This window comes from Pseudomonas sp. M2 (genome assembly GCF_015751845.1).
GTDB classification, from domain to species: Bacteria; Pseudomonadota; Gammaproteobacteria; order Pseudomonadales; family Pseudomonadaceae; genus Aquipseudomonas; species Aquipseudomonas putida_E.
Map to the genome: position 1 here is coordinate 331,722 of NZ_JADOUD010000001.1, position 54,099 is coordinate 385,820.

Annotated in this window: 60 protein-coding genes, 2 tRNA genes and 1 riboswitch (2 of these 63 running past the window's edge); of the genes, 36 read left to right on the forward strand and 26 right to left on the reverse strand. The window is 63.1% G+C overall.

All coding sequences use genetic code 11. The features are described from left to right. Window positions 1-1,014, reverse strand: the 5' portion of a protein-coding gene (thrS, locus tag IWW33_RS01735) for a threonine--tRNA ligase (RefSeq protein ID WP_046787173.1). The gene continues 909 nt to the left of window position 1, outside the view; the window shows 1,014 of its 1,923 coding nt (coding positions 1-1,014); its start codon is at window positions 1,012-1,014; its stop codon lies off the left edge, out of view. Window positions 1,015-1,349: 335 nt separating this feature from the next. On the opposite strand from thrS, the gene IWW33_RS01740 reads away from it, so the two are divergent. Beyond that, the gene (locus tag IWW33_RS01740) at window positions 1,350-1,652 is read left to right on the forward strand and encodes a hypothetical protein (RefSeq protein WP_115275249.1); all 303 of its coding nucleotides are present in this window, start codon (window positions 1,350-1,352) and stop codon (window positions 1,650-1,652) included. A 159-nt stretch (window positions 1,653-1,811) separates the two neighbouring features. After that, entirely contained in the window at window positions 1,812-2,024 is a 213-nt protein-coding gene (locus IWW33_RS01745; RefSeq protein WP_012313861.1) for a cold-shock protein, read from the forward strand. 314 nt (window positions 2,025-2,338) lie between these two features. Here IWW33_RS01745 and IWW33_RS01750 read toward each other — a convergent pair whose 3' ends face one another. After that, on the reverse strand, window positions 2,339-2,659 hold the full coding sequence (locus IWW33_RS01750) for an I78 family peptidase inhibitor (protein ID WP_174141671.1): 321 nt from the start codon (window positions 2,657-2,659) through the stop codon (window positions 2,339-2,341). Window positions 2,660-2,944: 285 nt separating this feature from the next. Between IWW33_RS01750 and IWW33_RS01755 the strand changes: the two genes are divergently transcribed. Next, on the forward strand, window positions 2,945-3,157 hold the full coding sequence (locus tag IWW33_RS01755; protein ID WP_012313859.1) for a hypothetical protein: 213 nt from the start codon (window positions 2,945-2,947) through the stop codon (window positions 3,155-3,157). Here IWW33_RS01755 and IWW33_RS01760 read toward each other — a convergent pair. From IWW33_RS01760 to IWW33_RS01790, 7 genes are all read right to left on the reverse strand, one after another. After that, entirely contained in the window at window positions 3,129-4,136 is a 1,008-nt protein-coding gene (locus IWW33_RS01760) for a nucleoside hydrolase (protein WP_174141670.1), read from the reverse strand. The genes IWW33_RS01755 and IWW33_RS01760 overlap by 29 nt on opposite strands. Window positions 4,137-4,226: 90 nt before the next feature. Continuing rightward, a complete protein-coding gene (rbsD, locus tag IWW33_RS01765; protein ID WP_012313857.1) occupies window positions 4,227-4,625 on the reverse strand; it encodes a D-ribose pyranase in 399 nt (132 codons plus the stop codon). Continuing rightward, the gene (gene rbsK, locus IWW33_RS01770) at window positions 4,622-5,530 is read right to left on the reverse strand and encodes a ribokinase (protein WP_174141669.1); all 909 of its coding nucleotides are present in this window, start codon (window positions 5,528-5,530) and stop codon (window positions 4,622-4,624) included. The genes rbsD and rbsK overlap by 4 nt, the downstream gene beginning before the upstream one ends. A 9-nt stretch (window positions 5,531-5,539) precedes the next feature. Next, the gene (locus IWW33_RS01775) at window positions 5,540-6,562 is read right to left on the reverse strand and encodes a LacI family DNA-binding transcriptional regulator (protein ID WP_115275255.1); all 1,023 of its coding nucleotides are present in this window, start codon (window positions 6,560-6,562) and stop codon (window positions 5,540-5,542) included. A gap of 4 nt (window positions 6,563-6,566) precedes the next feature. Further along, the gene (locus IWW33_RS01780; protein ID WP_039602921.1) at window positions 6,567-7,562 is read right to left on the reverse strand and encodes an ABC transporter permease; all 996 of its coding nucleotides are present in this window, start codon (window positions 7,560-7,562) and stop codon (window positions 6,567-6,569) included. Then, the gene (locus IWW33_RS01785; RefSeq protein WP_174141668.1) at window positions 7,559-9,112 is read right to left on the reverse strand and encodes a sugar ABC transporter ATP-binding protein; all 1,554 of its coding nucleotides are present in this window, start codon (window positions 9,110-9,112) and stop codon (window positions 7,559-7,561) included. The genes IWW33_RS01780 and IWW33_RS01785 overlap by 4 nt, the downstream gene beginning before the upstream one ends. A gap of 18 nt (window positions 9,113-9,130) precedes the next feature. Continuing rightward, a complete protein-coding gene (locus tag IWW33_RS01790) occupies window positions 9,131-10,087 on the reverse strand; it encodes a sugar ABC transporter substrate-binding protein (protein ID WP_039602923.1) in 957 nt (318 codons plus the stop codon). A gap of 341 nt (window positions 10,088-10,428) precedes the next feature. Between IWW33_RS01790 and IWW33_RS01795 the strand changes: the two genes are divergently transcribed. Together IWW33_RS01795 and IWW33_RS01800 are read left to right on the forward strand one after the other, a co-directional pair. Continuing rightward, on the forward strand, window positions 10,429-11,517 hold the full coding sequence (locus IWW33_RS01795; RefSeq protein WP_046787182.1) for an asparaginase: 1,089 nt from the start codon (window positions 10,429-10,431) through the stop codon (window positions 11,515-11,517). 169 nt (window positions 11,518-11,686) lie between these two features. Further along, window positions 11,687-11,929, forward strand: coding sequence for a DUF1654 domain-containing protein (locus IWW33_RS01800; RefSeq protein WP_039602925.1), 243 nt, complete (start codon window positions 11,687-11,689; stop codon window positions 11,927-11,929). 13 nt (window positions 11,930-11,942) lie between these two features. Here the strand turns inward: IWW33_RS01800 and IWW33_RS01805 are convergent, their stop codons facing one another. From IWW33_RS01805 to IWW33_RS01820, 4 genes are all read right to left on the reverse strand, one after another. Continuing rightward, the gene (locus IWW33_RS01805; protein WP_046787183.1) at window positions 11,943-12,368 is read right to left on the reverse strand and encodes a bifunctional (p)ppGpp synthetase/guanosine-3',5'-bis(diphosphate) 3'-pyrophosphohydrolase; all 426 of its coding nucleotides are present in this window, start codon (window positions 12,366-12,368) and stop codon (window positions 11,943-11,945) included. Window positions 12,369-12,565: 197 nt separating this feature from the next. Then, window positions 12,566-13,138 (reverse strand): SPOR domain-containing protein, encoded by a 573-nt coding sequence (locus IWW33_RS01810; RefSeq protein WP_046787184.1) that lies wholly within the window; start codon window positions 13,136-13,138, stop codon window positions 12,566-12,568. Window positions 13,139-13,290: 152 nt separating this feature from the next. Continuing rightward, a tRNA-Val gene (locus tag IWW33_RS01815) sits at window positions 13,291-13,367 on the reverse strand. A gap of 161 nt (window positions 13,368-13,528) precedes the next feature. Next, window positions 13,529-13,605, reverse strand: a tRNA-Val gene (locus IWW33_RS01820). 201 nt (window positions 13,606-13,806) lie between these two features. On the opposite strand from IWW33_RS01820, the gene IWW33_RS01825 reads away from it, so the two are divergent. Beyond that, a complete protein-coding gene (locus IWW33_RS01825; protein ID WP_012313845.1) occupies window positions 13,807-15,090 on the forward strand; it encodes an FAD-binding oxidoreductase in 1,284 nt (427 codons plus the stop codon). Window positions 15,091-15,150: 60 nt separating this feature from the next. Here IWW33_RS01825 and IWW33_RS01830 read toward each other — a convergent pair whose 3' ends face one another. After that, a complete protein-coding gene (locus tag IWW33_RS01830) occupies window positions 15,151-15,894 on the reverse strand; it encodes a peptidase C39 family protein (RefSeq protein ID WP_174141667.1) in 744 nt (247 codons plus the stop codon). Window positions 15,895-16,049: 155 nt separating this feature from the next. On the opposite strand from IWW33_RS01830, the gene IWW33_RS01835 reads away from it, so the two are divergent. Continuing rightward, entirely contained in the window at window positions 16,050-16,232 is a 183-nt protein-coding gene (locus IWW33_RS01835) for a hypothetical protein (protein WP_039604431.1), read from the forward strand. A 132-nt stretch (window positions 16,233-16,364) separates the two neighbouring features. Here the strand turns inward: IWW33_RS01835 and pobA are convergent, their stop codons facing one another. After that, window positions 16,365-17,552, reverse strand: coding sequence for a 4-hydroxybenzoate 3-monooxygenase (pobA, locus tag IWW33_RS01840; protein ID WP_115275257.1), 1,188 nt, complete (start codon window positions 17,550-17,552; stop codon window positions 16,365-16,367). A 130-nt stretch (window positions 17,553-17,682) separates the two neighbouring features. Here pobA and IWW33_RS01845 point away from each other — a divergent pair, with 130 nt between their 5' ends. From IWW33_RS01845 to IWW33_RS01855, 3 genes are all read left to right on the forward strand, one after another. Continuing rightward, complete coding sequence (locus tag IWW33_RS01845; protein WP_125923285.1) at window positions 17,683-18,561, forward strand: helix-turn-helix domain-containing protein; 879 nt, start codon at window positions 17,683-17,685, stop codon at window positions 18,559-18,561. A gap of 109 nt (window positions 18,562-18,670) precedes the next feature. Beyond that, window positions 18,671-19,069, forward strand: coding sequence for a MerR family DNA-binding transcriptional regulator (locus IWW33_RS01850; RefSeq protein ID WP_046787188.1), 399 nt, complete (start codon window positions 18,671-18,673; stop codon window positions 19,067-19,069). A gap of 20 nt (window positions 19,070-19,089) precedes the next feature. After that, on the forward strand, window positions 19,090-19,989 hold the full coding sequence (locus IWW33_RS01855; protein ID WP_174141666.1) for a hydroxymethylglutaryl-CoA lyase: 900 nt from the start codon (window positions 19,090-19,092) through the stop codon (window positions 19,987-19,989). Between the two features lie 531 nt (window positions 19,990-20,520). On the opposite strand, the gene IWW33_RS01860 is transcribed toward IWW33_RS01855, so the two are convergent. Then, window positions 20,521-21,036, reverse strand: a complete 516-nt coding sequence (locus IWW33_RS01860; RefSeq protein ID WP_174141665.1) for an MgtC/SapB family protein — start codon at window positions 21,034-21,036, stop codon at window positions 20,521-20,523. A gap of 192 nt (window positions 21,037-21,228) precedes the next feature. Between IWW33_RS01860 and IWW33_RS01865 the strand changes: the two genes are divergently transcribed. The 3 genes from IWW33_RS01865 to IWW33_RS01875 all read left to right on the forward strand — a co-directional run bounded on the left by IWW33_RS01865 (window position 21,229) and on the right by IWW33_RS01875 (window position 25,178). Next, window positions 21,229-21,468, forward strand: coding sequence for a DUF3203 family protein (locus IWW33_RS01865; RefSeq protein ID WP_046787191.1), 240 nt, complete (start codon window positions 21,229-21,231; stop codon window positions 21,466-21,468). A 123-nt stretch (window positions 21,469-21,591) separates the two neighbouring features. Beyond that, window positions 21,592-23,001, forward strand: a complete 1,410-nt coding sequence (gene mapR, locus IWW33_RS01870; RefSeq protein WP_115275260.1) for a GntR family transcriptional regulator MpaR — start codon at window positions 21,592-21,594, stop codon at window positions 22,999-23,001. Window positions 23,002-23,102: 101 nt separating this feature from the next. Next, window positions 23,103-25,178, forward strand: a complete 2,076-nt coding sequence (locus tag IWW33_RS01875; RefSeq protein ID WP_174141664.1) for a PAS domain-containing protein — start codon at window positions 23,103-23,105, stop codon at window positions 25,176-25,178. A 10-nt stretch (window positions 25,179-25,188) separates the two neighbouring features. On the opposite strand, the gene IWW33_RS01880 is transcribed toward IWW33_RS01875, so the two are convergent. Continuing rightward, window positions 25,189-25,935 carry an SDR family oxidoreductase gene (locus IWW33_RS01880; protein ID WP_115275262.1) on the reverse strand — a complete coding sequence of 249 codons (747 nt, stop codon included), beginning with the start codon at window positions 25,933-25,935 and terminating at the stop codon, window positions 25,189-25,191. A gap of 100 nt (window positions 25,936-26,035) precedes the next feature. Continuing rightward, the gene (locus IWW33_RS01885) at window positions 26,036-26,329 is read right to left on the reverse strand and encodes a DUF1330 domain-containing protein (RefSeq protein ID WP_125923281.1); all 294 of its coding nucleotides are present in this window, start codon (window positions 26,327-26,329) and stop codon (window positions 26,036-26,038) included. Window positions 26,330-26,407: 78 nt separating this feature from the next. Here IWW33_RS01885 and ribBA point away from each other — a divergent pair, with 78 nt between their 5' ends. The 11 genes from ribBA to IWW33_RS01940 all read left to right on the forward strand — a co-directional run bounded on the left by ribBA (window position 26,408) and on the right by IWW33_RS01940 (window position 38,258). Continuing rightward, window positions 26,408-27,523: a bifunctional 3,4-dihydroxy-2-butanone-4-phosphate synthase/GTP cyclohydrolase II gene (gene ribBA, locus IWW33_RS01890; RefSeq protein WP_115275264.1), complete on the forward strand. Its 1,116-nt coding sequence runs from the start codon at window positions 26,408-26,410 to the stop codon at window positions 27,521-27,523. 289 nt (window positions 27,524-27,812) lie between these two features. Then, window positions 27,813-28,838 (forward strand): ABC transporter substrate-binding protein, encoded by a 1,026-nt coding sequence (locus tag IWW33_RS01895; RefSeq protein ID WP_046787197.1) that lies wholly within the window; start codon window positions 27,813-27,815, stop codon window positions 28,836-28,838. Then, a complete protein-coding gene (locus IWW33_RS01900) occupies window positions 28,835-29,752 on the forward strand; it encodes an ABC transporter permease (protein WP_115275265.1) in 918 nt (305 codons plus the stop codon). The genes IWW33_RS01895 and IWW33_RS01900 overlap by 4 nt, the downstream gene beginning before the upstream one ends. 6 nt (window positions 29,753-29,758) lie before the next feature. Next, window positions 29,759-30,568: an ABC transporter permease gene (locus tag IWW33_RS01905; RefSeq protein WP_046787199.1), complete on the forward strand. Its 810-nt coding sequence runs from the start codon at window positions 29,759-29,761 to the stop codon at window positions 30,566-30,568. Between the two features lie 19 nt (window positions 30,569-30,587). Then, window positions 30,588-31,736, forward strand: a complete 1,149-nt coding sequence (locus IWW33_RS01910) for an ABC transporter ATP-binding protein (RefSeq protein WP_196914179.1) — start codon at window positions 30,588-30,590, stop codon at window positions 31,734-31,736. A 421-nt stretch (window positions 31,737-32,157) separates the two neighbouring features. Continuing rightward, complete coding sequence (locus IWW33_RS01915; protein ID WP_115275267.1) at window positions 32,158-33,324, forward strand: DUF1624 domain-containing protein; 1,167 nt, start codon at window positions 32,158-32,160, stop codon at window positions 33,322-33,324. A gap of 28 nt (window positions 33,325-33,352) precedes the next feature. Then, window positions 33,353-33,551, forward strand: a riboswitch (cobalamin riboswitch). A 110-nt stretch (window positions 33,552-33,661) separates the two neighbouring features. Then, complete coding sequence (locus IWW33_RS01920) at window positions 33,662-34,672, forward strand: ABC transporter substrate-binding protein (RefSeq protein WP_115275268.1); 1,011 nt, start codon at window positions 33,662-33,664, stop codon at window positions 34,670-34,672. Next, window positions 34,672-35,688, forward strand: coding sequence for an iron ABC transporter permease (locus IWW33_RS01925; RefSeq protein WP_174141662.1), 1,017 nt, complete (start codon window positions 34,672-34,674; stop codon window positions 35,686-35,688). Before IWW33_RS01920 ends, IWW33_RS01925 begins: the two co-directional genes overlap by 1 nt. Further along, complete coding sequence (locus IWW33_RS01930; protein WP_119688668.1) at window positions 35,685-36,473, forward strand: ABC transporter ATP-binding protein; 789 nt, start codon at window positions 35,685-35,687, stop codon at window positions 36,471-36,473. The genes IWW33_RS01925 and IWW33_RS01930 overlap by 4 nt, the downstream gene beginning before the upstream one ends. Window positions 36,474-36,489: 16 nt before the next feature. After that, entirely contained in the window at window positions 36,490-36,924 is a 435-nt protein-coding gene (locus tag IWW33_RS01935; RefSeq protein WP_046787206.1) for a pseudoazurin, read from the forward strand. After that, window positions 36,921-38,258 carry an OprD family porin gene (locus tag IWW33_RS01940; protein ID WP_115275272.1) on the forward strand — a complete coding sequence of 446 codons (1,338 nt, stop codon included), beginning with the start codon at window positions 36,921-36,923 and terminating at the stop codon, window positions 38,256-38,258. The genes IWW33_RS01935 and IWW33_RS01940 overlap by 4 nt, the downstream gene beginning before the upstream one ends. 86 nt (window positions 38,259-38,344) lie before the next feature. Here IWW33_RS01940 and IWW33_RS01945 read toward each other — a convergent pair whose 3' ends face one another. Beyond that, window positions 38,345-38,845, reverse strand: coding sequence for a GNAT family N-acetyltransferase (locus tag IWW33_RS01945; protein ID WP_115275273.1), 501 nt, complete (start codon window positions 38,843-38,845; stop codon window positions 38,345-38,347). Window positions 38,846-38,962: 117 nt separating this feature from the next. Here IWW33_RS01945 and IWW33_RS01950 point away from each other — a divergent pair, with 117 nt between their 5' ends. From IWW33_RS01950 to IWW33_RS01965, 4 genes are all read left to right on the forward strand, one after another. After that, entirely contained in the window at window positions 38,963-39,442 is a 480-nt protein-coding gene (locus IWW33_RS01950; RefSeq protein ID WP_115275274.1) for a hypothetical protein, read from the forward strand. 86 nt (window positions 39,443-39,528) lie between these two features. Further along, window positions 39,529-41,112: a sensor domain-containing diguanylate cyclase gene (locus IWW33_RS01955; protein WP_174141661.1), complete on the forward strand. Its 1,584-nt coding sequence runs from the start codon at window positions 39,529-39,531 to the stop codon at window positions 41,110-41,112. Between the two features lie 83 nt (window positions 41,113-41,195). Beyond that, entirely contained in the window at window positions 41,196-41,531 is a 336-nt protein-coding gene (locus tag IWW33_RS01960; RefSeq protein WP_174141660.1) for a hypothetical protein, read from the forward strand. A gap of 122 nt (window positions 41,532-41,653) precedes the next feature. After that, window positions 41,654-42,430, forward strand: a complete 777-nt coding sequence (locus tag IWW33_RS01965; RefSeq protein WP_174141659.1) for a ParA family protein — start codon at window positions 41,654-41,656, stop codon at window positions 42,428-42,430. A gap of 21 nt (window positions 42,431-42,451) precedes the next feature. Here the strand turns inward: IWW33_RS01965 and IWW33_RS01970 are convergent, their stop codons facing one another. From IWW33_RS01970 to IWW33_RS01985, 4 genes are read right to left on the reverse strand one after another with little or no spacing between them, the layout of a single operon-like run. Further along, complete coding sequence (locus tag IWW33_RS01970; protein WP_115275277.1) at window positions 42,452-43,186, reverse strand: amino acid ABC transporter ATP-binding protein; 735 nt, start codon at window positions 43,184-43,186, stop codon at window positions 42,452-42,454. Beyond that, window positions 43,173-43,820, reverse strand: a complete 648-nt coding sequence (locus tag IWW33_RS01975) for an amino acid ABC transporter permease (RefSeq protein ID WP_119688662.1) — start codon at window positions 43,818-43,820, stop codon at window positions 43,173-43,175. Before IWW33_RS01975 ends, IWW33_RS01970 begins: the two co-directional genes overlap by 14 nt. Beyond that, window positions 43,821-44,486: an amino acid ABC transporter permease gene (locus IWW33_RS01980; RefSeq protein ID WP_039604080.1), complete on the reverse strand. Its 666-nt coding sequence runs from the start codon at window positions 44,484-44,486 to the stop codon at window positions 43,821-43,823. 22 nt (window positions 44,487-44,508) lie between these two features. Continuing rightward, window positions 44,509-45,294 carry a transporter substrate-binding domain-containing protein gene (locus IWW33_RS01985; RefSeq protein ID WP_046787215.1) on the reverse strand — a complete coding sequence of 262 codons (786 nt, stop codon included), beginning with the start codon at window positions 45,292-45,294 and terminating at the stop codon, window positions 44,509-44,511. A 278-nt stretch (window positions 45,295-45,572) separates the two neighbouring features. Between IWW33_RS01985 and IWW33_RS01990 the strand changes: the two genes are divergently transcribed. The 4 genes from IWW33_RS01990 to IWW33_RS02005 all read left to right on the forward strand — a co-directional run bounded on the left by IWW33_RS01990 (window position 45,573) and on the right by IWW33_RS02005 (window position 49,270). After that, window positions 45,573-46,256 carry a FadR/GntR family transcriptional regulator gene (locus IWW33_RS01990; protein WP_046787355.1) on the forward strand — a complete coding sequence of 228 codons (684 nt, stop codon included), beginning with the start codon at window positions 45,573-45,575 and terminating at the stop codon, window positions 46,254-46,256. A gap of 192 nt (window positions 46,257-46,448) precedes the next feature. Continuing rightward, window positions 46,449-47,786, forward strand: a complete 1,338-nt coding sequence (locus IWW33_RS01995; RefSeq protein WP_174141658.1) for an MFS transporter — start codon at window positions 46,449-46,451, stop codon at window positions 47,784-47,786. A gap of 189 nt (window positions 47,787-47,975) precedes the next feature. Next, window positions 47,976-48,425, forward strand: coding sequence for a type II 3-dehydroquinate dehydratase (aroQ, locus tag IWW33_RS02000; protein ID WP_046787217.1), 450 nt, complete (start codon window positions 47,976-47,978; stop codon window positions 48,423-48,425). Further along, on the forward strand, window positions 48,422-49,270 hold the full coding sequence (locus IWW33_RS02005; protein ID WP_115275280.1) for a shikimate dehydrogenase: 849 nt from the start codon (window positions 48,422-48,424) through the stop codon (window positions 49,268-49,270). The genes aroQ and IWW33_RS02005 overlap by 4 nt, the downstream gene beginning before the upstream one ends. 51 nt (window positions 49,271-49,321) lie before the next feature. Here IWW33_RS02005 and IWW33_RS02010 read toward each other — a convergent pair whose 3' ends face one another. Then, window positions 49,322-49,858 carry a thioredoxin family protein gene (locus tag IWW33_RS02010; protein ID WP_115275281.1) on the reverse strand — a complete coding sequence of 179 codons (537 nt, stop codon included), beginning with the start codon at window positions 49,856-49,858 and terminating at the stop codon, window positions 49,322-49,324. Then, a complete protein-coding gene (locus tag IWW33_RS02015; RefSeq protein ID WP_174141657.1) occupies window positions 49,848-50,123 on the reverse strand; it encodes a DUF2790 domain-containing protein in 276 nt (91 codons plus the stop codon). Before IWW33_RS02015 ends, IWW33_RS02010 begins: the two co-directional genes overlap by 11 nt. 217 nt (window positions 50,124-50,340) lie before the next feature. Between IWW33_RS02015 and IWW33_RS02020 the strand changes: the two genes are divergently transcribed. The 4 genes from IWW33_RS02020 to IWW33_RS02035 all read left to right on the forward strand — a co-directional run bounded on the left by IWW33_RS02020 (window position 50,341) and on the right by IWW33_RS02035 (window position 53,673). Next, window positions 50,341-51,081 (forward strand): response regulator, encoded by a 741-nt coding sequence (locus IWW33_RS02020; RefSeq protein ID WP_039603377.1) that lies wholly within the window; start codon window positions 50,341-50,343, stop codon window positions 51,079-51,081. Next, on the forward strand, window positions 51,078-52,364 hold the full coding sequence (locus IWW33_RS02025) for a HAMP domain-containing sensor histidine kinase (protein WP_046787221.1): 1,287 nt from the start codon (window positions 51,078-51,080) through the stop codon (window positions 52,362-52,364). Before IWW33_RS02020 ends, IWW33_RS02025 begins: the two co-directional genes overlap by 4 nt. Before the next feature lie 169 nt (window positions 52,365-52,533). Further along, the gene (locus IWW33_RS02030; RefSeq protein WP_174141656.1) at window positions 52,534-53,154 is read left to right on the forward strand and encodes a ferric reductase-like transmembrane domain-containing protein; all 621 of its coding nucleotides are present in this window, start codon (window positions 52,534-52,536) and stop codon (window positions 53,152-53,154) included. A gap of 15 nt (window positions 53,155-53,169) precedes the next feature. Then, on the forward strand, window positions 53,170-53,673 hold the full coding sequence (locus IWW33_RS02035) for a DoxX family protein (protein ID WP_174141655.1): 504 nt from the start codon (window positions 53,170-53,172) through the stop codon (window positions 53,671-53,673). 73 nt (window positions 53,674-53,746) lie between these two features. Here the strand turns inward: IWW33_RS02035 and IWW33_RS02040 are convergent, their stop codons facing one another. Continuing rightward, window positions 53,747-54,099, reverse strand: partial view of a DUF4174 domain-containing protein gene (locus IWW33_RS02040; RefSeq protein WP_115275285.1) — the 3' portion only. 199 nt of this gene lie beyond the right edge of the window; only the last 353 of its 552 coding nucleotides appear in the window; its start codon lies off the right edge, out of view; its stop codon occupies window positions 53,747-53,749.

Consider the following 54,099-nt stretch of genomic DNA (forward strand, 5'->3'; position numbering starts at 1 on the left):
CTGCACGTGGCACGGGCAGTTCATCGGCTTGACCGCGTAATCACGGCTTTCCGACGAGGTGGTGAACATGTTTTCGGCGTAGTTGGACCAGTGGCCGGAACGCTCCCAGAGGATGCGGTCGACGACTTGCGGGGTCTTGATTTCCGAGTAGCCGTTTTCGCGCTGGACCTGGCGCATGTACTGCTCGAGCACCTGGTAGACGGTCCAGCCGTTGGCGTGCCAGAACACCATGCCTGGCGCTTCTTCCTGCAGGTGGAACAGGTCGAGCTGCTTGCCGATCTTGCGGTGGTCGCGTTTTTCGGCTTCTTCGATGCGCTGGATGTAGGCAGCCAGCTGCTTCTTGTCAGCCCAGGCGGTACCGTACACGCGCTGCAGCTGCTCGTTCTTGGCATCGCCACGCCAGTAGGCGCCGGACAGCTTGGTCAGCTTGAATGCCTTGAGGAAACGGGTGTTCGGCACGTGCGGGCCACGGCACATGTCGACGTATTCTTCGTGGTAGTACAGGCCCATGGCCTGCTCGTCGGGCATGTCCTCGACCAGGCGCAGCTTGTAGTCTTCGCCACGGGCCTTGAACACGTCGATGACTTCGGCGCGCGGGGTCATCTTCTTGATGACGTCGTAGTCTTTTTCGATCAGCTGCTGCATGCGCTTTTCGATGGCGACCAAGTCTTCAGGGGTGAAGGGGCGCTCGTAGGCGATGTCGTAATAGAAGCCTTCGTCGATGACCGGGCCGATGACCATCTTGGCGGTCGGGTACAGCTGTTTCACTGCGTGGCCTACAAGGTGGGCGCACGAGTGACGGATGATCTCCAGTCCCTCTTCATCTTTAGGGGTGATGATCTGCAGGGTGGCGTCGTGGGTGATCAGCTCGCAGGCGTCGACCAGCTTGCCGTCGACTTTGCCGGCAACGGTGGCCTTGGCCAGGCCGGCACCGATCGAAGCGGCGACATCGGCTACGGATACCGCGTGATCGAACGCGCGTTGACTGCCATCGGGAAGAGTAATAGTGGGCATGGCGCCTCCTCTCCTAGTGGTGACCCCTACCAAAGGTCACATGGGTTGGGATGAGCCAGTACAAGATCCGACCTGCCTTCCTTGAAGGAAGCCTGCCTCACAGTGGCAGGAGCCTTTCGGCTTGCCAGGGGGACCTGAGTGACTGGAAAGTAAAAAGATAGTTGCACGCTGCACGTGTGCAGGTGCAAGCCGGGCATGCTAGCACGGGGGTTGCATGGCAGCGCAGAAATATTTGGAAATTACGCGGTAGCGGTGAACTTACACGGAAAATTTCCTATCAGACTTTGGGAAGCAACCTACTCTTGATGAGACCTTAACCCAAGGAGTGTCTGGTTATGCGAGTTCCGTCTCTTCTGGCCCTGGCGGCCGCTGGCGCCCTGCTGCTGCCCATGGCAGCCACCGCTGGCAACTTCCCTGCCGGCAAGGAGGGTGCCTACATGACGCAATGCAAACAGGTGGCGCAAGGTCAAGGTGTCGACGCTGCAACTGCAGACAAGCATTGTTCGTGCGGCGCGCAAGCCATCAAAGATAATTTCACTGATAAGGAGATCGAAGACCTGGACAGCAATGACGGCGTTGACGCCAAGCTGATGCAGAAGGCACAGACCGTCGTGCAAGCGGCCTGCAAGCCGAAATGAGCCATGCGCAGAGGGCTTTCCGGGCTTTATTTGCCCTGGATCAGCATCCTGCGAAGGTAAAAGACGCTACAGGCGCAGAATTAGACTATTATGGTGTCCGTGCTCCGTAGCCTCGGCCACATTGCACCACTGAAAATTAAATGTTCTGGAGATTCACCCATGTCCAATCGCCAACAAGGCACCGTCAAATGGTTCAATGATGAGAAAGGCTACGGCTTCATCACCCCAGCAGGCGGCGGCGACGACCTGTTCGTTCACTTCAAAGCCATCGAATCCGACGGCTTCAAGAGCCTGAAAGAAGGCCAGACTGTTTCCTTCGTTGCCGAAAAAGGCCAGAAGGGTATGCAGGCTGCGCAGGTTCGTCCGGAGTAATTCGGATAGCTGTAAAAAAACCCGCCCTTGTGGCGGGTTTTTTTATGGGCGTTTGCCAGGGCAGCATACGCCTGCCCTTCGTAGGAGCGGCCTTGTGTCGCGAAAGGGCCGCAAAGCGGCCCCGGCATTTCAAGCGGCGGAGCTAGAAACCTGGGGCCGCTTCGCAGCCCTTTCGCGACACAAGGCCGCTCCTACGGGGGGCGTGCCGTATTTGGAGCTGCATTATCGCCGACAGATGAGAAGGCTGAGGCTTCATCAATAGATGCATGGGCATTTACCAGGGCAGCACACGCCTGCACCTCGTAGGGGCTGCATCAACCGCAGTTGACGCGGGTCACCTTGCCCTGCTCGTCCACATTCAGGTTGAGGCGCTCGGAGCGGTACTCCAGGGTCACCATGTCATGTGGCTTGAGAATACGGGCAATCTGTGAGCCACTGGCCTTGCGCGCCTGCTCGAGCAGGTCGGCACTGCCTTGCTTGCCAATGGCGAAATCGGCACCGCTGGCCTCGCAGCGCCCGTCGTTGCCTGCAGCTGCAGCCGGGGCGCTGCCGCCGTCAGAGTTGCCACCAGTGCTGCAACCAGCCAGCACAGCAGCGACCAGCAAGGTTGCCAGGGAAGCACGGGTACGGAACATGAATCCTCCTAAATAGATCTGGGAACTGCCTGTTCCGACAGTTCCACCCTGAATTCGTTGCAAAACCGCACAAGTCTGCCCGAACTCACCGCGCATGGCGAAAGGCAATCGTGACCGGATTTTGCACCACGCAGTTGGTTTGCTTGGGCAGGCTTTTTATTCTTAAGTCGAAGAGCCATTGACGCAAAGTGATGATTTACTTTAAGAAGTGCAGGCACAGTGCCTGCTGCGAACACCAGGGTCAGGTGTTCGCCCCTCCGCCACAGGCCCAAACGAGAGCCTTTCATGAGCCACCACAGCATCGACGCCGACATCAAGGTCAAATGGGCGGAGGGCCAGAGCGCCTACAGCCCCAGCACGCCAGAAGAGCTGGTATTGATCGCCCTGGACCTGCTTGTGCGCGACCTGGGCAGCGAGGCGGCGCGCAACTTCATCGACCAGGTGTTCGAGCGCTACGCACCGCACGCCGCTATTGCAATCGAGCCAGGCGCGCGCTGAGCAGGTCGAAAAAGCCCTGGGCATCGCCCTCGCCCACCCACATCACGTTGGCCGGCTGCTTGAGCACGCCGTACCAGTCGGCGACGGTCTGGCCGAAGGTCGGGCCCTCGCGGCTGTCGACGCTCATGTGGATGCGCCGCCCGCCGAACAGCTCGGGCTTGAGCAGATAAGCAATGACACTGGCGTCATGTACCGGGCCGCCGGGCATGCCGTACAAGTCCATGTCGTGCTTGATGTACGCATTGAGGATGTCCACCACGCGCTTGCTGGCCTGGTTGTTCACGGCTGCCAGCTGCTTGAGGCGGGCGTCACTGGTGAGCAGTTTGTGGGTGACGTCCAGTGGCAGGTAGGTCAGTGGCACGCCACTGGCCAGCACCACCTCGGCAGCGTGCGGGTCGGCGTAGAGGTTGAATTCTGCCGCCGGGGTGATGTTGCCGCCGTTGAAGTGGGCGCCGCCCATCACCACCACCTCTTTGATGCCTTTGGCGATGTCCGGGCGCTGGATCAGAGCCAGGGCCAGGTTGGTCTGTGGGCCGAGCATGGCCACGGTGATGCTGCGGGGTTCGGCAGCGCCGAGCGTATCGACCAGGTACTGCACGGCATTGCCCGGGGCCAGGGGCTTTTTCGGTTCATGCACCGGGACACCGGTCAGGCCTTCTTCGCCATGCACTTCGGCAGCGTAGATGGGCGTGCGCACCAGCGGGCGCCCTGCCCCGGCGTACACCGGGATGTCTTCGCGGCCGGCCCACTCGCGGGCCAGGCGGGCGTTGCGCGAGGTTTTGTCGAGGCGCACGTTGCCGGCGACGGTGGTGATGGCGCGGATATTGAGTTCGTCCGGCGAGGCCATGGCCAGGAACAGTGCGACCACATCGTCGGCGCCGGGGTCGGTGTCGATGATCAGGTCGCGGGGTGCGGCCTGGAGCGTGGTGGTGGCGGCTGCGGCCATGAGGGCGAGTCCTTGTAGCAGAGGTTTGAGCATGGGGCACTCCTGTTGCCTTGGTGGTGAAGCGGTCGGGGCCGCTTGGCGGCCCATCGCCGGCAAGCCGCCCCCCACAGACTGGACTGGGAACTAGAAGGTTACGCCAGCTATGAGGGCGATGTTGCTGTAGGGCTGGCACTCGCCGGTACGCACCACGGCGCGCGCACTGCGCGACAACACCTTGAATTGCTCATGGCTCAGCCATTCACGCTTGCCGAGCTTGCCGCGCAGACGCTCGATCTCGACCAGGCCGGGCGGCACGACCTTCTGCATCTCTTCGGCCAGCACATGGCGCTCCACCTGCATCTCGCTGAGCACAGCGCGCAGCACGCTGGCGAAGTCGGGAATGCCCGGCGTCAAGGCCAGGTCGATCAGTTCGACCCCCGGCGGCACGGGCAACCCGGCATCGCCGATCACTAGGATATCGCCATGGCCCAGCCCGGCAATGGTGCGCGACAGGGCAATATTGAGCAGCGCGGTCTTTTTCATGGGGCCACCTCCGCCAGGGTCGGGATCGAAGGCTGTGCACCGGCGCGGGTGACGGACAGCGCCGCAGCGCGTTGGCCGAAGATGATCGCTTCACCCTCCTCCAGGCCGCGCACCAGCGCGGCTGCAAAACCGCCAACAAAGGTGTCGCCCGCTGCCGTGGTGTCCAGCGCTTTGACCTGCGGCGCAGGGAAGTGCCGGCTGCCATCACGGCTGACGAACAGCGCGCCCTGCGCACCAAGGGTGACGATGACCTTGCCGGCGCCCAGTTGCAGTAGGCGCTCGCCGGCACGGCGGGCGCTGGCCAGGTCGTTGACCGGCTCACCGGCCAGCGCCTCGGCCTCGCTTTCATTGGGGATGAGGTAATCGATATGGGCGAACCACTGCGCGGGCAACGGGCCGGTGGCCGGGGCCGGGTTGAGGATCACCGTCTTGCCCAGCTCACGCCCCCTCGCCAAGGCCCAGGCCACGGTGTCGGCAGGCACTTCGAGCTGGCAGATGATCACCTCGGCAGCCTGCAGCAGCGCGTCGAAACGCTGCACGCTTGCCGGGGTAAGCTGGCCGTTGCCGCCGGGGATGATGACGATGCAGTTCTGGCTGGCGGCATCCACGGTAATCAGCGCCACCCCACTGGAGACGCCTGGGCACTCGCTCACCGCCTGGCAATCGATACCCTCCACTTCCAGGGCCTGGCGCAACTGCTGGCCGTAGGCGTCAGCGCCGACGTTGCCGATCATGGCCACGCTTGCGCCCAGGCGTGCTGCGGCCACCGCCTGGTTGGCGCCCTTGCCCCCCGGCACGGTGAAAAAGCTTTCGCCGGCCAATGTTTCGCCTGCACGTGGCAGCCGCTCGGCGCGGGCCACCAGGTCCATGTTGAGGCTACCGACCACCACTACCTTGGCACTCATGGGCATTCCTTAGCGGTAATCATTGAACAGGTCCGGGCGCGGCCCGGTCGACTCGCGCAGCACGATGCGCGGGGCGACGATGCGTTGCTCTGCGCCATCGCGGCGGGGCGTAGCGATACGTGACAGCAACAGCGCCGCTGCACTTTCGCCGAGCTCGCGGATCGACTGGCCAACGGTGGTCAGCGGTGGGTACACGTAGCGGCTCAGCTCGATGTCGTCGAAGCCGATCACCGACAGCTCGCCCGGCACGTTGATGTTGCGCTCGGCAGCCGCACGCAGCACACCGAAGCCGATCATGTCGTTGCCGGCGAAAATCGCCGTGGGCCGCTGGCCGTCGAGCAGCTGCCCGGCCGCCGCATGGCCGCCTGGGCTGGTGAAGTCGCATTGCAGGATGTGCGCCCCCTGCACGGCTACCTGCGCCTCGGCCATGGCGCGGTGGAAGCCGGCCAGGCGCAGCTGGCTGACCCCGGTCGCAGCCGGGCCGCCGATATAGGCGATGTCGCGATGGCCAAGCTCCAGCAGGTGCTGGGTGGCCAGGTACGCGCCCTGCTCGTGGTCGATGCGCACCAGGTCGGCGTCCACGCCTTCCAGTGCTCGGTCGACAATGACCATCGGCGTGCGCACGCAGGCCAGGCTCTGCAGCAGGTCGCTGTCCTCGCCCACCGACGCCACCACCAGGCCGTCGATGCGTTTTTCCAGCAGCACGCGCAGGTAGCTGCGTTGCTTCTGCGGGTTGTCATCGGAGTTGCACAGGATCACGCAATAGCCGTTGCGCTCGCAGGCATCTTCAATGCCGCGCGCCAGCTCGGCGAAGTAAGGGTTGACGCTGTTGGGCACCAGCAACCCGATGGTAGCCGTCGTGCGCGCCTTGAGCGAACGCGCCACGGCGCTGGGCACGTAGTCGAGCTCGACGATGGCCGCTTCGACCTTCAGCCGCACCTGTTCGCTGACCGGGCGGGTCTTGTTCAGTACATGGGACACTGTGGTGTAGGAAATGCCCGCGAGTGCCGCGACGTCTTTGATGGTTGCCATGTTTTCAGTTCCGCCGGCCTGCTCGCCGGCTACGGTAGGTGTCGAGCACCACGGCGATGACGATGACCGCCCCGGTGATGATGCGTTTGGTGGGTTCTGAGGCGCCGATCTGTGCAAGGCCTGCGGCCAGCACCGAGATGATCAACACACCGAAGAAAGTACTGATGACCGAGCCGCGCCCACCCATCAGGCTGGTGCCGCCGATCACCACGGCGGCGATCACCTGCAGCTCCAGGCCGGCGCCGGCATTGGGGTCGGCGGCTTCCAGGCGGGAAATCTGGAACAGCGCGGCCAAGCCTGCCAGCAGGCCCATCAGGGCAAACACCAGCACCTTGTAGGGGCGCGGGTCGATGCCGGCCAGGCGCACGGCCTCTTCGTTGGTGCCGATGCCGATCAGGTGGCGGCCGAACACGGTGCGGGTCAGCACCAGCTGGGCGAGGATGATCACCAGCAAGGCAATGATGAAGGCCGGCGAGATACCGTAGGCGATCGGGTTGGAGAACCAGGCGTAGGCATCGCCGATGTAGGCGGTGCGCGAGTCGGTGAACTGGTAGGCCAGGCCGCGGGCCATTTCCAGCACGCCCAGCGAGACGATGAACGACGGGATGCGCCAGGCCACCGTGACGGCGCCGGTGATGCTACCGGCCAGCGCGGCGACGGCCATGCCGAGCAAGGCGGCCGGCAGCACGCCCCAGCCCCAGCCGAGGATGGCCACGCTGACTGCCGATGCCGCCAGCGCCAGCACCGAACCCACTGACAGGTCGATGCCGCCGATGATCAGCACGAAGGTCATACCCACGGCCAGCACCATCAGGTCGGGGATCTGGTTGGCGAGGGTGCTGAAGGTGGCGTACGACCAGAAGTGGCTGCTGAGCAACGAGAACAGCACGATCATGGCCAGCAAGGCGCCCGCAAGACCCAGGTAGGTGCCGAGGCCGAAGTAGGTGCCGCTGCGGCGCGCGGGGGCGCCGGCCTGTGTGTCGAGAGGTGTGGTTTTCATGCATCCATCCTGGGCGCTGCGTCGTGCAGCAGGGCGTCACGTTTCTGGTAGCCGGCGAAAGCGGCGGCAAGGAGCTGGTCCTGGCTCCAGTAGTCGCGCTCGAAGGTGTCGATCAGGCGGCCGGCCGACAGCACGGCAATACGGTCGCAGATCAGCATCAGCTCGCGCAGGTCGCTGGACACCACCACCAGGGCCTTGCCCTGGCGTGCCAGCTCGGCCAGCAAGCCATAGATGTCGAACTTGGCGCCCACGTCGATGCCGCGGGTGGGTTCGTCGAACAGCAACACTTGGCAGTCACGCTCCAGCCAGCGGCCGATCACCACCTTTTGCTGGTTGCCACCGGACAGTTCGCCGACCGGCTGGGCGGCATTGGCGCTGCGAATGCGCATGGCATTGATCTGGCGCTCGGCCAGGGCCTTTTCGGCGTCGCCGTCGACCACCCCGGCGCGGGACAGCGCGGCGAGGTTGCCCAAGGCGATGTTGGCGCTGATCGATTGCGTCAGCAGCAGGCCTTCGCCCTTGCGGTCTTCGGTGATCAGGGCGATACCGGCCTTGACCGCCGCCTTGGGCGAGTCGATGTTCACCGCCGTGAGTGGCTGGCCGATTTCGATGCTGCCGCTGTCGGCGCGGTCGGCGCCGAAGATCAGGCGCAGCAGCTCGGTGCGCCCGGCACCAATCAGCCCGGAGATACCGAAGATCTCCCCTGCCCTGACCTGCAGCGACACGTCACGCACCTTGTCGCCGCGGCACAGCCGGTCGACCTTGAGCAACGGCGCGCCGATCTGCCGGCGGCCCAGGTCGATGTGTTCGCCCAGCTCGCGGCCGACCATCAGGTTGACCAGCTCGGCGCTGCTGTAGCGCTGGATCGGCTCGTCGCACACCAGCTTGCCGTCGCGCAGCACCGCAATGCGCTGCGCCACACGCTGGAGTTCTTCAAGGCGGTGGGAGATGTAGACGATGGCCACGCCGCGCTGGCGCAGGCGCTCGATCTGGGTGAACAGCAGCTCCACCTCGCGGGCGGTGAGCATGGCGGTGGGTTCGTCGAAGATCAGCACATGGCAGTCACCGATCAGGTTGCGGGCGATCTCCACCATCTGCTGGTGGCCGATGCCCAGTTCGCCCACCGGGGTGTCCGGGTCGATGGCGTCCAGGCCAACCTGTGCCATGGCGGCCGTGGCCAGTTGGCGCAGGCGCTTCTGGCTGATCCAGCCGAAGCGGCTGGGCAGGTTGTCGAGGAACAGGTTTTCGGCCACGGTCAGGGTCGGCAGCAGGTTGAGCTCCTGCATGACCATGCGCACGCCAAGGCGCTCGGCGGCGCTGCGGCTGCCAGGCGCATAGGCCTGGCCGCGGAAAGTCATATGCCCGGTGGTGGGCGTTTCCAGGCCGCTGATGAGCTTGGACAGGGTGCTCTTGCCAGCGCCGTTCTCGCCGGTCAGGGCCAGCACTTCGCCGGCGCGCAGGGCCAGGCTGACGTCGCCCAGCACCGGTTGCGCGTAGCTCTTGCCCAGGCCGCTGGCAGCGAGCAGCACTTCATTGGCCGTTACAGGCATGGCCATGTCTCCTGGCCGTCAAGGCTTGGTGATGAGTTCGACCGGGGTCTGGATGACGTTGTCGGCGTCCACGTTCGGCTTCTGGCCCTTGAGCATCTGCAATGCCGCCTGAATGCCGTACACCGCCTGCTGGCTGGCCGCCTGGTCGAGGGTGGCAAGCACGCGGCCATCCTTGAGCATGGGCTTGATGGCGTTGATGTTGTCGTAGCCCACCACTTGCACCTGGCCGGTCTTGCCGGCGGCGCGCACCGCCGAGACAGCGCCAAGGGCCATGCTGTCGTTACCGGCCAGCAGCGCCTTGAGGTCGGGGTACTCGTTGAGCATGGCGGCGGCGACGGCGTTGCCTTTGTCGATTTCCCAGTTGCCCGATTGCACCGAGACGATCTTCATCTGCGCCGCCTCCATGGCGTCCTTGAAGCCGGCGGTGCGCTGCTGGGCATTGGTGGTGGTCGGCACGCCTTCGATGATGCCGACCTGGTCACCGGCCTTGAGCTTTTCCTTGGCCAGGTAGTCACCCACCAGACGGGCGCCCTTGCGGTTGTCGGGGCCGACAAAGGGTACGCTGAGGTTCTTGCTCTTGAGTACGTCGGGGTCCAGGCGGTTGTCGATGTTGACCACCGTGATGCCGGCGTCCATGGCCTTCTTGATCACTGGCACCAGGGCTTTGGAGTCGGCCGGTGCGATGACCAGCGCCTTGGCGCCGGTGGCGATCATCTGCTCGACGATGCGGATCTGGTTGCCGGTGTCGGTCTCGTCCTTGATGCCATTGGCCACCAGGTCGAATTCGTTGGCGTGGTCTTTCTGGTAGGCCTTGGCGCCGTCCTCCATGGTGCGGAAGAATTCGTTGGCCAGCGACTTCATCACCAGGGCGACCTTGGGTTTGTCTTCGGCATGGGCGGCGGACAGAGGCAGGGCAAGCGACAGCGAGGAAATGACGGCGAGCGCCAGCAGACGACCGGGGAACGGCAGTTTCATGGGAGATGACTCCGAATCTTGTGGTTTTTATCGGATCGCAAACGTTTGCGTTGGCTAACTATGGAAACAGGATGAGGTTTTGTCAAATCCGTTTCGCTGCCGGGGGCTGCGTTGCTTCTGGCGCAGATTATCTTGGATTCTTCCGAAAAACCGAACAGGTTTTCCTATGTTTGTTCGGATTGCCGAATTCGAGGGGCCGCCTGCGCGCTCTTCATGTCAAGCCCGGCCCACAGCCACAGCGGCATACAGGAAATTACAGCGCCCTACCAAGGATGGTACGAAAACTGCCTTGCCCCCTGTGCGACACAGCAAAATCTCCTTTAGGAAGAGAGAACAATAATATGAATGCTGCACTGAAGACCTTCGCACCCAGCGCCCTGGCGTTGCTGCTTATCCTGCCAACCGCTGCTTCGGCGAAAGAAGCCCAAACCCAACAGAAGCTGGCCAACGTGGTCATCCTCGCAACCGGCGGCACCATTGCCGGCGCCGGTGCAAGTGCTGCCAACAGTGCCACGTACCAAGCGGCCAAGCTGGGCATCGACAAGTTGATCGCCGGCGTGCCGGAGCTTGCCGGCATTGCCAACGTGCGCGGCGAGCAAGTGATGCAGATCGCCTCCGAAAGCATCAGCAATGACGACCTGCTCAAGCTGGGCAAGCGCGTCGCCGAACTTGCCGAAAGCAAGGACGTCGACGGCATCGTCATCACCCACGGCACCGACACCCTGGAAGAAACCGCCTACTTCCTCAACCTGGTAGAGAAGACCGACAAGCCGATCGTGGTGGTGGGCTCCATGCGCCCGGGCACCGCCATGTCGGCCGATGGCATGCTCAACCTGTACAACGCCGTGGCCGTGGCCAGCGACAAGCAGTCCCGCGGCAAGGGCGTACTGGTGACCATGAACGACGAGATCCAGTCAGGCCGCGACGTGAGCAAGGCGGTCAACATCAAGACCGAAGCGTTCAAGAGCGCCTGGGGCCCGATGGGCATGGTGGTGGAAGGCAAATCGTACTGGTTCCGCCTGCCGGCCAAGCGTCACACCGTCAACTCGGAATTCGACATCAAGCAGATCAGCAGCCTGCCGCAGGTCGACATCGCCTACGGCTATGGCAACGTGACCGACACGGCCTACAAGGCACTGGCACAGAACGGCGCGAAAGCGCTGATTCATGCCGGTACCGGCAACGGTTCGGTGTCGTCGCGCGTGGTGCCGGCACTGCAGGAGCTGCGCAAGGATGGCGTGCAGATCATCCGCTCGTCGCACGTCAACCAGGGCGGTTTCGTGCTGCGCAACGCCGAGCAGCCGGATGACAAGAACGATTGGGTTGTGGCGCACGACCTGAACCCACAGAAGGCGCGGATCCTGGCCATGGTGGCAATGACCAAGACCCAGGACAGCAAAGAGCTGCAGCGGATTTTCTGGGAATACTGATTGCTGCATGACAAGGGGCTGGTGTGGTGGCTACACCGGCCCTTTTTCGCGGTTTAACTCGCCACGGATCGGCCACCCACAGCCCTCCGCTTTTTTACCTTACACGCAGTTGCGAAATACCTTACAGTGAAATACTGTACGCGCATACAGCAAAACAAGGAAAAGCCCCGTGGCCAGTACCGCCCCTGCAACGCCGAGCAGTTATGAACAACTGGGTACGCGTATCCAGAAAATCATCAACAGCCCCATCGCTCAACGTAGCCGCGCCGCCCTGATCTTCCGCCTGGAACAGGAGTCGCCCGACGACTGGGAAACCCTGCTCGAGGAGATCGCCGAGAACGACAACGTCACCCTCGCCCACCGCGACGATGGCGGCGTGCAGATTTTCTGGACGGTGCCGAAGGACGATTGACCGCGCAAGGGGCCTAGGCCAGTGCCTGCAGGTAGGCGCTGGCCTGCCGATAACGGGCCAGCCGTGCCAGGTCGGCCGGGCCTGGGCAGGCGATGCGTGAAAGGTCGCTATTGTCGGCCAGGTCGGCCATTTTGACGGTACGCGCCAGCGGGTCGCAGCCAAGGCGCACGACGAAATCCTCGTAGCTTTCGCCATCACGCCGGCTCAAGGCCAGCAAGGCGGCCAGGATCTTTAGCGTGAAGCCCTCGCGGGCAAGATCGGAAAGTGTCAGCGGCGTGTCTTCGATCACGTCGTGAAGCACGGCGACGATGCGCTGTTCGGGCGTGGACACCTGCATCATCACCCGCAGGGGGTGCAGGATATACGCCGCACCGCCTTTGTCGTATTGCCCTTCATGCGCTCTGGTGGCTACCACGATGGCCCGCTCCAGTGTAGACATGAGGCCCTCCCCGTTTCAGCCGTCTCACAGAGCAAGCATAGACGGGTCGGGTTACAGATGACAGGCGTCTGTTCCGGCGCTTTCACAGCCAGCGGGAAAAGGCGGCTCGCCTCTATGCAGGCACCTCAGTGCATGGCATCGGCTGCGCCGGTGATCGCCGGCAAGCCGACTCCCACACTAGAGGCCATGCTACAAAGTCAGCGCTGCGCACCGTGCTGAATGACAACCGAATCCGTGCCCAGCTTGGCCATGACCTCTGCCTTGCGTGCCTCGGCCTCCTCCTTGGTAGGGAACGGCCCCAGCAGCACCACCGGCTTGCCATTGCGATATTCGACCGAGGACGGGATGCCCTTCTCGATCAGGCGGGCGGTCATGTCGCTCAATGCACCCATGTTGGCGCCCTGGATCACCTCGACATCCCAGCCTTGGGGGGCAGGCTGATCGGCCAAGGCCTCGGCGCGGCGCTGTAACTCGGCGCCGCCGCAGATTTCGCGGATGCGCAGGTTGTTGCCATTGTCGTCGACAATAATGTCGTACTGGCCACCCTCACCCTTGACGGCGACGTAGCTGCGGTAGGCTTCGTACTGCCCGGCATCGTCCTTGCCACGCACCTGACCGCAAATGGTGCCTTTGGTGTCGATCCGCACGTTGCCGAACTTGGCGGTCTTGGGGTTGTGCAGGTGCTCAGCCACCTGCTTGTGCACACCTTCGACCTCGTTCTCACAGCCCACCAGGGCCAGCACTGCCATTACCACTGCCAGTTTGCGCACGCGTGTACCTCCCGTTTCGAAGCGGCGGATTCTAGCATGGCGGCCCATGGCCCGGACCGCGACCATACGTTACACCTTGCTACATACCGGCCACCCACCGGACGCGCACAATGCAAAAAGGGCGATCCTTTCGGATCGCCCTTTCTGATATTTGGTAGGCACAATTGGACTCGAACCAACGACCCCCACCATGTCAAGGTGGTGCTCTAACCAACTGAGCTATGTGCCTGTCGTGTGGTGCGCATATTAGTCACCGAATGCGCACCTGTAAAGCGTTTTTTTCAAAAAAATCAAAAACTTTCAGAAGCCTGCCACATCTGTAGCGCCCGGCCTTTTAAAGAGGCGCACCAACAAAAAAGGCGACCCTTTCGGATCGCCCTTTCTGAGATTTGGTAGGCACAATTGGACTCGAACCAACGACCCCCACCATGTCAAGGTGGTGCTCTAACCAACTGAGCTATGTGCCTGTCGTGTGGTGCGCATTCTACGCAATCCAAAACCGCTGTCAACACTTTTTTTCGAGCTAACCTACTGAATCTTAACCTCTTTATAGAGAAGCGCCGGCCAAGGAGCAGTAAAGGATTTTCAACGGACGACTAGCGGGTGTTTATTATTATTGATAGCATCGGTACATTCGTTAAAAATATAAAACACGAGGTTTCTCGAGCATGGCCAATACCCCCTACCCCCAGTCCTACTACGCCGCCTCGGCCAACCCGGTGCCGCCACGTCCGGCGCTGCAGGGTGAGGTGGAAACCGATGTGTGCATCATCGGTGCAGGCTACACCGGCCTGTCCAGCGCCCTGTTCCTGCTGGAAAACGGCTTCAAGGTGAGCATCGTCGAAGCGGCCAAGGTCGGCTTCGGCGCATCGGGCCGCAACGGCGGCCAGATCGTCAACAGCTACAGCCGTGACATCGACGTCATCGAGCGCACCGTTGGCCCCAAGCAGGCGCAGCTGCTGGGCCACATGGCCTTCGAAGGCGGCCGCATCATCCGTGAGCGTGTAGCCAAGTACAACATCCAGTGCGACCTGAAGGATGGCGGCGTATTCGCTGCGCTGACCTCCAAGCAGATGGGCCACCTGGAATCGCAAAAGCGCCTGTGGGAACGTTTCGGCCACAATCAGCTGGAGCTGATGGACCAGAAGCGCATCCGTGAAGTGGTCGCCTGCGACAGCTATATCGGCGGCATGCTGGACATGAGCGGCGGCCACATCCACCCGCTGAACCTAGCCCTGGGCGAAGCTGCCGCGGTCGAGTCGCTGGGCGGCATCATTTATGAGCAGACCCCGGCCATCCGCATCGAGCGTGGCGCCAACCCGGTTGTGCACACCCCGCAGGGCAAGGTGCGCGCCAAGTTCATCATCGTCGCCGGCAACGCCTACCTGGGCAACCTGGTGCCGGAACTGGCGGCCAAATCGATGCCATGCGGGACTCAAGTGATCACCACCGAGCCCTTGGGCGAGGAACTGGCCCGCACCCTGCTGCCGCAAGACTACTGCGTCGAGGACTGCAACTACCTGCTCGACTACTACCGCCTGACCAGCGACAAGCGCCTGATCTTCGGCGGTGGTGTGGTTTACGGTGCACGCGACCCGGCCAACATCGAAGCGATCATCCGCCCGAAGATGCTCAAGGCCTTCCCGCAGCTCAAGAACGTCAAGATCGACTACGCCTGGACCGGCAACTTCCTGCTGACCCTGTCACGTCTGCCACAGGTTGGCCGTATCGGCGACAACATCTATTACTCGCAGGGTTGCTCGGGCCACGGCGTCACCTACACCCACCTGGCGGGCAAGGTGCTGGCCGAGGCATTGCGCGGCCAGGCCGAGCGCTTCGACGCGTTCGCCGGCCTGCCGCACTACCCGTTCCCGGGTGGCCAGATGCTGCGCGTACCGTTCAGCGCCCTGGGTGCGTGGTACTACAGCTTGCGCGACCGTCTGGGCTTCTGATGATGTTGCCAGCACTGGCCTGATCGCCTGCTTGCCGCGGATCAGGCCAGTACGGGTGGCTTACCTTTCCAGGCTGTCCACGGCCTGCTTAGCCGCCAATTCCTGGCCCGCACGGGCCAACTCGTCGGCAGCCTGCAGCCAGCGCTGCCGGTCCACCTGGGCCGGCAGTTGCCGTGGCGGCTGTACCAGTATCGCCCAGCTCCCCTCTTGCGCCCACGCCGAGGTGAAATCATCGAAGGGCATCATCTGCCGCCGGTGCATCCCTGAACGCAGCAGCACCCGCTGCTTGTAACGGTCAAAACCGATCAGCACCGCATAGCGCGGCTCGCTCCACCACGCCGAACCTTCCTGAAAACGCACCAGCACCGGGTTGCCTGCAGAGACTTGGGTCAACAGGGCGTCCAGCTGTTTGTCCAGCGGGTATACGACCCTGCCGTAATCGCGCGCCACGCGCGGGATGCCGGTGCCCAGCGACTCGGCGCCCTGCGGCAGGTTCAGTGGCTTGTCCAGCAGCCCTGGGGTGATCGGCGCGCCCTGCTGCGAGAGCAACGCCGCCAGCGCCATGGCCCCACTGTGGTTGGCGTTGCCTCGGTAGAACGGCACGCTGCTGATCTCGACCCGCTGCGCAACGCCCTTGACGGCGGCCGGTGGCGCGCTGGCACAGCCTGAGAGGCTCGCGGCCAGCAGGCAGGCCACCATCAGGCGGCGCGGCTCGAAAACCCGGGACTTGAAGGAAATTTGCACCATGGACACTCGCTTGTTCTGGCGCCAGGCTGGCAACGCCCGGCCTTGACCCACGATCATAGGGCGCCAGGCGACGTGGGTATAGCCCGGTGCGGGCTTGGAACCAAACGAACCAAGCAATAGACCTTCGATAGATGGAACGTCACGCGGGGGGAGCTAGACTAAGCAATATCTGGAGGGTGAGCCGAAAGCTGGCCCAAGAGAAGGAGGTAGACATGAGCCTGACCATGGCAATCCTCATGCTGGTAGGTATGTGGCTTAGCGTCGCTGCCGCCATGCTCTGGGGTGTACTACGCATCGTGCGGCGTCATGCACAGCACCATCACCACCTGCCACCGCAGGTTCCGGCCAAGCAGCAGCCGGTCAATCGGGTGCGCCGTCACGCGCAGGCGCATTGATCTTCGCAATTTCCGAGGCCCAATCGCCGGCTTGCCGGCGATTGGGCTGCATAGCAGCCCTGCTAACGCTAACTGACCGTTATTAACCTGCAGGCCTCTTTTTTGATCGCAAGCGCTCTAAATGCACTGCCCCTAAACCACATCCTCGAACGGCAACCCCACATAGTTCTCGGCAATGTTCACCAGCCCCGCAGGTGAGGACAGGAAATACTCACGGTCCGCCTCCTGCATCTTCTGCTCCCAGGCATCCTTGTGCTCACCAAAGTCATGGAGCAACTGGGTCATGAACCAGCTGAAGCGCTCGCCTTTCCACACGCGGCGCAGCGCCAAGGGCGAGTACTGCTGCAGCAGGTCGGTGCGCCCTTCGCGGTAGACCTTGACCAGGATGCGGTACAGATAATTCACGTCCGAAGCCGCCAGGTTGAGGCCTTTGGCCCCGGTGGGCGGGACGATGTGTGCGGCGTCACCGACCAGGAACAGGTGCCCATATTGCATGGGTTCGACCACCAGGCTGCGCAAGGGAGCAATGCTCTTTTCCAGCGCCGGGCCGGTGACCAGGCGCGCTGCCACGTCTTCTGGCAAGCGGGCCTTGAGTTCGGTCCAGAAACGCTCGTCGGACCAGTCCTCCACGCGTTCATCCAGCGGTACTTGCAGGTAGTAGCGGCTGCGTGTCTGCGAACGCTGACTGCACAGCGAAAAGCCACGCTCGTGATGGGCGTAGATCAGTTCGTGGTTCACTGGCGGCGTATCGGACAGCATTCCTAGCCAGCCGAACGGGTAAACACATTCGTAGTGCTTGAGTACACCTTCGGGGATGCTCTGGCGGGAAACACCATGGAAGCCGTCGCAGCCGGCGATGTAGTCGCAGTCCAGGCGATGGGTCTGGCCGTCCTTCTCGTAGGTTACGTACGGCCGTTCGCCCTTGAGCTCGTGGGGCCGGACATTGCTGGCCGAATAGATGATCGGCGCACCGCTGGCTTCGCGCGCCTGCATCAGGTCTCGAGTCACTTCGGTCTGGCCATAGACCATGACCGTCTTGCCTCCGGTCAGGCCCTTGAGGTCCAGACGTTGGCGGCGCCCACTTACAAGCAGCTCGACACCTTCGTGCACCAACCCTTCGCGGTCCATGCGCTCGGCAACACCTGCCTCACGCAGCAGGTCGACGGTACCCTGTTCGAGCACACCGGCACGGATGCGGCCAAGTACATAGTCAGGCGTCTGACGCTCAAGAATGACCGTGTCGATCCCGGCCTTGTACAACAGTTGACCAAGCAGAAGCCCAGACGGACCTGCACCGATGATTGCAACCTGAGTTTTCATTGTTGTTCTCTCGTGTTATTAGATTTCTAGCTGCATTTTTACGGGCAGCACAGGCGCAATAGCTGTGCTATCCGATGCAAAACCTGCACTTTTATAAAAAGCGTTCGATTAACGGACAGGCCAGCCGCTCATGAAATCGTCACTCCCCGGCGTCCCGCTGTTTCAGCTGTATGGCGAAAACCAGGCATGGCCCGGTACGGACCTGCTGCATTGCGAGTCGATCCCGGCCCGCAGCCGCCTGCACCACTGGGAAATCAAACCGCACCAGCACGCCGAACTGTTTCAGTTGCTGTATGTGCAACGTGGCCAGGCTCAGGTAGAGATCGAGGGCGTGCGTAGTGCCATTGGCGAAGCGGCAATCCAGGTGGTGCCACCGCTGACCGTGCACGGTTTTCGCTTCAGTGCCGATATCCAGGGGCATGTGCTGACCTTCGGCACCGCGCTGGTAGCCAACCTCGAGCAACGCCTGGGTGCACCGCTGGGGGTGCTGGCCAAGCCTGCCTGTTACCCGTTGGGCAAGGACCGTGTGCATCTGCGCAGCCTGATCGACACGCTGCAGCAGGAGTACCAGGGCCATGCTCCGGCACGCGCGCCCCTGCTCGAAGCCCTGGTGACCGCACTGATGGTGTGGATCAGCCGTCGCCAGCAACTGGGCCAGGCGCCGCGCAACCGCGACGAACGTGACCGTCAGTTGCTGGGGCAATACCTGCGCCTAGTCGAAGCGCACTACCGTGAGCACCTGTCGGTGGAGGACTTTGCCGCGCGGCTGAAGATCCCGAGCCTGCAGCTCAACCAGCTGTGCCGGGCATTGAGCGGGCAGAGCGCACTGCAACTGGTGCACCAGCGGCTGCTGCTAGAGGCACAGCGAAACCTGATCTACACACGCATGAGCATCGGGCAGTTGTCGGACAGCCTGGGGTTCAGTGATCCGACCTACTTTGCACGGTTCTTCAAGCGCTTGAGTGGGCAGACACCCAATGGTTATCGTCGCTCGGTGCAGCCTGATTGATTGGCAATGCCTGTCCGGACGGCAAAGAGCGACACACCCGCAACACCCTGCTTGACGTATACGTCAAGCTGCATTCAGGATACCGCCATACTCCACGCCGAGCCCATGCATGAGCAGCCAGACCTACAGCATTTCCGACCTGTCCCGCGAGCTGGACATCACCACCCGCGCCATACGTTTCTATGAGGAACAGGGCCTGCTCAGCCCCGAGCGCCGTGGCCTGGAACGCATCTATTCGGCACGCGACAAGGTCAGCCTGAAGCTGATACTGCGTGGCAAGCGCATCGGTTTCTCGCTGGCCGAATGCCGTGAACTGATCGAGCTCTACGACCCCAGCAGCGGTAACCTCAAGCAACTCAACAGCATGCTGGCAAAGATCGCCGAGCGCCGCGCCCAGCTTGAGCAACAGATGCTCGATATTCACCAGATGCAACTGGAGCTGGACACCGCCCAGGAACGTTGCGAACAGGCCCTGGCCGCAACATTGAACAATAACGACAACCGCTGACCCGCCACAGGAACCCCACCATGCCTTTGCCCGAAAAAGTCCGCCTGGTCGAAGTCGGCCCTCGCGACGGCCTGCAGAACGAAGCCCAGCCCATCAGTGTCGCGGACAAGGTGCGCCTGGTCGACGACCTTACCGACGCCGGGCTGGCCTACATTGAAGTCGGCAGTTTCGTTTCGCCCAAATGGGTGCCGCAGATGGCCGGCTCTGCCGACGTGTTTGCCGCTATCGAGCAACGCGCGGGTGTTACCTATGCGGCCCTGGCGCCCAACCTGCGGGGTTTCGAAGACGCCCTGGCGGCCGGGGTGAAGGAAGTGGCAGTGTTCGCCGCCGCCTCCGAAGCGTTCTCCCAGCGCAACATCAATTGTTCGATCAGTGAGAGCCTCCAGCGTTTCGAGCCGATCATGCAGGCGGCGCGCAGCCACGGTGTGCGGGTGCGCGGTTACGTTTCCTGCGTGCTCGGCTGCCCGTATGAAGGCAGGGTCAGTGCCGAACAGGTCGCCCCTGTGGCCAAGGCCCTGCATGACATGGGCTGCTACGAAGTCTCTCTGGGCGACACCATCGGTACTGGCACCGCAGGCGATACCCGCAGGCTGTTCGAGGTAGTCTCGGCGCACGTGCCGCGCGAGCAACTGGCCGGCCACTTCCACGATACCTACGGCCAGGCGCTGGCCAACGTGTATGCCAGCCTGCTCGAAGGCATCAGTGTGTTCGACAGCTCGGTGGCCGGCCTTGGGGGTTGCCCCTATGCCAAGGGCGCAACGGGCAATATCGCCAGCGAGGATGTGGTGTACCTGCTGCAAGGGCTTGGGATTGAAACCGGCATCGACCTGGGCCGCTTGATCGCCGCCGGGCAGCGGATCAGCAAGGTGCTGGGCCGGGCCAACGGCTCTCGTGTGGCGCGGGCACGCAGCGCACAGTGATTCACACGGTTGTCACGTATGTGTGGGTGAGTGTTACCGCCCCCACAGCCGTCAGCAAAAAATCGGGTAACAGGGAAACAATTCGACAGAATTTCACGGCACCCAAATCATGCGAATCAGGCCAAACCATTGATTTTCAAGGGTTTTAAAAAGTTGGCACGGCACCTGCTATATCTTTGGTACAACAACAAAAAAAAATGCGATACCCAATAAAAACAACATGTAACGGCTCTGACATAACAAGAACAACACGGCAGAGGCGCAGCAAGCAGATTTTTTTGGAGTAGACACGCTTTTCAGGGGTTCGCCCCGCGGTCTGGCACAGAACAATAAAACTACCTCAAGGTAGCGGCAGTCAGCATCGGATCCCCAGGATGAAAGCAGGTCAGCGCTCAAAAAAATACGTTTGCTCTTGACCCCGGTTGGGGGTCACCCGCAACACCAAGGCAGGCCTACAAAAACAACAAAAGGCCGGCCTCAATAATAAGAAAAGAGCAGGCAACAACGCTTTGAGGGGAGCTTCGGCTCCCCTCAGTGCTTCCTGCCCTCCTCCTGCTGTTTCTCCTCGTCCTGCCCCTCGACCTTCTCCACCACTATCGGCATCGTGGCCAGCACCAGCAGCGCAAGCACTGTGCTGATCAGCGCCGTCGCCTCACGCCCCATGCCTGCAGCGGTACCGATTGCCGCCGTCATCCACAGGCCGGCGGCCGTGGTCAGGCCTTTGACGTGGCTGGTATCGCGGCCATTACCTTTGAGGATGGTGCCGGCACCGAGGAAACCGATACCGGCGACGATACCCTGGATCACCCGGCTCAAGGCCTGCTCGTCGGCACCGGCCATGCTTGGCGCCAGCACGAATAATGCAGCGCCCATCGACACCAGCATATGTGTACGCACACCAGCGGACTTGCCTTTGTGCTCACGCTCGAAGCCCAGAATGGCACCCAGAATGGCTGCCATCAGCAGGCGCAGGATGATCCGAGTGACTTCGCGCACTTCGGTGATGTCGGCGAATTCTGCTTGAATGGTTTGCCAGATGAGGTCCATGGGTCGTTACTCAGACGCAAGCTGTGTGCTGCCCCTACCTTCCATTCACGAGCAATGCAGGCGAAAAGGCCGGCAGGGGCGCCTTTGTGGGTTGACCCGTGTACACCCGATAAAGTGCCGTGCAGCAGCTTGATGCAGCAACCTGCTACCGGTCGCGGTCACACCTGTAACCGCAACCCGGAGGACCACCCCATGCCCGTCGAAATCGAAGAAAGCACCCGCCGCTGCACCCTCATAGGCGAAGACCTGCGCATCGAAGGCGATGGCCCGGACATCGAGATCGTCACAGATGAGCAGTTGCACATGTCTGTGGCACTGCTCGCAGGCCAGCGTGTCCCGATCACCGAAGCCGAAGCCGACGCGCTGACCGTCGCCGGTGCCGTGGACAGCCGAAAGCATTTGAAGGCGAGCGTTCCTGGCTCGGTAATCTAGCGCGGCAGAAGCACTGCCTGGCAACTGATCCGGTTTTTGGTGCATGGCCTGAGCCTGTACTGAAAACCGCTTCGGGGCCATAGTGTGGGTGAATTGCCTGTTCACCCTGCTTGCCGAGCCCTCATGAAACGCTACGAACGATTTGCCGATGACATTGCCGAACTGATCCGCTCCGGCGTGCTCGGCCCCGGCCAGCGCGTGCCTTCGGTGCGCTACGCCAGTCAGACGCACGGGGTCAGCCCGTCGACCGTGTTCCAGGCTTACTACCTGCTTGAACGCCGCGGGCTGATCCGCGCACGGCCGCGTTCAGGCTATTTCGTCACTGCCCATGCACCGCGTCAGTTCAGCGAGCCACAGCCAATGGAGCCGTTGAGCGAATCGACTGACGTGGATGTCAGCGCCTTGGTGTTCTCGATACTCGAGTCGATCAAGGACCCGAACACCGTGCCGTTCGGGTCGGCATTCCCCAGCCCGGAACTGTTCCCGCTGCAGCGCCTGTCGCGCTCGCTGGCCAGCGCCAGCCGGGCCATGGACCCGCGCATGGTGGTCACCGACCTGTCACCGGGCAACCCGCAACTGCGCCGGCAGATCGCCCTGCGCTACATGGTCGGCGGGCTGATGCTGCCCATGGAGGAATTGCTGATCACCAACGGCGCGCTGGAAGCACTGAACCTGTGCCTGCAGGCGGTCACCGAGCCGGGTGACCTGGTGGCGGTCGAAGCACCGGCCTTCTACGCCTGCCTCCAGGTGCTGGAACGGCTCAAGCTCAAGGCAGTGGAGATACCCGTGCAGCCGCGCGAAGGCATGGACCTGGCCGCGCTCGCCCAGACCTTGGAAAAGCACCCGGTCAAAGCCGTGTGGTGCATGACCAACTTCCAGAACCCGGTGGGCGCGAGCATGCCCGAGGCGAAGAAACAGGCATTGGTGGCGTTGCTGCAGCGCCATCAGGTGCCGCTGATCGAGGACGACGTCTACGCCGAGCTGTATTACTCGCAGCAGGCGCCCAAGCCCGCCAAGGCCTTCGACACGCAAGGCCTGGTGATGCACTGCGGCTCGTTCGCCAAGAGCCTGGCGCCCGGTTACCGCATTGGCTGGGTAGCCGCCGGGCGCTTTGCCCAGAAGATCGAACGGCTCAAGCTGATGACCTCGCTGTGCGCCTCGATGCCGGCCCAGGCCGCCATTGCCGACTACCTGGAACACGGCGGCTATGACCGCCACTTGCGCAAACTGCGCTATGCCCTGGAGGGCCAGCAAGCCAACATGCTCGCCGCCATCTCGCGGTATTTTCCGCCGCAGACGCGAGTCAGCCAGCCTTCTGGCGGCTACTTTCTGTGGCTGGAACTGCCCGAACGGATAGATGCACTGAAGCTGTTCCACATGGCCTTGGCCCAAGGCATCAGCATCGCTCCGGGGCCTATATTTTCGCCCACCCGCCGCTTTGGCAACTGCATCCGCCTGAACTACGGCACCCCTTGGGGCGACACCGCCGAACGGGCAATGGAAACCCTGGGCCGCATCATCCGCTCATTCTGACGGCAAACTGCCCACTCGTGCGCAATCTGGCGAGATGGCGGCTAGGCGTACCAGAGCCGTCGCGTTAAAGTCTGGCCACGCACCGCTGCCGGACGTCGCCAATGCCTCTGAACGAGATGCTCGCCCTGCGCGAGGAAATCGCAACCCTGCGCCGCCGTAACGCGCAGCTTGAAGCCGAACTGCAGCAACACCCGCATCTGGGCCTCGATGTCTACCGCTTTCTGTTCGAGAGCATGGATGAAGGCTTCTGCATCATCGAATTCATTGACGGCCCGCATGGCCCGCTGAGTGATTACGTGCACGTGCTCGTCAACCCGGCCTATGCCAGGCATGCCGGCATCGCTGACGTGACCGGCCAGAAAATGCGCGACATATTGCCTGATGAAGCCGACGCCTGGGTTGCCCGCTACGGTCCAGTGCTGCATACCGGCACCCCCCTGCAATTCGAGCAGGAATTGCGAGCCAGCGGCCGCGTTTTGTCAGTGAGCAGCTTTCGCGTCGAGCCGGCGCAGCGCCGGCAGGTTGCGGTTCTGTTCAAGGATGTCACCGAGCGACGCAAGACCGAGCAGGCCCTCGAGCAGCTCAATGCGCACCTGGAGCAAAGGGTCAGCGAAGCCCTGGCACAGCGCAGCCTGTTCGCAGAGCTTATCGACCAGAGCGCAGCCAACGTGCATGTGCTCGATAGCGGCATGCACTGGCTGGCCGTCAATCGCAAGGCCAGGGAGGACTTCCGGTTCCTGTATGGTCAGACACCGGTAGTCGGCGCCTGCATGCCCCCCCTGATGGGTGACAATGCCGCAGACCGGGATGCGATCCTGCCCTTGTGGCGACGGGCACTGCAGGGCGAGCAGTTCACCGCAACCGGTGCATTCGGCCAGCCGCCGGACCAGCGCCATTATGAACTGCGCTTCAATGCCCTGCGCGATGCTGCAGGTACCCCGATGGGTGCTTACCTGTTCGCCTACGACATCAGCGAGCGGGTACAGCAGCAGCAACGCCTTGCCAACGCAGAGCAGGCCCTGCGTCAGGCGCAAAAAATGGAGGCCGTCGGGCAGCTTAGCGGCGGCATCGCACATGACTTCAACAACTTGCTGGGCAGCATCCTCAATACCCAGGAACTGATCCAGCTGCGCCTGCGACAACAGCGCTATACCGGGCTGGAAAACTTACTCGAACTGTCCAACAGTACGGCCAAACGCGCCTCGTCGCTGGTGCACCGACTGCTGGCATTTTCGCGCCAGCAAACCCTGCAACCACGTTCCACCGAGGTGGCGGCGCTGCTGGGCGACATGCAAGAGCTGGTGCGCCGAACGATCGGCCCTTCCATTTCCCTGCACAGCCGGTTCGCGCCTGAACTCTGGCCAACCTTTATCGACCCGCCACAATTGGAAAGCGCATTGCTCAACCTGTGCATCAATGCCCGCGACGCGCTGCCTGACGGTGGTGTCATCAGCATTCATGGCGACAATGTGGCGCTCGACAGCGATCAGGCACGCCCTTTGGGGTTGCCCTGCGGCGACTACGTGCGCCTCAGCGTTGTCGACAACGGCTGCGGTATGAGCGAGGAAGTGGTTGCACGCGCCTTCGACCCGTTCTTCTCCACCAAACCCAACGGCCGGGGCACCGGCCTTGGGTTGTCGATGACCTACGGTTTCGTGCGCCAGTCTGGCGGGCAGTTACGCTTGCTTTCTCAACCCGGCAAGGGCACACGCGTTGAACTGTACCTGCCGCGCCATCACGCACAGCCCGTGCAGCAGGCCCTGCCCTCCAAGACCGGCTCACTGGATAGGCACCGTGCGGGCGGGCAGCGCATCGTGCTGGTGGAAGACCAGCTAGCCCTGCGCTTGGTGATCCGCGAGGTGCTGGAAGAACAGGGTTATCAGGTCGAAGCCTTCGAGACTGGCGCTGCCGCCCTGGCACACTTGCAACGCAGCGAGCGGCCGGACCTGCTGCTAAGCGACATCGGCCTGCCCGACGGCCCCAACGGTCGCCAGGTGGCCGAGCGCTACCGGCAACAGTATCCCGGCCTTGAACTGCTGTTCATCACCGGCTATGACAACAGTGCGGCGCTGGGAGACGATCAGCTGCTGCAAGGCAGCCATGTACTGGGCAAACCGTTCGAGCTGGATGCGCTGGCCGAGTGCGTCCATCAACTGCTGGCGGCCAGGCAGCCATGAGCGGTGGCGCTCAGCGCCCGCCGCCCAGGTCGAGAAAACTGCCAGTGGAATAAGACGCCTTGTCCGACAGCAGCCAGAGAATCGCCTCGGCCACTTCTTCCGGGCGGCCGCCGCGCCCCATGGGCAAGCCAGGCTCGAGCTTGGCGACACGGTCGGGGTCGCCGGACAGGGCGTGGAAGGCGGTATGAATGTAGCCTGGGCGCACGCTATTGACCCGCACCCCCTCACCTGCCACCTCCTTGGCCAAGCCGATGGTGAAGGTATCGAGGGCGCCTTTGGAGGCGGCGTAGTCGACGTATTCGTTGGGTGAGCCCAGGCGCGCAGCGACCGATGACACATTGACGATGGCCCCGCCTTGGCCGCCGTGGCGGCGGGCCATGCGCAGCAATGCGTGCTTGGCGCAAAGCATCGGCCCGACCACATTGGTTTTCATCACCTTGAGCAGGCGGAACTCCGACATGTCTTCGACACGGCTTTGCTGGCCGATGGTGCCGGCGTTGTTCACCAGTGCGGTGACGGGGCCGAGCTCTTCATCGACGCGATGAAACAGCTGGATCACCTCGTCCTCGACACTGGCGTCTGCACGCACACAGATGGCCTGGGCGCCGAGTGCGCGCACCTGGGCAAGAATGCCTTGCGCGGCCTGGTCATCGGCGTGGTAGTTGATGCAGATGCGGTAACCCTCGCGGGCGGCCTGCATGGCGGTGGCGGCGCCGATGCCACGGCTGGCGCCGGTGATGACAATGACTTTCTCCATGGCCCTGCCAAATCGCTTGGAAAGATAGCGTCGACAATAGGGGAAAAGCCAGCCGCTGGGAATGACCCAGCACAACAGGTCAGGCGATATCAGCCCGAGCTCAGGGCTCGAACCCTTCCACGATGATCACCTCTGCCTTGGCCACCCCTTGGCGATGGCTGCACGCTTGCTGATACAACTCGGATCGATAGCAGGCCAGCGCCTGCTCGTAGGTCTGGAACTCGATCACCACACTGCGCTGGGGGGTTGGCCGCCCTTCCAGCGCCTCGCTGCGCCCGCCCCGGGCGAGGAACCGCCCGCCGAATGCGGCAAAGGCGGCGGGCGCACGTTGGGTGTACTGCTGATACTGCTCCGGGTCGGTCACGTCCACGTGGGCAATCCAATACGCTTTCATCCGCTACTCTCCTGTTGCAAAACTATTTGTGTATGATGGTATACCATAATAATCACCCATTCACAGTGAGCGTGCAGCATGGCTTTCAACACGATCGAAGAACTCCTCGAGGACTACCGCCAAGGCAAGATGGTGCTGCTGGTTGACGACGAGGATCGGGAGAACGAAGGCGACCTGCTGATCGCCGCCGAGCGCTGCGACGCTCAGGCCATCAACTTCATGGCCCGCGAAGCGCGGGGCCTGATCTGCCTGACACTGACCGACGAGCATTGTCAGCGCTTGGGGCTTGAGCAGATGGTACCGGCCAACGGCAGTGCGTTCAGCACCGCCTTCACCGTATCGATCGAGGCCGCTACGGGGGTTACCACGGGTATTTCTGCGGCCGACCGGGCACGCACGGTGGCTGCAGCCATGGCCGCCGATGCCCGCCCGGAGGATCTGGTGCAGCCCGGCCACATCTTCCCGCTACGCGCCCGCGAAGGCGGTGTGCTGAACCGCGCCGGCCATACCGAAGCGGGTTGCGACCTGGCACGCCTGGCCGGTTTTGCCCCGGCGTCGGTGATCGTGGAGGTACTCAACGACGACGGCACCATGGCCCGTCGACCGGACCTGGAAGTGTTCGCCGCCCGGCATGGCATCAAGATCGGCACCATCGCCGACCTGATCCACTACCGCCTGAGCACCGAGCAGACCATCAAGCGCATCGGTGAACGCGAACTGCCGACCGTGCACGGCACCTTCCGCCTGGTCACCTATGAAGACCGTATCGAAGGCGGTGTGCACATGGCCATGGTGATGGGCGATATCCGCCGCGAACAGCCGACCTTGGTGCGCGTGCACGTAATCGACCCGCTGCGCGACCTGGTCGGTGCCGAATATGCCGGGCCGGCCAACTGGACCTTGTGGGCTGCGCTGCAGAAGGTCGCTGAGGAAGGTGCCGGGGTGGTGGTGATCCTGGCCAACCATGAATCGTCGCAGGCGCTGCTTGAGCGCATACCGCAACTGACCCAGCCGTTGCGCCCCTACCAGCGTGGGCAATCGAAGGTGTACTCGGAAGTCGGCACCGGCGCGCAGATTCTCCAGGACCTGGGCGTTGGCAAGCTGTGCCACCTGGGCCCACCGCTCAAGTATGCGGGCCTGGCCGGGTATGAGCTGGAAGTGGTGCAGAGCATACCTTTCGAGCCCCAGGGCTGAAAGCTGCAGGTTAAAGCGGATCTGCGGCGCAACGCGATCTGCTTTGACTTGAAGCTCGCAGCTTGAGGCTTGCAGCTTCGAGGCGAGAAAGAGTGATGGCCGGTAGCCTCCCGCTCTTGCCAAAATCTTGGAATACCATAATATGATATCCCGTAGACCTTGAAATCACAGGCCGCCACCTACACTCACCAAACGGCCACCGACACATTGTTTTAGCTGCTCCCCGAATACTGTTGGCGGGCGCACTACCAGCCCGCCTCGAATAACAAAAAGCAACGAGGGCGTAACCATGCTGTTGAGCAAACGTGTAACCGCAGTGCTGTCCGCCAGCCTGCTGACCCTGGCATGTCAGGCCACCCAGGCCGCCGACAGCCTCAACTTCGTCAGCTGGGGCGGTACCACCCAGGACGCCCAGAAAGAAGCATGGGCCGTACCTTTCAGCAAATCGACCAACATCAAAGTGGTGCAGGACGGCCCGACCGACTACGGCAAGCTCAAGGCCATGGTCGAGAGCGGCAACGTGCAGTGGGACGTGGTCGACGTGGAAGCCGACTTTGCCCTGCGGGCCGCCAGCGAAGGCCTGCTCGAACCCCTCGATTTCAACACCATCGCGCGCGACAAGATCGACCCACGCTTCGTCTCCGACCATGGCGTCGGTTCGTTCTTCTTCTCGTTCGTGCTCGGCTACAACGAAGGCAAGCTCGGCGCCAACAAGCCGGTGGACTGGACCGCGCTGTTCGACACCAAGACCTACCCCGGCAAACGCGCCCTGTACAAGTGGCCGAGCCCCGGCGTACTGGAACTGGCCCTGCTGGCCGACGGCGTGCCAGCCGACAAGCTCTACCCGCTGGACCTGGACCGCGCCTTCAAGAAACTCGACACCATCAAGAAAGACATCGTCTGGTGGGGCGGTGGTGCCCAGTCGCAGCAGCTGCTGGCCTCCGGTGAAGCCTCGCTCGGCCAGTTCTGGAACGGCCGCGTCTACGCCCTGCAGCAAGATGGAGCGCCGGTGGGCGTGAGCTGGAAGCAGAACCTGGTCATGGCCGATTTCCTGGTCATCCCCAAGGGCGCCAAGAACAAGGACGCGGCCATGAAGTTCCTGGCCCAGGCCAGCAGCGCCGAAGGCCAGGCCGAGTTCGCCAACAAGACCGCCTACGCGCCGGTGAACCTGGACAGCGTGGCCAAACTCGACAAAGACCTCGCGCAGAACCTGCCGACCGCCTACGCCCAGGACCAGGTCACCCTGGACTTCGCCTACTGGGCCAAGAACGGCCAGGCCATCGCCGCGCGCTGGAATGAGTGGTTGGTGAAATGAAAGTCGCCATCAATGCCCTGCAAAACGCGCAAGGTGCCCCCACGGGCACCGGCGCTCCGGGGACGGCCCCACGCCGCATGAGCCTCGGCCAGCGCTGGAAGGGCAGCCGCAACCTGTTGCCCGCCCTGCTGTTCCTTGGCCTGTTCTTCTTCGCCCCGCTGATCGGCCTGTTGCTGCGCGGCGTGTTGGAGCCGGTGCCGGGGCTGGGCAACTACGAGCAGCTGTTCGCCAACTCGGCGTATGCGCGGGTACTGTTCAACACCTTTTCGGTGGCCGGCGTCGTCACCCTGATCAGCGTGTTGCTGGGCTTCCCGCTGGCCTGGGCAATCACCCTGGTGCCCAACGGCTGGGGCCGCTGGTTGCTGAACATCGTGCTGTTGTCGATGTGGACCAGCCTGCTGGCGCGTACCTATTCGTGGCTGGTGCTGCTGCAGGGCTCGGGGGTGATCAACAAGGCGTTGATGGCGCTGGGCATCATCGATGCCCCGCTGGAAATGGTGCACAACCTGACCGGCGTGGTGATCGGCATGAGCTACATCATGATCCCGTTCATCGTGCTGCCGCTGCAGGCGACCATGCACGCCATCGACCCGATGGTCCTGCAGGCCGGCTCCATCTGCGGCGCAAGCCCCTGGACCAACTTCTGGAAGGTGTTCCTGCCACTGTGCCGCTCGGGGCTGTTCTCCGGTGCGCTGATGGTGTTCGTCATGTCGCTGGGCTACTACGTCACCCCGGCCCTGCTTGGTGGCGCGCAAAACATGATGCTGCCCGAATTCATCATCCAGCAGGTGCAATCGTTCCTTAACTGGGGCCTGGCCAGCGCTGCCGCCGCACTGCTGGTGGTCATCACCCTGGTGCTCTTCTACCTGTACCTGAAGCTGCAACCGGAATCACCGGTCGGCAACGCGAGGTAAACCGCCATGCTTCTGTCTCCCAATGCCATGGGGCGCCCGCTGCGCACGGGCCTGTACCTGACCACCGGCGTGATTGCGGCCTTCCTGCTGCTGCCGGTAGTGTTCATCATCCTGCTGTCGTTCGGCTCATCGCAGTGGCTGGTCTTCCCGCCACCAGGCTGGACCTTCAAGTGGTATGCGCAGTTCTTCGCCAACCCGGAGTGGATGGACGCCGCCCTGGCCAGCTTCAAGGTCGCCGTGCTGACCACCATCGCCGCCGTGCTGCTGGGCCTGCCTACCGCATTCGCCCTGGTGCGTGGCCGCTTCCCCGGCCGCGAAATGCTCTACGGGCTGTTCACCATGCCGATGATCGTGCCGCTGGTGATCATTGCCGTGGCGGTGTATGCACTGTTTCTGAAGCTCGGCTATACCGGCACGCTGTTCGCCTTCGTGGTCAGCCACGTGATCGTCGCCCTGCCCTTCACCATCATTTCGATCATCAACTCGCTCAAGCTGTTCGACCAGTCGATCGAGGATGCCGCGGTGATCTGCGGCGCCTCACGCCTGCAAGCGATCTTCAAGGTGACCTTCCCGGCCATTCGCCCGGGGATGATCGCCGGCGGCCTGTTTGCCTTCCTGGTTTCGTGGGACGAGGTGGTACTGAGCGTGATGATGGCCAGCCCCGACCTGCAAACCTTGCCCGTGAAGATGTGGACCACCCTGCGCCAGGACCTGAGCCCGGTGATCGCCGTCGCCTCGACGCTGCTGATCGGCCTGTCGCTGATGGTCATGGTCATTGCCGCCGCCTTGCGCCGGCGCACCGAAACGAACGCCTGAGCGCCCGGAGAAAACAACAATGAGTGCAGTGATCAAAGACAACGCGCACAACAAGACCCTGGTCAGCCTGCGCGGCCTGAACAAGCATTACGGTGACTTCACCGCCGTGGATAACCTCGACCTGGAAATCCAGGACGGCGAGTTTCTCACCTTCCTCGGCTCCAGCGGCTCGGGCAAGTCCACCACCCTGTCGATGCTGGCCGGGTTCGAGACGCCCAGCAGCGGCGAGATTCTGGTCGAGGGGCAGTCGCTGGTGAATGTGCCACCGCACAAGCGCGACATCGGCATGGTGTTCCAGCGTTACTCGCTGTTCCCGCACCTGAATGTGCGTGACAACATCGGCTTCCCCTTGGCCATCCGCAAGCTCGGCGCGGCAGAAACCAAGAAGCGGGTCGACGCCATGCTCAAGCTGGTACAACTGGAGGCGTTCGCCCATCGCAAACCCTCGCAGATGTCGGGCGGCCAGCAACAGCGTGTGGCGATTGCCCGCGCCCTGGTGTACGAACCACGCATCCTGCTGATGGACGAGCCACTCGGCGCGCTGGACAAGAAACTGCGCGAAGACCTGCAGGATGAACTGCGCCAGTTGCACCGCCGGCTGGGCATCACCATCGTCTACGTCACCCACGACCAGGAAGAAGCCATGCGCCTGTCCCAGCGCATCGCCATCTTCAGCCACGGCAAGATCGTCGGCCTGGGCACCGGCTATGACCTCTACCAGAACCCGCCCAACGCCTTTGTCGCCTCGTTCCTGGGCAACTCCAACTTCCTGCGCATCACGGCCAGCAGCAACGGTGCCGGCAGTTTCGAAGGCCAGCCAGTGGCGATCCGCCTGACGCCTGGCCTGGCGGCGGGCCAAGATGCGCTGATCATGGTACGCCCGGAAAAGGCCCTGGCACTCACCACCGACCAGGCTGCACGCGAGCCGTTGCCAGCGGGCTGGAACGAAGTGCTTGCCAAGGTTGGCGAAGTGCTGTTCCTCGGCGAAAGCCAGACCTGCCATGTAATGACCCCGGGCGGTACTGAACTGACCGTGAAAGCACTGTCGGCTGCGGGTATGTCCATGCAGCCCGGAGACACCGTGAAGGTCCGCTGGGCGGTTGCAGATGCCTGCATCTACACCGAATGGGCGCAAAGCGACCTGAGCAAGTCGGCCGGCGCGCACTGAGCAGCAGCAGCAGGTAAATGGTTGACGCGCATCCCGCCCAATAGTCATACGCGCGCCAGTTTCAGGCATCCTGCGCCGCCGCGCGCGGGGTGAAACGGGAGCCGGTGCGTCGGGGGCCACGACAAGTCCGGCGCTGCCCTCTCAAGCCCGTGGTGTTTGTACCTGGAGGCGACTGCGTGCCGCAGTCGCACTTGGCGACGGTGGCTTACAGCTTCTGATTTGAGCTGACTGTATTGGCCTCATCGCCGGCAAGCCGGCCACACAGGGACCCCGCTGCTCTCGAGCTCAGCGCAAACCCAGTAGGAGCTGGCTTGCCGGCGATGACGGCTGAACCGCCACTGCAAAAACCACTACCCGGCACAAATGAAATAGTTATAAGATAACGTTTCATTTGACATCCATTCCTGCCTGCGACCCCTCCATGACAAGTGCCGCCGCCACCCCCACCCAGCTCACCCAGCGCCTGCAGAGCATCGATGCCCTGCGCGGCCTGGTGATCCTGTTCATGCTGCTCGACCACGTCCGCGAGACATTTTTCCTGCACCGCCAGGTCAGCGACCCGATGAGCATCGACGCCACCGACCCGTCCCTGTTCTTCAGCCGCACCCTGGCCCACCTATGTGCACCAGTGTTCGTACTGCTCACTGGCCTGTCAGCGTGGCTGTACGGCGAGAAGTATCAGGGCCGCAGCGATGTCTCGGCGTTCCTGTTCAAGCGCGGCCTGTTCCTGGTGGTGCTGGAGTTCACCCTGGTGAATTTCGCCTGGACCTTCCAGCTGCCGCCCAGTGTCATCTACCTGCAGGTGATCTGGGCAATCGGCGTCAGCATGATCGCCCTGTCGCTGCTGGTATGGCTGCCGCGCCCGGCGCTGGTTGTGCTGGGCGCAGTGATCATCGCCGGGCACAACCTGCTCGACAGCCTGCACTTTGGCGCTGAGTCGGCGATGCATGTGCCGTGGGCGATCCTGCATGACCGTGGCTGGCTGGAGCTCTCTGAAAGCCTGCGCCTGCGCACCTCCTACCCGGTACTGCCGTGGATCGGCGTCATTGCCTTGGGCTATGGCCTGGGCCCTTGGTTCGCCCGTGGCAGCGATGCCGGCCAGCGTCAGTACCGCCTGCTGCTGGCAGGGGTCATCGCCCTGCTCGGCTTCATGGCGCTGCGCATGCTCAATGGCTACGGCGAAGCGCCGTGGAGCGGCTACCCGACGCTTACCCAGACCGTGATGAGTTTCTTCAACATCACCAAATACCCGCCTTCGTTGTTGTTCCTGGCCCTGACCCTGGGCTGCGGCCTGCTGTTGCTGCGCGCCTTTGAGCGCGCAGGGCAAGCCCGCTGGATCGGTGCCCTGGCGGTGTTTGGCGCGGCACCGATGTTCTTCTATCTGCTGCACCTGTACGTGTTGAAACTGATGTACCTGGCCAGCGTCGCCCTGTTCGGCCGCAATCACGGCGACTACTTCGGTTTTGACGGCATTGGCGCGGTGTGGCTGGGTGCTGTGCTGCTGGCCATGGCGCTGTACCTGCCGGTGCGCTGGTTCGCCAGGCTAAAGGCGCGCCGACGCGACATCACCTGGCTCAAGTACTTCTGATTTAGCGTTTTCACCGGCTGCCTGATGGTCTACCATGCGGGCCGCCGGTTTCCACCACGGAAATAATAGGGAATCCCAGGCCGCCCAGGCGCGCCAAACGGAACTGCCCCCGCAACTGTAGGTGCCGAGCCCGCTCCATCGATGCCACTGGATCAGCCGATCCGGGAAGGCCGGAGCCGGGTGATGACGCACCAGTCAGGAGACCTGCCGGCTTACATTCACCAACCGGCGGGGTGTCCGGGATTGGCCATCAGAGTTGCCCCTGTCGCCTGCAGGGGCGCGGCGATGCCTGTCCGTGCGTTCCTTCCGTGAACTGTCCGATAGGAGATCGCCCCGCATGCTGTCCCGTTTCGCCACCCTGCTCGCCGGCTTGAGCCTCACCGGCGCTGCCCAGGCCGCCGCCACGCACTACCCGCTGACCGTGGACAACTGCGGCATGCCGCAGACCTTCACCCACGCCCCCGAGCGCGCAGTCACCATCGGCCAGGCCGGCACCGAAATCCTCTACGCGCTGGGGTTGGGCGACAAACTGGCCGGCACATCGCTGTGGTTCAACAACGTCTTGCCCGAATACAAGGCGCAGAACGACAAGGTGCCGCGCCTGGCCGACAACGACCCGAGCTTCGAAGCAGTGGTGGGCAAGCGACCAGAGTTGGTGGCGGTGCAGTTCGAGTGGATGGTCGGCGCCCAGGGCGTGGTCGCGACCCGTGAGCAGTTCAACGAACTGAAGGTCCCCACCTATCTGCTGCCCTCAGACTGCGAAGGCAAGGACAACCTGGTGGGGGCCGATGGCACGCGACTACAGGCGTTTCAGGTCCAGAGCATCTACAAGAGCGTCAGCCAGCTGGCGGAAATCTTCGACGTCCAGGACCGCGGCGCGGCACTGAACAGCGACCTCAAGGCGCGCCTGGACAGCGCCAGGCAACAACTGGCCGGCAAAGACCTGAGCCAGACTTCGGCACTGTTCTGGTTCTCCAGCGCCGACCTCGACATCGACCCCTACGTTGCGGGCCGCCAGGGCGTGGCGGACTTCATGCTGCGCACCCTGGGTGTACGCAACGTGGTCGAGTCCACCGAAGAGTGGCCCACGGTGGGCTGGGAAACCATCGCCAAGGCCAACCCTACGTGGCTGATCATCGCCCGCATGGATCGCCGCCGCTTTCCGGCCGACGACTACCAGAAGAAGCTCGAATTCCTGCGCAGCGACCCGGTAACCCAGCACATGGATGCCGTGAAGAACAACCGCATCATCATCCTCGACGCCGATGCCATGCAGGCCGGTATCCGCCTGTTCCGGGGCCTGCAGACCCTGTCGGCAGCCTTCGCCAGCGGTAAAGCGGCGCCGTGATGAACCGTCTGCTGCCCTGCTGCGCCCTGGCCCTGGTTGCCCTGCTCGGCGCGCTGCTTGCCGGCACCGCCATTGGCGAGACCACCGTGTCACCCAGCGTGGTGTACCAGGTACTGGCCAACCACCTGTGGCAGGCCGGTTACCCGGTCGACCCGATCGACGCCGGTATCGTCTGGAACTACCGCCTGACCCGCACGCTGGTCGCCGCAGCCTGTGGCGCAGGGCTGGCGACCTGTGGGGTGATCCTGCAGGCGCTGCTGCGCAACCCGCTGGCCGAACCCTATTTGCTGGGCCTGTCGGCCGGGGCTTCGACCGGCGCCGTGCTGGTAGGCCTGCTGGGCCTGGGCAGTGTTGCCCTGAGCATGTCGGGCGGCGCCTTTGTCGGCGCCGTCGCGGCCTTCGCCCTGGTCCTGGTGCTGGCCCGCGCAGCCGGCCCGAGCAGCAACAACGCCCAAGTGATCCTGGCAGGGATTGCCGGCTCGCAACTGTTCAACGCCCTGACGGCGTTTCTGATCACCAAATCGGCCACGGCCGAACAGGCTCGCGGCATCCTGTTCTGGCTGCTGGGCAACCTCAGTGGCGTGCGCTGGCCGTCAGTATGGCTGGCGCTGCCGGTGGCGCTGTTCGGGCTGGTGGTGTGCCTGTGGCACCGGCGCACACTGGACGCTTTCACCTTCGGTACCGATTCGGCGGCGTCGCTGGGCATTGCAGTGCGGCGCAGCCAGTTGCTGCTGATCAGTTGCGCGGCGCTGGTGACGGCAGTGATGGTGTCCATCGTCGGCGCCATCGGTTTTGTCGGGCTGGTCATCCCGCATGCCCTGCGCCTGATGCTCGGCCCAGGCCACAGCCGCCTGCTGCCGGCCAGCGCCCTGGGCGGTGCGCTGTTCCTGATCGCTGCGGACATGCTTTCACGCACGCTGATCCCCGGCCAGGTGATTCCAGTGGGCGTGGTCACAGCGCTGATCGGCGCACCTGTGTTTGCGTTGATCCTGGTCAGCCGCAGGGGGCGCGCATGACGGCCATGACACCCCCAAAGGTCGCCCCGCTCGCCTGCCAGGGCTTGGGTTTGCAACTGTCGGGCACCCCCGTTCTGCGCGATATCAACCTGACGATCGCCGCAGGTGAAACCCTCGGTATCGTTGGCCCGAATGGCTCCGGCAAATCCTCGCTGCTCAAACTGCTGGCCGGGCTGCGCACGCCGCATAGCGGCAGTGTGCAATTGCTCGGCGAGCCGCTTGCGCGCCTGCCGCGCCGGCGCATCGCCCAGGCCCTGGCGCTGGTTGAGCAACAGGCCGACACCCTCGACGCCATCAGCGTGTTCGATGCCGTGGCGCTAGGGCGTACCCCTTGGTTGTCCGCCCTGGCGCCGTTTTCCCAGGAGGATCGCGCGGTCGTCGAGCAGGCCCTGGCCGACCTCGATGCCTCGCACCTGCGCACGCGCATCTGGAGCTCGCTGTCCGGTGGCGAACGCCAGCGCGTACACATTGCCCGCGCTCTTGCCCAGCGCCCGCAGGTATTGCTGCTCGATGAGCCGACCAACCACCTCGACATCCAGCACCAGCTGAGCCTGTTGCAACAGGTACAGGCGCTGCCGGTGACCACCCTGGTGGCCCTGCACGACCTGAACCAGGCGCTGACCTGCGACCGCGTGGCGGTGCTCGAACACGGCCGTCTGGTCGCCCTCGGCAAGCCGCTGGAGGTACTGACCCCCGAGCGTTTGCTGAGCACCTTCGGCGTACATGCCCACTACCTCACCGACCCCTTCGACGGCGCGCGCATCCTGCGCTTTCGCGCCCCCTGAACCAGGAAGCTCCCGCATGCTGTTGCGCACTACCGTCCTGCTGCTCGCCAACGCTCTGCTACCTTTCGCCGCGCTGGCCGACGTGCACGAAGTGAAGATGCTCACCCGCGGCGCGGCCGGTGCCATGGTCTACGAGCCCGACCACCTGCGTATCGCACCGGGTGATACGGTACGTTTCGTGCCGACCCAGAGCGGCCACAACGCGGCCAGCCTGCCCGGGTTGCTGCCGGTAGGTGCCGAGGCGTTCAAGAGCAAGCTGAACCAGCCCTTCGAGCAGACCTTTACGGTGCCTGGGGTGTACGGCATCCAGTGCATCCCACACCTGGCCATGGGCATGGTGATGCTGATCCAGGTGGGCGATACCGGCTTGGCCGAGTTGCCAGCGGCTTTGCCTGCGCGGGCACGTGCGCGCCTGGCAGCCCAACTGCAGCAGTTGGAGGCCGGCCAATGAACCGTTTGCTTCTGGCCCTGCCGCTGCTGGGCCTGGCACCCTTGGCGCTGGCTGAATCCGCACAGTCGCAGAGTAACGGCTTGGTCGAAGACAGCAGCTGGAGCATCCTCAACCGCACGGTCTACGACCAGCGTGACTACAAGCATGGCGGGCGTAACAGTGCCGCCCGCAATGCCTACAAACCGCGCAGCGAACGCAATGGCCTGGCCGAGGAATGGGCCTACGGTTTGATGGGTACATTCCAGTCCGGTTTTACCCAGGGCCTGATCGGTGTTGGCGTCGATGCCCATGCCTACCTTGGCGTACAACTCGACAGCGGTGGAGGTCGAACCGGCAAGGCTCGCCTACTCGGTGTGGACAACGATGGCCACCCTAAAAACGAATACAGCCGCGGCGGTGCCGCTCTGAAGCTTCGCCTGTCCGACACAGTGCTTTCCTATGGTGAGCAGCGAGTGAAAACGCCGGTATTCAGCTCTTCCGACAGCCGTTTGCTACCCGAAACCGCCACCGGTTTTTTCCTCACCAGCAATGAAATCGACAAGGTCAAGCTGGTTGCCGGGCACTTCAACGAAAGCACCGACCGCAATGCTTCAAGCCATGACCAGGGCTTCGTGGTGAACTACTCCAACGCCCGCCAGGGCAACAGCTTCGACCTCGCCGGTGCGGTGTGGAACCCCAGCGCTGCCTTGAGCGCCAGCCTGTACACCTCCCGCTATGAAGACACCTGGAACCAGCACTACCTGGGCAGCACCCTCACCCATGCACTGGATGACCGGCGCAGCCTGAGCCTGGACCTCAACCTGTACCGCACCACCGACACCGGCAAAGCGCTGTCCGGGCGCATCGACAACACCACCTGGAGCCTGGTCTCGCGCTATAGCCAAGGCCCCCATGCTTTCAGCCTGGGCTGGCAGCAGGTGGATGGCAACACGCCGTTCGACTACGTGACCCGCGGTGCAATCTATATTGCCAACGCCGTGCAGATGTCTGACTTCAACGCACCCAACGAAAAGTCCTGGCAAGCGCGCTATGACCTGAACATGGGCGCTTATGGGGTGCCGGGGTTGAACCTGACGGCGCTGTATGTGCGCGGGTTCGATATCGATGGCACGCACGTGGACCCCAACGGCGGGTATGCGTACCTGGGCTATGGCAAGGGTGGCAAACACTGGGAGAGGGACCTTGAGGCGCGGTATGTGGTACAGAGTGGCAAGGCCAAGGGCACGGCGTTTTCACTGAGGCACAATGTGCACCGCGGGGATACGGCGCAGGCGGAACTGGACGGCAACCAGATCCGCCTGGCCGTGGAGTGGCCGTTGTCGGGCGGGCTCTGAGTGGTTTCATCCTCCTTGTGCGCCGGTTTGATGAGGCCCTTGGCGTTGCGGGTATCCACCCTCGTCACTGCAAAGCAGGAAAGTTCCTAAATGACCTGGTACTGCTCCATGTGCGTAGTCCGCCACACCGGGTCATCCTCTACGTTGATCACCGTGAAGCCCTGCCGCTCCCAGAACCGGATCGCCCCTGCCAGAAACGGATGGGTGTGCAGGTACAGACACTCAACGCCTGCCTCGACGGCGTGCTCACGCAAGGCCTGGAACAATGCCGCGGCCAGACCGTTGCGCCGGTATTCGGGGAGCACGAACAGGCGCACGATTTCGACGACGCGTTTGCCGTGGTAGTCGAGCTGGTGGAAGCGATGGTCATAGGGCAGGTAGCCAATGACTGCGATCAACGTGCCACGATCACGGGCTTCCAGAAAGTGCCCGTCGCCATCGAGGTAGGTCGCCTCGAAATGGGCCAGGTCTTTGGGCAAAGGCGAATGGGCGAGCATGGGGAAGAGCTCGCGTCGGGCACTGTCGACGAAGGCAACGACTTCATCGATGGCGTCACGGCCGGGTGATTGCAAGGTCCAGTCGGGCATGGGATTGAAGCGATGGCCTGGGGAACGTGTTTCTACCCTACAGCATCGGACGGCGCAATGCATGGTCGGCCCGACCTCGCTATAATCCCCGGCCTGAAACGCGCCCAAGGCCAGCCCATGCCCCGCCTCTGCAAGTTGTTGCTGCCCCTGCTGTTCGCCGCTGCCCTCACCGCCTGCGACCAGAAACCGACTCGAGAAGAGCAGATCGTGGCCAGCCTGCCCTTGCAGGAGGCCTATGAGCACAACATAGACCGCATGGCGTTGCTGCTGACCCGCAGCCACCCGCAACTCGACGAAGAAACAATCCGCAGCGTGCTGCGCAAGCACCTCACGGTCGAGGATCAGCGCCAGGACCTGTTCAAGCTCTACAGCGAAAAGAACTTCAGCGACGCCGAGTTCGCCACTATCGTCGAGGTGACTCGGGACCCGGCAAAGGCCAAGGCCTTGGAGCAGACCGAGGACGGCCAGCAACTGAGCGCGAAACTTACCCGGCTGATGCGCGAGACAGCACGCGATGAAAAGGCCCAGGCACTCGCAGCGCAGCGCCTGCAACGGGTGCAGGACGAGCTGGACGCATTGGAAAACGCCGGTTCCTGAACGATTGCGACAGCCCCACATCCCTCCCGTAGCGGTGCAAGCCCATAACGAGTAAGGTTATTTCTTTTGCGCCAGTGAGGTCTGGATTGCCACACGCCAAGCATGGACTGCGCCTGGACTTGCGCACGCTGATCCTCAGCCTTTGCACACTCACAGCCCTGGTGATGCTCTGTGCCAGCTACTTCGCCAGCTACCGGGTGCAGCGCCAGTTGCTGATCGATAACGCCCTGGAGGCCAACCGGGTATATGCGGCGAAGCTGGCGGCAATCACCGAAACCTTCATCGCCACTGCCTTGCAACAGCTGTCATTCAGCGCCAGTGTGCAGGGGCGGCAACTGGCCGACGGCGCTGCGCTGGAAGCAGAAACCACACGGTTGCTGCGCCAGAGCATGGCCTTCAACTCCACCTTCGTGGTCGATGCCGAAGGTATCGTGAGGGCGATTTCACCCGCTGCGCTGCGCCATTACCTTGGCCGCAAGGTACAGACGCCCGGTACTGAAGAGGCATTGCGCGAGCGCCGGCCCCTGGTGTCGACGCCCTACCTGTCGGCGGCCAACAACCTGGTGGTGGCGCTGTCGCAGCCGATCTTCGATGCCAACGGCCGCTACCTGGGCTATGTCGGCGGCAGCCTGTACCTGCGCGAACGCAACATACTCAACAGCCTGCTGGGCGAGCATTTCTACAAGGACGGCTCCTACCTCTATGTGGTCGATCGCAACCGCCGCCTGCTCTATCACCCCAATGCCGAACGGGTAGGCAGCGTGGTCGAAGGCAATACCCTGATCGACCAGCTGACCGAACTGCAGCACGGCACGCGGCAGGTCATCAATAGCCAAGGGGTAGCCATGCTGGCGGGCTTCGCCACAGTGCCCAGTACCGGTTGGGGCGTGGTGGCGCAACAACCGCTGGCGCAAACGGTGGCGCCGTTGAGTCATCTGATTCTCACTGTCATGGGCATCTCGGCCCCCCTGGCACTGGTGGGCAGCCTGCTGCTGTGGTGGCTGGCGTTGACCATCGCCAGGCCACTTTGGCAACTGGCCGCCGGCGCCCGCACCATGGACCGCACCGGCAACGCCGAACGGCTGCACAGGGTACATGCCTGGTACTTCGAGGCTGCGGAACTAAAGCGGGCCATGCTGTTCGGCCTGAACCTCTTGCAAGAGCGCATCGGCCGGCTCAACCGCGATGCCCAGACCGATCCGCTGACCGGCCTGGGCAACCGCCGCAGCCTGGAGTTCAAGCTGTCGCTGCTGGAGGCCGAAGGCCGCGCGTTTTCGGTCATCGTGCTGGATATCGACCACTTCAAACGGATCAACGATGGGCATGGGCATGATGTCGGGGACCAAGTACTACAGCGCCTGGCCGCAATCATGCGCGGCTGTTGCCGTGAAGGTGACCTGCTGTGCCGGACCGGTGGGGAGGAGTTCCTGATGCTGCTGCCGGGGGCCGGCCTGGTAGTCGCGACAACGGTGGCGCAGCGACTGCGCGTGATGGTGCAGGACACCGCGATAGAACCGGTAGGCGCTGTGACCATCTCACTGGGGGTGGCGCACTGGCACGCCAAGCAGGATCGCGAGCCGGGTGCAGCGCTCAGCCAGGCGGATAGCGCGTTGTACCGGGCCAAGCGCGGAGGGCGAAATCAGGTGTGCAGCGAAGCTGGCGGGCGTTGATGGCGGCCATCCGTCGGTTGCACGGCACCTTGCAGCCCGCCAACCAGCCGAAGATTGGGTAATCAATCCACAAGGAGATCACCATGAAGCGGATGACTCATCATGCGCTGTTGCTCGCCCTTTGCCTGGGCGCCGGCACACCCGTCGCCCTGGCGGCGACCGACATGAACGACAACGCTAACTCGCCCGCCGGCTCCGGCACGACGGCAGGCGACAAGAGTGGCGCAACGGGGTCGGGCGTGCCTGCCGATGCCACCGGCAGCGGAACGGGTAGCAATGACACTGACAATACCGGGGGAGACGGAACTACCAAGGGCTCGGGCAGCAACGGATCAGGGGGCTCCGGTGGGGCTTCGGGCTCGGGAAGTGATAGCGGCGGTAGTGGTGGTGGTAGTGGCGGGTCAGGTAGTGGCGGCTGAGCAGATCCCCCACGGGCGGGTTATCGGGACCAGATGTAACAAGTATTGTCATAAAACTGTCGTGTATTGGTCATAGGATTGACCCCAACCTGACATTTCCCTTCTTCATGGATGAGCGTCTCATGCGTCGTGTGGTTTTCAATCAGAAAGGTGGCGTGGGCAAGTCAAGCATCGCCTGCAACCTTGCCGCAGCCAGTGCCGCGGAGGGTTATCGCACGTTGCTGGTCGACCTCGACCCACAGGCCAACGCCACCTACTACCTCACTGGCCTCACCAACGACGCCATCCCCGCCGGCATCGCCGACTTTTTTCGCCAGACGCTGTCGCCCGTCACCGCTGCTGGCAAGAAGCACCGGGTGACCATCACCGAAACCCGCTACCGCAACCTGCACCTGGTGACCGCCAGCCCCGACCTCAGCGACTTGCAGAGCAAGCTTGAGAGCAAGTTCAAGATCAACAAGCTGCGCAAGCTGTTGCTGGAGCTGGGCGAGGACTACGAACGGATCTACATCGACACCCCGCCTGCGCTCAACTTCTATACCTTCAGCGCCTTGGTTGCGGCTGAGCGCCTGTTGATCCCGTTCGACTGCGATAGCTTCTCGCGCCAGGCGCTGCACAGTGTCATGGCCGAGGTCGAGGAGCTGCGCCTGGACCACAACCCGGCGCTGCAAGTGGAAGGCGTCGTGGTCAACCAGTTCGCCGGCCGCACGGCATTGCACCAGACGTTGGTTGACCAACTGCGCAGCGAAGGCATGCCCGTGCTGCCGGTGTACTTGAGCAGCTCGATCAAGATGCGAGAGTCGCACCTGGCGTCGGTACCGCTGGTACACCTGGCGCCGCGGCACAAACTGGCGATGGAGTTCGTCGACCTGCTCGATGTGCTGGAGCGGGCCGCCTGAGCTGCACTCAATGATGCAGGCTCAGGCCGATACCACTGAGCCTATGAAATTGGCCAGCTCGGCCGTTTTCGGTGCAGCGAACACTTCACGCGGGTTACCCACTTCATGCACCTTGCCATGGTGCATGAACACCAGTTTATCGCCCACTTCGCGGGCAAAGCGCATCTCATGGGTGACCATGATCAGGGTCATGCCTTCGCTGGCCAGCTGGCGCACCACGCCCAACACCTCGTTGACCAGTTCGGGGTCGAGCGCCGAGGTGATCTCGTCGCACAGCAGCACCTTGGGCGACATGGCCAGCGCCCTCGCGATCGCCACCCGCTGTTGCTGGCCTCCGGAAAGCCGGTCGGGGTAGGCATCGAACTTTTCCGCCAGGCCCACCCGCGCCAGCATCTGCTCAGCCAGCTGGCGCGCCTGGGCCTTGCTGGCCTTCTTCACCACCTGCGGCGCGAGCATCACGTTCTCGCCCACGCTCAGGTGTGGGAACAGGTTGAACTGCTGGAACACCATGCCCACTTTCTGGCGCAGCGCGCGCAAGTCGGCGCGGCCGGCATCGAGGTATTCACCGTCCACTTCGATCACGCCATCGCTGATCGACTCAAGGCCGTTGAGCGTGCGCAACAAGGTACTTTTGCCCGAACCGCTGCGGCCGATGATCGCTACCACCTCGCCCTCTTCGATGCTCAGGTCAACGCCTTTGAGTACATGGTTGTCGCCGTAGTATTTGTGCAGCGCGGACACTCTAAGCAGGGGCATGCAGCCTCCTTTCCAGATAACGGGCGCTCAGCGAGAGCGGGTAACAGAGGATGAAATAGCCCAGCGCAACCAGGCCGTAGACCATGAACGGCTCGAAGGTGGCGTTGGCCAGCATGCCGCCGGTCTTGGTCAACTCGGTGAAACCGATGATCGAGGTGACCGCCGTGCCTTTGACCACCTGCACCGAAAAGCCCACGGTCGGTGCCACGGCAATGCGCAACGCCTGTGGCAGGATCACGTGGCGCAGCTGCTCCATGCGGCTCAGCGCCAGGCTGCCGGACGCTTCCCACTGGCCGTTTGGAATGGACTCAACGCAGCCGCGCCAGATCTCTGCGAGAAACGCACTGGTGAACAGGGTCAGGGCGATGGCAGCCGCCATCCAGGCAGACACATCCAGGCCGAACAAGGCAATGCCGAAAAACACCATGAACAGTTGCATCAGCAATGGCGTGCCCTGAAACAGCTCGATGTAGCCCCGCGCCAGGCCACGCAGCCACGGCCATTGAGAAATGCGTGCGACCAGCACCAGCAGCCCGGCCAGGCCACCGAAGAAGAAGGCCACCAGCGACAACAGCATGGTCCATTGCAGGCCGATCAGCAGGTTGCGCAGGATGTCCCAGAAGGTGAAGTCCATTCAGCGTCTCCCCATCAGCAGACGTTGCCCAACCCATGCCAGCAACTGGCGCAAGGCGATGGCCATGATCAGGTACAGCACGGTGGTCAGCAGGTAGGTTTCAAATGCACGGAAATTGCGCGACTGGATGAAGTTGGCGGCGAACGACAGCTCCTCGGTGGCGATTTGCGAACACACCGCCGAGCCGAGCATGACGATCACGATCTGGCTCGTCAGTGCCGGCCATACCTTGGCCAGGGCAGGCTGCAACACCACATGGCGAAACGCCTCGAAGCGGCTCATGGCCAAGGCTGCTGCCGCTTCCAGCTGGCCTTTGGGAATGGCCTGGATGCCCGCCCTGATGATCTCGGTGGAGTAGGCACCCAGGTTGATCACCATGGCCAGCACCGCCGCCTGCCACTCGGTCAGGCGAATGCCCAGCGCCGGCAGGCCGAAGAAGATGAAGAACAGCTGGACGATGAAGGGCGTGTTACGGATCAGTTCCACGTACAGGCCAAACAGCATGTCGAAGGGGCGCACACGCCAGGCGCGAACCCCCGCGCCGAGCACGCCGATGGCCACGCCCAGCAAGGTGCCGACCACCGTCAGCTGCAGGGTGAACCAGGCGCCCTTGAGCAACAGGGGGGCCTGGGCCAGCACGGGGGCGAAGTCGAATTCATAGGCCATGGTGGCAAACTCCGGGTACAGCTCAGAGATCGGCCGGCAGCGGCTGCTTCAGCCATTTTTCGGCATTGCGGTTAAGGCTACCGTCGGCCTTGGCGGCTTCGAGCGTGGCATTGACTTTGTCCAGCAGCGCCGGCTCGTTCTTGGCCAGGCCCACATAGACAGGCGAGTCCTTGAGCTTGACCTTGACCACCGGCACCTTAGCCGGGTTCTTCTGGGCAATGGCGGCCATTACCACGCTACCGCTGGCGATCAGTTCGACCTGGCCAGAGAGGTAGGCGGCGATGGTCGAGTTGTTGTCTTCAAAGCGCTTGATCACCGCCCCCTTTGGCGCTACGGCGCTCAGTTCCATGTCCTCGATCGAGCCGCGGGTGACGCTGATGGTCTTGCCAGCGACGGCGTCGATGCCCGCGATGTCCACCTCGGCCGGGCCGAATACGGCCAGGTAGAACGGCGCATAGGGCCGGGAGAAATCGATCACTGCCGCACGCTCCGGGTTCTTGCCGAGGCTGGAAATCACCAGGTCGACCTTGCCTGTGGTGAGGAACGGTATGCGGTTGGTGCTGTTTACCGGGGTCAGGGCCAGCTTCACACCCAGCTTGTCTGCCAGCAGTTGTGCAGTGTCGATGTCCAGGCCACGGGGTTTGAGGTCTGGCCCGACCGAGCCGAAAGGCGGGAAGTCCTGGGGCACTGCCACCTTGAGCACGCCACGGGCGCTGATGTCGGCCAGGGCATCAGCCTGGGCGGTTGGCAGCACAAGGGCGCTGCTGCAGAACAGGCTGGCCAGGAACAAGGTGCGGAATGTCTTCATGGTGTGGCCTCGCAGGTAACCAGGGAAAAGAGTGCTGGCTGGCCAGTGCACGGGCCATGCCAACGTCCGTGCTGGCACCGGCTTGACGTGCGCAAGCCCTGAGCTGAACGGTCTTACTGGTCTGAACAGTTGCTTGCCTGCCCGCTTACCCCGCCGCCGTCACGCCCCGCTTTTGTGCAAGGCCGCATTTGCCTGCATCAGCGCGGAGCAATGCTTGCAAGCGCCTGACAATGGCCGTAAAAAGCCAAGGTCATCGCCCTCCGACCGGTCTGAACAGCATGCTCGACACCCTACCCCGCGCCGTCCCCGAACAGGCCCTGCAAGGCATCCGCAAATTGATCGAAGACGGCGGCTATCAGCCCGGCGATGCCCTGCCCTCGCAGCGCGACCTTGCCGAGCAGTTGGGGGTCAGCAGGGCCTCTCTGCGAGAAGCGCTGTCCTCCCTCAGCGCTCTGGGGTTGGTGAGCGTGCAGCCGGGCAAGGGTGTGTTCGTGCAGGCGCCAGCGCCTTCGGCATTTGCCTGGCCGTATGCCGAACAGGTCTCTGCAAGCGACACCTTCCAGCTGCGTTACGCCTTGGAAGGTTTCGCTGCCGGGCAGGCGGCACTGGCACTGACTGCGGACGACATCGATCGCCTGGAAGTCAATGTAGAGGCGATGCATCAGGAGTTGCGCGCGGGCCGCTTCGAAGCCGCCGCACGGCTGGATTTCGCCTTTCACCAGCAGTTGCTGCAAGCCTGCGGCAACCACGCCATGCTGCAGGTGATCACCGCCAGCCAGGAGATATTCCTGGAAAGCCAGAAGCTGCCCTTCATCCGCCCGGAACGGGCGATGGAAACCTGGCAGGAGCACCGCAAGATCCTGCGCGCCCTGGCTCGCCGTTCACAGGCGGCGGCGCAGAAGGCGATGCAGGAGCATATTCGCAACGCGGCTTCGCGTACCGGGGTGGTGTTTTCGGTATAACACCCACTCATTGCCGGGCTGACCGCGGCTTGGCCACGAATGGGCGCACGCGGTCAAAACAGATATCTGGGCGTCGCCCTCGAAGAAGCGCCCTCGCTACCGCGCCGGTTTACTGCCTGCAACAACAACGACGAAGCGGCCAGACCGCTTCGCTAATCCGCCAGGCTGCCTTTGAAACCGGAGCGTTTCTGTATGTCCGCATCTCACGAGGTATCCCCCGCCACTCTGCGCCGGGTCATCGCCGCCTCGGCCATCGGCAACTTCGTCGAATGGTTCGACTTTGCCGTCTACGGCTTTCTCGCAACGATCATCGCCAGCCAGTTCTTCGCCAGCGGCGATGCCAGCGTGGCCTTGCTGAAGACCTTTGCCGTTTTCGCCGTGGCCTTCGCCTTGCGGCCACTGGGCGGGATCGTGTTCGGGGCGCTGGGTGACCGGCTGGGACGCAAACGCATCCTGTCACTGACCATCCTGCTGATGGCCGGCTCCACCACACTGATCGGCCTGCTGCCGACCTACGCCAGCATCGGCCTTGCCGCCCCCGCGCTACTGACCCTTGCGCGCTGCCTGCAGGGGTTCTCCGCAGGCGGTGAGTATGCAGGTGCCTGTGCGTACCTGATGGAGCACGCACCGCAAAACAAGCGGGCCTTCTATGGCAGCTTCGTGCCCGTGTCGACCTTCTCTGCCTTCGCCTGTGCGGCGGTGATCGCCTACGGCCTTGAGGCAAGCCTGTCGGCCGAAGCGATGGCGGCCTGGGGCTGGCGCATACCGTTCCTGGTGGCGGCGCCGCTGGGCCTGGTGGGCCTTTACCTGCGCTGGCGCATGGAGGAAACCCCGGCATTTCGCGAGGCCATCGCTCAAGGCAAGACCCATGAGCATTCGCCGCTCAAGGACACGTTGCGTAACCACGGCCGGGCCATCCGCAATCTGGGTGCCTTCATCTCGCTTACAGCGTTGTCGTTCTACATGTTCACTACCTACTTCGCCACCTACCTGCAAATGGTCGGCAACCTGACACGCGCCCAGTCGCTGTTGGTGACAACGGTAGCGCTGGTGTTCGCCGCCATCGGTTGTCCGCTGGCCGGCGCGTTCTCGGACCGGGTCGGGCGGCGCAAGACCATTGGTTTCACCTGCCTGTGGGTAATGGTCTGTGTATTCCCGGCTTATTGGCTGGCCAGTTCCGGGTCGGTGACGGCTGCGCTGGTGGGGGTCATCCTGTTGGCGGTAGGCGCACTTTGCAGTGGTGTGGTGACCGCCGCGTTGCTCTCGGAGAGTTTCCCGACCCGTACGCGCTACACCGCATCGGCGATTACCTACAACGTGGCCTATACGCTGTTTGGCGGCACCGCACCGCTGGTGGCGACCTGGCTGATCGGACAGACCGGCAGCAGCCTGGCGCCAGCGTTCTACCTGGTGGTCATCGCGCTGGTGGCGCTGGTGGGTGGGCTGGCGCTGCCAGAAACCTCGCGAATATCGTTGCATGAAGAAACAGCCGGGGATGAAGTGGGTCGTGAGGCCGCCCGCACCGTTTGAGAGGTGGGGCTGCCTTTGCAGCCCTTTCGTAACAAGAGGCGCCTTCAAAGGGCACACCCGCGCTAAGAACGCTGGGGTCTGCGTCCGATAATCGCCCACTTTCCACGATGCGACAGCCAACCCAATTGACGAAACTAACCAGGTGGTACAAACATACGGGCATTCAACAACAACAAAGTGATGCCCGCCATGAAGCCCCTTATCCTCGTGCTCAACGGCCCCAACTTGAACATGCTGGGTACCCGCGAGCCTGCCCAGTACGGCCGTGAAACCCTTGCTGACCTGGCTCAGAGCTGCGCAGACACCGCGCAGGCCCACGGCCTGGATATCGAATTCCGCCAGACCAACCACGAAGGCGACCTGATCGACTGGATCCACGCTGCCCGTGGTCGCTGCGCCGGTATCGTGATCAACCCCGGTGCCTGGACCCACACCTCGGTGGCCATCCGAGACGCGCTGGTCGCCAGCGAGGTGCCAGTGATCGAGGTGCACCTCTCCAACGTGCACAAGCGCGAGCCGTTCCGCCACCTGTCGTTCGTCTCGTCGATCGCGGTGGGTGTGATCTGCGGCCTGGGCAGCCACGGCTACCGCATGGCTCTGGCGCACTTCGCCGAAATGCTCCAGGAGCAGGCAGCATGACTCAGCCGGCCATCCTTGCCGGCCTGATCGGCCGTGGTATTCAACTGTCGCGCACCCCTGCCCTGCATGAACATGAAGGCGATGCGCAGGACTTGCGCTACCTCTACCGCCTGATAGACGCCGACCAGTTGCAACTGGAAGACAGCGCCTTGGCGCAATTGCTCGAAGCGGCCCAGCACACAGGCTTCACCGGGCTCAATATCACCTACCCGTTCAAGCAGGCGATCCTGCCGCTGCTCGACGAGCTGTCCGATGAGGCCAGGGGTATCGGTGCGGTCAACACCGTGGTCCTCAAGGACGGCAAGCGTGTAGGCCATAACACCGACTGCCTGGGCTTCGCCGAGGGCTTGCGCCGCGGCCTGCCCGACGTCGCGCGCCGGCAGGTGGTGCAGATGGGTGCCGGCGGTGCTGGCTCGGCAGTGGCCCATGCATTACTGGGCGAAGGGGTCGAGCGGCTGGTGCTGTTCGAAGTCGATGCAGCGCGTGCCCAGGCGCTGGTCGACAACCTCAACGGCCATTTCGGCGCAGGCAGAGCCATTGTGGGCACGGACCTGGCGGCTGAGATTGCCGAAGCGGACGGGCTGGTCAACACCACGCCGGTCGGCATGGCCAAACTGCCGGGCACACCGCTGCCGGTCGAGCTGCTGCATGCCCGGCTGTGGGTGGCGGAGATCATCTATTTCCCGCTGGAAACCGAGCTGCTGCGCGCCGCACGGGCACTGGGCTGCCGGACCCTGGATGGCAGCAACATGGCTGTGTTCCAGGCGGTGAAAGCGTTCGAACTGTTCAGTGGCCGCCAGGCCAATGCCGAGCGCATGCAGGCACATTTCGCCAGCTTCGGTTGAGCCCGTGCCGTTCCTTTCGCGGGTTTACTCGCGAAAGGAACGGTAAACACCTCAGCCTTTTTCATCCAGCAACGCCTTTATCACCTTCTCCTGCCCGTCGTAGTCACCTTCACCAAAGTGCACATGCCGCACTTGGCCCTGGCGATCGACAAAGTAATGCGCAGGCCAGAACTGATTACCCCAGGCATTCCACACCCGATAATCGTTGTCCGCCGCCACCGGGTAAGCGATCCCCAGGCTGGCCACCTTGCGTTTCAACTGGCTGACATCATGCTCGTAGTCGTACTCCGGCGTGTGCACGCCCACCACCACCAGCCCCTGATCGGCGTACCGCCGGGCCCAGTCGTTGACGTGCGGCAGGCTGCGCTGGCAGTTGATGCAGTCCCACGTCCAGAAGTCCACCAGCACTACCTTGCCCTTTAGCCCCTTGGTATCCAGCGCTGGCGAGTTGATCCACTCACTGGCCCCGGACAGCGATGGCATCGCGCCGTAACTGTCGCGGGCTGCCAGGTGGCCGGCAAGGCCCAGGCCCAAGAGCGCCAAGGCGACGCCGCCCACTTTCAACAACGAGCGGCGCTCAGTTGTCATGGCAACCGCTCGTGGCATAGGTGCGGTACTGCACACTCTGGCGCTGGCCTTGGGAGTTGATGTAATCCATACGGGTGTGGACCAGGCCACAGGCATCGCTTTGATCATCCTTCACCGACAGCACTTTCTGTATATCCAGCCGGTCGCCGTAGCGGTATTGCATGACGCTGGCATCCTCCATCGGCTGCGTGGATGCCTGGGCAGCCAGGGTGCCGAGGCTGAGCACGGCGAACAGGCTGGCGCTGGCGAGGGTTTTCATGTTCATGGCATCTCTCCTGTGGATCTTCTGAGGGTGGGGAGTTGTGTTCCCCGGTGAGAGCCATTTCACGCTCGCCAGGTATCGGGCATGTGTCGCCTGACCCTGCGCCCTGCCTCCTGCTGTATCTGATGCGCCACCAGATACACTGCAATACAAACCTCTGCAGGCAAGCTCATACCTGCTCGGTACACTGCGCCCATTCCCCTTGCACAGGACCCCACCGATGGAACATGTCGATCACATCCTGATCGTCGACGACGACCGCGAAATCCGCGAACTGGTCGGCAATTACCTGAAGAAGAACGGCCTGCGCACCAGTATCGTCGCCGACGGCCGGCAGATGCGCGCCTTCCTCGAAGCCAACAGCGTCGACCTGATCGTCCTCGACATCATGATGCCGGGCGATGACGGCCTGCTGCTGTGCCGCGAACTGCGCGCCGGCAAGCACCGCAATACGCCTGTGCTGATGCTGACCGCGCGCAACGACGAGACCGACCGCATCATCGGCCTGGAGATGGGCGCCGATGACTACCTGACCAAGCCATTCTCAGCCCGTGAACTGCTGGCTCGCATCAATGCCGTGCTGCGCCGCACACGCATGCTGCCGCCCAACCTGACCATCAGCGAAAGCGGCCGCCTGATCCGTTTCGGCCAGTGGCGTCTGGATACCACCGCGCGCCACCTGCTCGACAGCGAAGGCACGCTGGTGGCCCTCAGTGGCGCCGAATACCGCCTGTTGCGCGTGTTCCTCGACCACCCACAACGGGTGCTCAGCCGCGAACAGTTGCTCAACCTGACCCAGGGCCGCGAGGCCGATATCTTCGATCGTTCCATTGACCTGCTGGTCAGCCGCCTGCGCCAGCGCTTGGGCGACGACGCGCGCGAGCCCAGCTGCATCAAGACGGTGCGCAGCGAAGGTTATGTGTTCTCGCTGCCAGTGCAACTGCTCGAGTCGCCATCATGAAGTGGCCGCGCACCCTCGCCTCGCGCCTGGCACTGATCTTCATCACCGGGCTGGTGCTGGCCTACGGGCTGTCGTTCAGCCTGCAGGCCTATGAGCGCTATATCAGCAGCCGCTCGATGATGCTCAGCAATCTGGAACAGGACGTCGCCACTTCGGTGGCCATCCTCGACCGCCTGCCCGCCGCTGAACGCCCGGCCTGGCTGCCCCGCCTGGAGCGGCGCACCTACCGCTATCGGCTTGACGCTGGCGTAACGGGTGCGGCGATGCCAAGCGACGACCCGCCCATGGCCGCCGACTCGATCGTCAAGGCCATCGGTAGCCAGTATCGCCTGACCTTCCAGGAGATACCTGGCCCGAACGCACACTTCCAGGCCCACCTGCGTCTGGCTGACGGCGCCCCGCTGACCATCGATGTCACCCCGGCCCCCGTGCCGATCGCCACTTGGCTGCCGCTGGTGCTGCTCATTCAGCTTGCCGTGCTGCTGTTCTGTACCTGGCTGGCCGTGCGCCTGGCCATCGGCCCGCTGACACGCCTGGTCAAGGCGCTTGACGACCTCGACCCGGACAAGCCCGGCATGTTGCTGGACGAAAGCGGCCCGCGCGAAGTGAAATTCGCCGCCGTCGCCTTCAACGCCTTGCAGGCGCGCATCGCTGCCTACCTCAAGGAACGCATGCAGTTGCTGGCAGCGATTTCCCATGACCTGCAAACCCCGATCACGCGTATGAAACTCCGGGTCGAGGTAATGGACGAGGGAGTCGAGAAGGACAAGTTGTGGCATGACCTGGATGCCATGGAGCACTTGGTCCGCGAAGGCGTAGCCTATGCCCGCAGCATGGATATCAACACCGAGCCGCCCTGCCGCATCAACCTCGACGCGTTCCTCGACAGCGTGGTGTTCGATTACCAGGACAGCGGCGCGCAGGTCGAGCGCCACGGCAGTACCGGCAGTTTGCTGGAAACGCGCCCGCATGCGCTGCGCAGGGTGTTGGTCAACCTGCTGGACAATGCCCTGAAGTTCGCCGGCAAGGCGCAACTGGAGGTCAGCCGTGAGCAGGGACGTATCGTGATCCGCGTGCTGGACGAAGGCCCTGGCATCCCCCAGCAAGAGCTCGGCGAAGTGCTCAAACCCTTCTATCGGGTGGAAAGCTCGCGCAACCGCAGTACCGGGGGCACCGGCCTGGGCCTGGCAATCGCCCACCAACTGATGCAGGCCATGGGCGGGCAATTGGTCCTCAGCAATCGCCAGGGCGGAGGCCTGTGCGCACAAATCGAGCTGAAGTGAAACGCTGCCGTCCTTGACGCGGTGCTGCGCGCCGCGCCTGCACGGGTGAAATTGGCCTACACCACCTGTCACTACATTCCGATACACAATACAGCCTGCGCCGACACACTGCAGATACGCCGTACCGCCACACTCCCGGTCACACTTTGACACACCGGGAGCCTCTTCGATGAGAGCCATCGCCCTTCCCTCCGGCTGGAAACTGTTCACCGTCCTGGCCGGCCTTACTCTGCTCATGACCGCCGTGGTCCTGGCCAGCCACCCGCTCGGTTCCGATGGCCTGCGCAGCGCTATCCGCGCTACCGCACGCAGTTCCTTCGCCCTGTTCCTGATGACGTTCCTGGCCTCGACGCTGGTGGCCTTGCTGCCCTGCCCAAGCAGCCGTCGCGTTTTGCGCGAGCGGCGCTTCCTGGGGCTGGCTTTTGCCTTTTCGCACACCGTGCACGGCCTGCTGATCTACCGCTACGCCCAGCACTTTCCCGAGTTGTTCTGGGCCGGCCGCACCGCTACCTCCAGCCTGCCAGGCAGCATCGGCTACCTGTTCCTGCTGTTGCTGGCCCTTACCTCCTTCAAGCCGAGCATGCGCCTGCTCGGCGGCCGTGCCTGGAAAGCCTTGCACAGCACCGGCATGTGGGTGTTGGCCGGCGTGTTCTGCCTGTCGTTCTACAACCGCATTCCCATGGGTGGCTGGTATCCGCTGGCCTTTGCCCTGATGTTCACCGCCATCGCCCTCAAGCTCACCGCCAAGCTGGCGCTGTACAAGCGTCGTAACGCCACGGCCCTTTCCTGAAGAAGAGAACAGACCATGACCACGCTGACTCGCACCCTGACTCCCCTCGACCGTCTCGCAGATTGGGGCGCTGATTTGCCATTGCGGATGTTTCTGGCCTGGGAGTTCTTCGAATCCGGCCTGGAGAAATTCAACGGCAGCAACTGGTTCGGCGATATACAGGGGAGCTTCCCACTGCCCTTCAGCCTGCTGCCAGCGGAGTTGAACTGGCAACTGTCGATGTGGGCTGAACTGGTCCTGCCGCTGCTACTGCTACTGGGCCTTGGCACACGGCTGGCGGCGGCGGGGCTGGCGGTGGTAACCGTCGTAGCGATCGCAGCGGTGCACTGGCCTGCGCACTGGTCGGACCTGGCAGAATTGGCGAAGGGTTACGCCATCACCGATCTAGGGTTCGGCAACTACAAGCTGCCCCTGATCTACCTGGTTGCACTGCTGCCATTGCTGCTCAAAGGTGCCGGGAAGCTAAGCATTGATCACTGGATCAAACGGCACATCACGGTCCAGGCCCGAACAGCATGAAATGCAAAGGGCCCGGAGCGTACAGCCCACGAGCCCTTTGCTGTCCTACCAGGGGTGATACGCGTAGCTGACGTCAGTCTTCCAGTGGCTTGGGCGGCGCTGCCGGCTTGGCCGGTTTGGCGGGCTTGCTGTCCTTGGCCTTGGGCTCTGCTGCCGCAGCGACAGGCTCCGGTGCCGTCACGGCCTTTTCGCTGGCCGGTAGCTCATCGACGGCTTTGATGATGGCCTGCGGGTCGATCTTTTCACCTGTTTCGTCATCCTTGAGCATGTGCCGCTCACCGTCTTTGCCGACCAGGATGACCTTGGTGCCCTTGCTGGCGCCAAGCTTGAGCTCACGTATCAGCGCCATGGTGGTCTGCTGCTCGAGGTTCTTGTCCTCCCGCTTGCCCATCATGTTGGCGACGCTGTAGATCACCAGGCCACGCT

Bases quoted from the DNA above. Each gene is read 5' to 3' on its own strand.
- IWW33_RS01940 (WP_115275272.1), top strand. From the start codon at position 36,921: ATGAACCGTTTGCTTCTGGCCCTGCCGCTGCTGGGCCTGGCACCCTTG.
- IWW33_RS01880 (WP_115275262.1), bottom strand. From the start codon at position 25,935: ATGGAGAAAGTCATTGTCATCACCGGCGCCAGCCGTGGCATCGGCGCC.
- IWW33_RS01900 (WP_115275265.1), top strand. From the start codon at position 28,835: ATGAAAGTCGCCATCAATGCCCTGCAAAACGCGCAAGGTGCCCCCACG.
- IWW33_RS01925 (WP_174141662.1), top strand. From the start codon at position 34,672: ATGAACCGTCTGCTGCCCTGCTGCGCCCTGGCCCTGGTTGCCCTGCTC.
- IWW33_RS01960 (WP_174141660.1), top strand. From the start codon at position 41,196: ATGAAGCGGATGACTCATCATGCGCTGTTGCTCGCCCTTTGCCTGGGC.
- IWW33_RS02020 (WP_039603377.1), top strand. From the start codon at position 50,341: ATGGAACATGTCGATCACATCCTGATCGTCGACGACGACCGCGAAATC.
- IWW33_RS01950 (WP_115275274.1), top strand. From the start codon at position 38,963: ATGCCCCGCCTCTGCAAGTTGTTGCTGCCCCTGCTGTTCGCCGCTGCC.
- IWW33_RS01745 (WP_012313861.1), top strand. From the start codon at position 1,812: ATGTCCAATCGCCAACAAGGCACCGTCAAATGGTTCAATGATGAGAAA.
- IWW33_RS01775 (WP_115275255.1), bottom strand. From the start codon at position 6,562: ATGGCAACCATCAAAGACGTCGCGGCACTCGCGGGCATTTCCTACACC.
- aroQ (WP_046787217.1), top strand. From the start codon at position 47,976: ATGAAGCCCCTTATCCTCGTGCTCAACGGCCCCAACTTGAACATGCTG.
- IWW33_RS01865 (WP_046787191.1), top strand. From the start codon at position 21,229: ATGCCCGTCGAAATCGAAGAAAGCACCCGCCGCTGCACCCTCATAGGC.
- IWW33_RS01930 (WP_119688668.1), top strand. From the start codon at position 35,685: ATGACGGCCATGACACCCCCAAAGGTCGCCCCGCTCGCCTGCCAGGGC.
- IWW33_RS01845 (WP_125923285.1), top strand. From the start codon at position 17,683: ATGAAATCGTCACTCCCCGGCGTCCCGCTGTTTCAGCTGTATGGCGAA.
- IWW33_RS01985 (WP_046787215.1), bottom strand. From the start codon at position 45,294: ATGAAGACATTCCGCACCTTGTTCCTGGCCAGCCTGTTCTGCAGCAGC.
- IWW33_RS01975 (WP_119688662.1), bottom strand. From the start codon at position 43,820: ATGGACTTCACCTTCTGGGACATCCTGCGCAACCTGCTGATCGGCCTG.
- IWW33_RS02030 (WP_174141656.1), top strand. From the start codon at position 52,534: ATGAGAGCCATCGCCCTTCCCTCCGGCTGGAAACTGTTCACCGTCCTG.
- mapR (WP_115275260.1), top strand. From the start codon at position 21,592: ATGAAACGCTACGAACGATTTGCCGATGACATTGCCGAACTGATCCGC.
- IWW33_RS01905 (WP_046787199.1), top strand. From the start codon at position 29,759: ATGCTTCTGTCTCCCAATGCCATGGGGCGCCCGCTGCGCACGGGCCTG.
- IWW33_RS01990 (WP_046787355.1), top strand. From the start codon at position 45,573: ATGCTCGACACCCTACCCCGCGCCGTCCCCGAACAGGCCCTGCAAGGC.
- IWW33_RS01835 (WP_039604431.1), top strand. From the start codon at position 16,050: ATGAGCCTGACCATGGCAATCCTCATGCTGGTAGGTATGTGGCTTAGC.
- IWW33_RS01885 (WP_125923281.1), bottom strand. From the start codon at position 26,329: ATGAAAGCGTATTGGATTGCCCACGTGGACGTGACCGACCCGGAGCAG.
- IWW33_RS01760 (WP_174141670.1), bottom strand. From the start codon at position 4,136: ATGCTCAAACCTCTGCTACAAGGACTCGCCCTCATGGCCGCAGCCGCC.
- IWW33_RS02025 (WP_046787221.1), top strand. From the start codon at position 51,078: ATGAAGTGGCCGCGCACCCTCGCCTCGCGCCTGGCACTGATCTTCATC.
- IWW33_RS01980 (WP_039604080.1), bottom strand. From the start codon at position 44,486: ATGGCCTATGAATTCGACTTCGCCCCCGTGCTGGCCCAGGCCCCCCTG.
- IWW33_RS01780 (WP_039602921.1), bottom strand. From the start codon at position 7,562: ATGAAAACCACACCTCTCGACACACAGGCCGGCGCCCCCGCGCGCCGC.
- IWW33_RS02035 (WP_174141655.1), top strand. From the start codon at position 53,170: ATGACCACGCTGACTCGCACCCTGACTCCCCTCGACCGTCTCGCAGAT.
- IWW33_RS01965 (WP_174141659.1), top strand. From the start codon at position 41,654: ATGCGTCGTGTGGTTTTCAATCAGAAAGGTGGCGTGGGCAAGTCAAGC.
- IWW33_RS01805 (WP_046787183.1), bottom strand. From the start codon at position 12,368: ATGTCTACACTGGAGCGGGCCATCGTGGTAGCCACCAGAGCGCATGAA.
- IWW33_RS01895 (WP_046787197.1), top strand. From the start codon at position 27,813: ATGCTGTTGAGCAAACGTGTAACCGCAGTGCTGTCCGCCAGCCTGCTG.
- rbsD (WP_012313857.1), bottom strand. From the start codon at position 4,625: ATGAAAAAGACCGCGCTGCTCAATATTGCCCTGTCGCGCACCATTGCC.
- IWW33_RS02010 (WP_115275281.1), bottom strand. From the start codon at position 49,858: ATGACAACTGAGCGCCGCTCGTTGTTGAAAGTGGGCGGCGTCGCCTTG.
- IWW33_RS01970 (WP_115275277.1), bottom strand. From the start codon at position 43,186: ATGCCCCTGCTTAGAGTGTCCGCGCTGCACAAATACTACGGCGACAAC.
- pobA (WP_115275257.1), bottom strand. From the start codon at position 17,552: ATGAAAACTCAGGTTGCAATCATCGGTGCAGGTCCGTCTGGGCTTCTG.
- IWW33_RS01755 (WP_012313859.1), top strand. From the start codon at position 2,945: ATGAGCCACCACAGCATCGACGCCGACATCAAGGTCAAATGGGCGGAG.
- rbsK (WP_174141669.1), bottom strand. From the start codon at position 5,530: ATGAGTGCCAAGGTAGTGGTGGTCGGTAGCCTCAACATGGACCTGGTG.
- IWW33_RS01790 (WP_039602923.1), bottom strand. From the start codon at position 10,087: ATGAAACTGCCGTTCCCCGGTCGTCTGCTGGCGCTCGCCGTCATTTCC.
- IWW33_RS01995 (WP_174141658.1), top strand. From the start codon at position 46,449: ATGTCCGCATCTCACGAGGTATCCCCCGCCACTCTGCGCCGGGTCATC.
- IWW33_RS01910 (WP_196914179.1), top strand. From the start codon at position 30,588: ATGAGTGCAGTGATCAAAGACAACGCGCACAACAAGACCCTGGTCAGC.
- IWW33_RS01795 (WP_046787182.1), top strand. From the start codon at position 10,429: ATGAATGCTGCACTGAAGACCTTCGCACCCAGCGCCCTGGCGTTGCTG.
- IWW33_RS01915 (WP_115275267.1), top strand. From the start codon at position 32,158: ATGACAAGTGCCGCCGCCACCCCCACCCAGCTCACCCAGCGCCTGCAG.
- IWW33_RS01920 (WP_115275268.1), top strand. From the start codon at position 33,662: ATGCTGTCCCGTTTCGCCACCCTGCTCGCCGGCTTGAGCCTCACCGGC.
- IWW33_RS01935 (WP_046787206.1), top strand. From the start codon at position 36,490: ATGCTGTTGCGCACTACCGTCCTGCTGCTCGCCAACGCTCTGCTACCT.
- IWW33_RS01875 (WP_174141664.1), top strand. From the start codon at position 23,103: ATGCCTCTGAACGAGATGCTCGCCCTGCGCGAGGAAATCGCAACCCTG.
- IWW33_RS01945 (WP_115275273.1), bottom strand. From the start codon at position 38,845: ATGCCCGACTGGACCTTGCAATCACCCGGCCGTGACGCCATCGATGAA.
- IWW33_RS01850 (WP_046787188.1), top strand. From the start codon at position 18,671: ATGAGCAGCCAGACCTACAGCATTTCCGACCTGTCCCGCGAGCTGGAC.
- IWW33_RS01785 (WP_174141668.1), bottom strand. From the start codon at position 9,112: ATGCCTGTAACGGCCAATGAAGTGCTGCTCGCTGCCAGCGGCCTGGGC.
- IWW33_RS01860 (WP_174141665.1), bottom strand. From the start codon at position 21,036: ATGGACCTCATCTGGCAAACCATTCAAGCAGAATTCGCCGACATCACC.
- IWW33_RS01825 (WP_012313845.1), top strand. From the start codon at position 13,807: ATGGCCAATACCCCCTACCCCCAGTCCTACTACGCCGCCTCGGCCAAC.
- IWW33_RS01740 (WP_115275249.1), top strand. From the start codon at position 1,350: ATGCGAGTTCCGTCTCTTCTGGCCCTGGCGGCCGCTGGCGCCCTGCTG.
- ribBA (WP_115275264.1), top strand. From the start codon at position 26,408: ATGGCTTTCAACACGATCGAAGAACTCCTCGAGGACTACCGCCAAGGC.
- IWW33_RS01830 (WP_174141667.1), bottom strand. From the start codon at position 15,894: ATGATCGTGGGTCAAGGCCGGGCGTTGCCAGCCTGGCGCCAGAACAAG.
- IWW33_RS01750 (WP_174141671.1), bottom strand. From the start codon at position 2,659: ATGTTCCGTACCCGTGCTTCCCTGGCAACCTTGCTGGTCGCTGCTGTG.
- IWW33_RS02015 (WP_174141657.1), bottom strand. From the start codon at position 50,123: ATGAACATGAAAACCCTCGCCAGCGCCAGCCTGTTCGCCGTGCTCAGC.
- IWW33_RS01855 (WP_174141666.1), top strand. From the start codon at position 19,090: ATGCCTTTGCCCGAAAAAGTCCGCCTGGTCGAAGTCGGCCCTCGCGAC.
- IWW33_RS02005 (WP_115275280.1), top strand. From the start codon at position 48,422: ATGACTCAGCCGGCCATCCTTGCCGGCCTGATCGGCCGTGGTATTCAA.